This is a genomic window from Kitasatospora sp. NPDC001527, from assembly GCF_040298605.1.
Lineage (GTDB): Bacteria > Actinomycetota > Actinomycetes > Streptomycetales > Streptomycetaceae > Kitasatospora.
The window spans coordinates 1-52,081 of record NZ_JBEPAM010000055.1; the positions used below are offsets into that span (position 1 = coordinate 1).

The 52,081-nt window shown below is 74.3% G+C and carries 52 protein-coding genes; 13 read left to right on the forward strand and 39 right to left on the reverse strand.

All coding sequences use genetic code 11. The features are described 5' to 3' along the window. Window positions 1-260 precede the first annotated feature (260 nt). The 3 genes from ABT238_RS33045 to ABT238_RS33055 all read right to left on the reverse strand — a co-directional run bounded on the left by ABT238_RS33045 (window position 261) and on the right by ABT238_RS33055 (window position 2,209). Window positions 261-1,064, reverse strand: a complete 804-nt coding sequence (locus ABT238_RS33045; RefSeq protein WP_350572405.1) for a DUF3710 domain-containing protein — start codon at window positions 1,062-1,064, stop codon at window positions 261-263. A gap of 69 nt (window positions 1,065-1,133) precedes the next feature. Then, complete coding sequence (gene dut, locus ABT238_RS33050) at window positions 1,134-1,601, reverse strand: dUTP diphosphatase (RefSeq protein ID WP_350572406.1); 468 nt, start codon at window positions 1,599-1,601, stop codon at window positions 1,134-1,136. Further along, a complete protein-coding gene (locus ABT238_RS33055) occupies window positions 1,598-2,209 on the reverse strand; it encodes a PaaI family thioesterase (RefSeq protein WP_350802586.1) in 612 nt (203 codons plus the stop codon). The genes dut and ABT238_RS33055 overlap by 4 nt, the downstream gene beginning before the upstream one ends. A gap of 85 nt (window positions 2,210-2,294) precedes the next feature. Here ABT238_RS33055 and ABT238_RS33060 point away from each other — a divergent pair, with 85 nt between their 5' ends. After that, window positions 2,295-2,744 carry a DUF3093 domain-containing protein gene (locus ABT238_RS33060; protein ID WP_502884426.1) on the forward strand — a complete coding sequence of 150 codons (450 nt, stop codon included), beginning with the start codon at window positions 2,295-2,297 and terminating at the stop codon, window positions 2,742-2,744. 241 nt (window positions 2,745-2,985) lie between these two features. Here ABT238_RS33060 and ABT238_RS33065 read toward each other — a convergent pair whose 3' ends face one another. The 4 genes from ABT238_RS33065 to ABT238_RS33080 all read right to left on the reverse strand — a co-directional run bounded on the left by ABT238_RS33065 (window position 2,986) and on the right by ABT238_RS33080 (window position 7,098). Next, on the reverse strand, window positions 2,986-3,285 hold the full coding sequence (locus ABT238_RS33065) for a DUF4193 domain-containing protein (protein ID WP_327681335.1): 300 nt from the start codon (window positions 3,283-3,285) through the stop codon (window positions 2,986-2,988). A gap of 453 nt (window positions 3,286-3,738) precedes the next feature. Next, window positions 3,739-4,719, reverse strand: coding sequence for an acyl-ACP desaturase (locus ABT238_RS33070; RefSeq protein WP_350572409.1), 981 nt, complete (start codon window positions 4,717-4,719; stop codon window positions 3,739-3,741). Between the two features lie 320 nt (window positions 4,720-5,039). Continuing rightward, a complete protein-coding gene (locus tag ABT238_RS33075; protein ID WP_350572410.1) occupies window positions 5,040-6,350 on the reverse strand; it encodes a sensor histidine kinase in 1,311 nt (436 codons plus the stop codon). Window positions 6,351-6,444: 94 nt separating this feature from the next. Continuing rightward, window positions 6,445-7,098, reverse strand: coding sequence for a response regulator transcription factor (locus ABT238_RS33080; RefSeq protein ID WP_148642660.1), 654 nt, complete (start codon window positions 7,096-7,098; stop codon window positions 6,445-6,447). A 455-nt stretch (window positions 7,099-7,553) separates the two neighbouring features. On the opposite strand from ABT238_RS33080, the gene ABT238_RS33085 reads away from it, so the two are divergent. Further along, a complete protein-coding gene (locus ABT238_RS33085) occupies window positions 7,554-7,739 on the forward strand; it encodes a hypothetical protein (protein WP_329489896.1) in 186 nt (61 codons plus the stop codon). 189 nt (window positions 7,740-7,928) lie between these two features. Here ABT238_RS33085 and ABT238_RS33090 read toward each other — a convergent pair whose 3' ends face one another. Together ABT238_RS33090 and ABT238_RS33095 are read right to left on the reverse strand one after the other, a co-directional pair. Continuing rightward, the gene (locus ABT238_RS33090) at window positions 7,929-8,732 is read right to left on the reverse strand and encodes an inositol monophosphatase family protein (RefSeq protein WP_350564872.1); all 804 of its coding nucleotides are present in this window, start codon (window positions 8,730-8,732) and stop codon (window positions 7,929-7,931) included. 41 nt (window positions 8,733-8,773) lie between these two features. Continuing rightward, on the reverse strand, window positions 8,774-9,916 hold the full coding sequence (locus tag ABT238_RS33095) for a ferrochelatase (protein WP_350564862.1): 1,143 nt from the start codon (window positions 9,914-9,916) through the stop codon (window positions 8,774-8,776). 130 nt (window positions 9,917-10,046) lie between these two features. Here ABT238_RS33095 and ABT238_RS33100 point away from each other — a divergent pair, with 130 nt between their 5' ends. Both ABT238_RS33100 and ABT238_RS33105 read left to right on the forward strand, forming a co-directional pair. Then, window positions 10,047-11,303 carry an MFS transporter gene (locus ABT238_RS33100; protein WP_350564860.1) on the forward strand — a complete coding sequence of 419 codons (1,257 nt, stop codon included), beginning with the start codon at window positions 10,047-10,049 and terminating at the stop codon, window positions 11,301-11,303. A 92-nt stretch (window positions 11,304-11,395) separates the two neighbouring features. Then, a complete protein-coding gene (locus tag ABT238_RS33105) occupies window positions 11,396-12,718 on the forward strand; it encodes a D-arabinono-1,4-lactone oxidase (RefSeq protein ID WP_350564858.1) in 1,323 nt (440 codons plus the stop codon). Here the strand turns inward: ABT238_RS33105 and ABT238_RS33110 are convergent. Beyond that, the gene (locus ABT238_RS33110) at window positions 12,715-13,590 is read right to left on the reverse strand and encodes a hypothetical protein (protein ID WP_350802612.1); all 876 of its coding nucleotides are present in this window, start codon (window positions 13,588-13,590) and stop codon (window positions 12,715-12,717) included. The two genes, ABT238_RS33105 and ABT238_RS33110, sit on opposite strands and share 4 nt — an antisense overlap. Window positions 13,591-14,170: 580 nt before the next feature. Between ABT238_RS33110 and sepH the strand changes: the two genes are divergently transcribed. Next, the gene (sepH, locus tag ABT238_RS33115; protein ID WP_350564855.1) at window positions 14,171-15,247 is read left to right on the forward strand and encodes a septation protein SepH; all 1,077 of its coding nucleotides are present in this window, start codon (window positions 14,171-14,173) and stop codon (window positions 15,245-15,247) included. Between the two features lie 63 nt (window positions 15,248-15,310). On the opposite strand, the gene ABT238_RS33120 is transcribed toward sepH, so the two are convergent. After that, window positions 15,311-16,171, reverse strand: a complete 861-nt coding sequence (locus ABT238_RS33120) for a sulfurtransferase (protein ID WP_350802626.1) — start codon at window positions 16,169-16,171, stop codon at window positions 15,311-15,313. Between the two features lie 155 nt (window positions 16,172-16,326). On the opposite strand from ABT238_RS33120, the gene ABT238_RS33125 reads away from it, so the two are divergent. After that, window positions 16,327-17,076, forward strand: a complete 750-nt coding sequence (locus ABT238_RS33125) for a VOC family protein (protein ID WP_350564852.1) — start codon at window positions 16,327-16,329, stop codon at window positions 17,074-17,076. Window positions 17,077-17,085: 9 nt separating this feature from the next. On the opposite strand, the gene ABT238_RS33130 is transcribed toward ABT238_RS33125, so the two are convergent. The 4 genes from ABT238_RS33130 to ABT238_RS33145 form a co-directional block, all read right to left on the reverse strand. Beyond that, window positions 17,086-17,742 (reverse strand): thymidine kinase, encoded by a 657-nt coding sequence (locus ABT238_RS33130; protein WP_350564850.1) that lies wholly within the window; start codon window positions 17,740-17,742, stop codon window positions 17,086-17,088. Between the two features lie 32 nt (window positions 17,743-17,774). Further along, complete coding sequence (locus ABT238_RS33135; RefSeq protein WP_350802755.1) at window positions 17,775-18,959, reverse strand: alkaline phosphatase family protein; 1,185 nt, start codon at window positions 18,957-18,959, stop codon at window positions 17,775-17,777. 160 nt (window positions 18,960-19,119) lie between these two features. Then, window positions 19,120-19,719, reverse strand: a complete 600-nt coding sequence (locus tag ABT238_RS33140; protein WP_350564848.1) for a DUF5998 family protein — start codon at window positions 19,717-19,719, stop codon at window positions 19,120-19,122. Window positions 19,720-19,812: 93 nt separating this feature from the next. Then, complete coding sequence (locus ABT238_RS33145) at window positions 19,813-22,629, reverse strand: bifunctional acetate--CoA ligase family protein/GNAT family N-acetyltransferase (RefSeq protein ID WP_350564846.1); 2,817 nt, start codon at window positions 22,627-22,629, stop codon at window positions 19,813-19,815. A 231-nt stretch (window positions 22,630-22,860) separates the two neighbouring features. Here ABT238_RS33145 and ABT238_RS33150 point away from each other — a divergent pair, with 231 nt between their 5' ends. Then, window positions 22,861-23,142, forward strand: coding sequence for an HPr family phosphocarrier protein (locus tag ABT238_RS33150; RefSeq protein ID WP_350564844.1), 282 nt, complete (start codon window positions 22,861-22,863; stop codon window positions 23,140-23,142). Between the two features lie 74 nt (window positions 23,143-23,216). On the opposite strand, the gene ABT238_RS33155 is transcribed toward ABT238_RS33150, so the two are convergent. The 11 genes from ABT238_RS33155 to ABT238_RS33205 all read right to left on the reverse strand — a co-directional run bounded on the left by ABT238_RS33155 (window position 23,217) and on the right by ABT238_RS33205 (window position 36,050). Further along, window positions 23,217-25,790, reverse strand: coding sequence for an ABC transporter permease (locus tag ABT238_RS33155; protein ID WP_350564842.1), 2,574 nt, complete (start codon window positions 25,788-25,790; stop codon window positions 23,217-23,219). Next, window positions 25,787-26,539, reverse strand: coding sequence for an ABC transporter ATP-binding protein (locus ABT238_RS33160; RefSeq protein ID WP_350564869.1), 753 nt, complete (start codon window positions 26,537-26,539; stop codon window positions 25,787-25,789). The genes ABT238_RS33155 and ABT238_RS33160 overlap by 4 nt, the downstream gene beginning before the upstream one ends. 38 nt (window positions 26,540-26,577) lie before the next feature. Beyond that, complete coding sequence (locus ABT238_RS33165) at window positions 26,578-26,973, reverse strand: SHOCT domain-containing protein (protein ID WP_350564841.1); 396 nt, start codon at window positions 26,971-26,973, stop codon at window positions 26,578-26,580. 197 nt (window positions 26,974-27,170) lie between these two features. Then, entirely contained in the window at window positions 27,171-27,836 is a 666-nt protein-coding gene (locus ABT238_RS33170; RefSeq protein ID WP_350564839.1) for a response regulator, read from the reverse strand. Next, window positions 27,833-29,047, reverse strand: coding sequence for a sensor histidine kinase (locus tag ABT238_RS33175; protein ID WP_350564838.1), 1,215 nt, complete (start codon window positions 29,045-29,047; stop codon window positions 27,833-27,835). The genes ABT238_RS33170 and ABT238_RS33175 overlap by 4 nt, the downstream gene beginning before the upstream one ends. Before the next feature lie 13 nt (window positions 29,048-29,060). Continuing rightward, entirely contained in the window at window positions 29,061-29,735 is a 675-nt protein-coding gene (locus tag ABT238_RS33180) for a DUF2269 domain-containing protein (protein ID WP_350564837.1), read from the reverse strand. Between the two features lie 246 nt (window positions 29,736-29,981). Beyond that, window positions 29,982-30,620, reverse strand: a complete 639-nt coding sequence (locus ABT238_RS33185) for an NAD(P)-dependent oxidoreductase (protein WP_350564835.1) — start codon at window positions 30,618-30,620, stop codon at window positions 29,982-29,984. A gap of 101 nt (window positions 30,621-30,721) precedes the next feature. Continuing rightward, window positions 30,722-31,351, reverse strand: a complete 630-nt coding sequence (locus ABT238_RS33190) for an NAD(P)-dependent oxidoreductase (RefSeq protein WP_350564834.1) — start codon at window positions 31,349-31,351, stop codon at window positions 30,722-30,724. A 77-nt stretch (window positions 31,352-31,428) separates the two neighbouring features. Then, window positions 31,429-33,060 (reverse strand): outer membrane protein assembly factor BamB family protein, encoded by a 1,632-nt coding sequence (locus ABT238_RS33195; RefSeq protein WP_350802676.1) that lies wholly within the window; start codon window positions 33,058-33,060, stop codon window positions 31,429-31,431. Between the two features lie 31 nt (window positions 33,061-33,091). Then, complete coding sequence (locus tag ABT238_RS33200) at window positions 33,092-34,066, reverse strand: NAD(P)-dependent oxidoreductase (RefSeq protein ID WP_350802680.1); 975 nt, start codon at window positions 34,064-34,066, stop codon at window positions 33,092-33,094. Window positions 34,067-34,385: 319 nt separating this feature from the next. Further along, on the reverse strand, window positions 34,386-36,050 hold the full coding sequence (locus ABT238_RS33205; RefSeq protein ID WP_350564829.1) for an MDR family MFS transporter: 1,665 nt from the start codon (window positions 36,048-36,050) through the stop codon (window positions 34,386-34,388). Between the two features lie 189 nt (window positions 36,051-36,239). On the opposite strand from ABT238_RS33205, the gene ABT238_RS33210 reads away from it, so the two are divergent. Continuing rightward, window positions 36,240-37,145, forward strand: a complete 906-nt coding sequence (locus tag ABT238_RS33210; protein ID WP_350802688.1) for an SDR family NAD(P)-dependent oxidoreductase — start codon at window positions 36,240-36,242, stop codon at window positions 37,143-37,145. Between the two features lie 65 nt (window positions 37,146-37,210). Beyond that, window positions 37,211-38,065, forward strand: coding sequence for a GNAT family N-acetyltransferase (locus ABT238_RS33215; protein WP_350802693.1), 855 nt, complete (start codon window positions 37,211-37,213; stop codon window positions 38,063-38,065). Window positions 38,066-38,209: 144 nt separating this feature from the next. On the opposite strand, the gene ABT238_RS33220 is transcribed toward ABT238_RS33215, so the two are convergent. The 13 genes from ABT238_RS33220 to ABT238_RS33280 form a co-directional block, all read right to left on the reverse strand. Next, window positions 38,210-39,259 (reverse strand): methyltransferase, encoded by a 1,050-nt coding sequence (locus ABT238_RS33220; protein WP_350564823.1) that lies wholly within the window; start codon window positions 39,257-39,259, stop codon window positions 38,210-38,212. A gap of 149 nt (window positions 39,260-39,408) precedes the next feature. Next, window positions 39,409-40,587: an RCC1 domain-containing protein gene (locus ABT238_RS33225; RefSeq protein ID WP_350802701.1), complete on the reverse strand. Its 1,179-nt coding sequence runs from the start codon at window positions 40,585-40,587 to the stop codon at window positions 39,409-39,411. A 32-nt stretch (window positions 40,588-40,619) separates the two neighbouring features. Further along, window positions 40,620-41,018, reverse strand: a complete 399-nt coding sequence (locus ABT238_RS33230; protein ID WP_350564820.1) for a nuclear transport factor 2 family protein — start codon at window positions 41,016-41,018, stop codon at window positions 40,620-40,622. A 60-nt stretch (window positions 41,019-41,078) separates the two neighbouring features. Continuing rightward, window positions 41,079-42,506: an FAD-dependent oxidoreductase gene (locus tag ABT238_RS33235; protein WP_350564819.1), complete on the reverse strand. Its 1,428-nt coding sequence runs from the start codon at window positions 42,504-42,506 to the stop codon at window positions 41,079-41,081. Window positions 42,507-42,510: 4 nt separating this feature from the next. Next, window positions 42,511-42,876, reverse strand: coding sequence for an antibiotic biosynthesis monooxygenase family protein (locus ABT238_RS33240; RefSeq protein ID WP_350564817.1), 366 nt, complete (start codon window positions 42,874-42,876; stop codon window positions 42,511-42,513). 34 nt (window positions 42,877-42,910) lie between these two features. Then, window positions 42,911-44,146: a beta-ketoacyl synthase N-terminal-like domain-containing protein gene (locus ABT238_RS33245; protein WP_350564815.1), complete on the reverse strand. Its 1,236-nt coding sequence runs from the start codon at window positions 44,144-44,146 to the stop codon at window positions 42,911-42,913. Next, window positions 44,143-45,429 (reverse strand): beta-ketoacyl-[acyl-carrier-protein] synthase family protein, encoded by a 1,287-nt coding sequence (locus tag ABT238_RS33250; RefSeq protein ID WP_350564813.1) that lies wholly within the window; start codon window positions 45,427-45,429, stop codon window positions 44,143-44,145. Before ABT238_RS33250 ends, ABT238_RS33245 begins: the two co-directional genes overlap by 4 nt. Beyond that, window positions 45,426-45,854 carry a cupin domain-containing protein gene (locus ABT238_RS33255; RefSeq protein WP_350554386.1) on the reverse strand — a complete coding sequence of 143 codons (429 nt, stop codon included), beginning with the start codon at window positions 45,852-45,854 and terminating at the stop codon, window positions 45,426-45,428. The genes ABT238_RS33250 and ABT238_RS33255 overlap by 4 nt, the downstream gene beginning before the upstream one ends. A gap of 5 nt (window positions 45,855-45,859) precedes the next feature. Beyond that, on the reverse strand, window positions 45,860-46,351 hold the full coding sequence (locus ABT238_RS33260) for an SRPBCC family protein (RefSeq protein WP_350564811.1): 492 nt from the start codon (window positions 46,349-46,351) through the stop codon (window positions 45,860-45,862). 3 nt (window positions 46,352-46,354) lie between these two features. Next, entirely contained in the window at window positions 46,355-46,624 is a 270-nt protein-coding gene (locus tag ABT238_RS33265) for a phosphopantetheine-binding protein (RefSeq protein WP_350564809.1), read from the reverse strand. A 102-nt stretch (window positions 46,625-46,726) separates the two neighbouring features. After that, window positions 46,727-47,059 carry a TcmI family type II polyketide cyclase gene (locus ABT238_RS33270; RefSeq protein ID WP_350564807.1) on the reverse strand — a complete coding sequence of 111 codons (333 nt, stop codon included), beginning with the start codon at window positions 47,057-47,059 and terminating at the stop codon, window positions 46,727-46,729. Window positions 47,060-47,156: 97 nt separating this feature from the next. Next, complete coding sequence (locus ABT238_RS33275; RefSeq protein WP_350564805.1) at window positions 47,157-47,612, reverse strand: ester cyclase; 456 nt, start codon at window positions 47,610-47,612, stop codon at window positions 47,157-47,159. 89 nt (window positions 47,613-47,701) lie between these two features. Beyond that, window positions 47,702-48,166, reverse strand: a complete 465-nt coding sequence (locus tag ABT238_RS33280) for an anthrone oxygenase family protein (protein ID WP_350554376.1) — start codon at window positions 48,164-48,166, stop codon at window positions 47,702-47,704. 410 nt (window positions 48,167-48,576) lie between these two features. Between ABT238_RS33280 and ABT238_RS33285 the strand changes: the two genes are divergently transcribed. The 4 genes from ABT238_RS33285 (at window position 48,577) to ABT238_RS33300 (ending at window position 51,970) form a co-directional block, all read left to right on the forward strand. Further along, on the forward strand, window positions 48,577-49,620 hold the full coding sequence (locus ABT238_RS33285) for an amidohydrolase family protein (protein WP_350802740.1): 1,044 nt from the start codon (window positions 48,577-48,579) through the stop codon (window positions 49,618-49,620). 61 nt (window positions 49,621-49,681) lie between these two features. Beyond that, the gene (locus ABT238_RS33290) at window positions 49,682-50,644 is read left to right on the forward strand and encodes an SDR family NAD(P)-dependent oxidoreductase (protein WP_350564801.1); all 963 of its coding nucleotides are present in this window, start codon (window positions 49,682-49,684) and stop codon (window positions 50,642-50,644) included. A gap of 71 nt (window positions 50,645-50,715) precedes the next feature. After that, a complete protein-coding gene (locus ABT238_RS33295; RefSeq protein WP_350564799.1) occupies window positions 50,716-51,096 on the forward strand; it encodes a SchA/CurD-like domain-containing protein in 381 nt (126 codons plus the stop codon). 1 nt (window position 51,097) lies between these two features. Continuing rightward, window positions 51,098-51,970, forward strand: a complete 873-nt coding sequence (locus ABT238_RS33300) for an LLM class flavin-dependent oxidoreductase (protein WP_350564798.1) — start codon at window positions 51,098-51,100, stop codon at window positions 51,968-51,970. Window positions 51,971-52,081 lie beyond the last annotated feature (111 nt).

The following is a 52,081-nucleotide window of genomic DNA, read 5'->3' on the forward strand; positions in this document are numbered from 1 at the left end:
CGCTGTTGAGTTCTCAAGGAACGGACGCTTCCATCAGGCGGCTTTCACACCGGCCCTCCGGGCGCTTCGTTCTTTCGTGTTTCCAGCTTATCAGACGTTTTCCGCTCCGTTTTCCGGAGTTTCATTCATCGGACTTCGCTTTCCGCTTGTCCCCGCTCTCTCGCGGCGACTCCGGAACTGTACGGGGACGGGGCCGCCACATGCAAATCGCCCCCGCCCGGCGGTCCGGGCGGGGGCGATCGGCGAGCTCGGGGACGCGCTCAGCGGACCTCGGTGATCTCCGGGCCGCGGGCGAACGGGTCGAGCGCGGCACCGCCGAAGCGGTTGTCGCCCTCGCCGGCGGCCGCGACGGCGCCACCGCCGTCGGCGACCATCTGGGCGTCCTCGGGGAGCTTCAGCACGATCGGGTCGCGGGGCGCCATCGGGCTCTCACCGCGGACGACGACCGTCTGCCGGAAGACCTGCTCCAGGACCCCGCCCATCTCGGGCTGGACGGCGGCCTGGCCGGAGATCACACCGCGGAGGAACCAGCGCGGGCCGTCGCAGCCGACGAAGCGCACCAGCTGCACACCCTGGGTGCCGTCCGGCAGCTGGACCGGGACCTGGGCGCGGAGGTGCCAGCCCAGCGGGCCCTCCTCCTCCTCGACGAGGCCACCCTGCGAGGTGATGCCGGTGGCGATCTCCTCGCGGACCTCGCCCCAGATGCCCTCCGACTTGGGGGCCGCGAAGGCCTGCAGCTGGACGGCGCTGTTCCCGAGGACCAGGGTGGCGGCCACGATCGCGTCGCCGGCCACCTCCACCCGGAGCTCCATGCCCTCGACGCCGGGGACCAGCAGACCCCCGAGGTCCACGCGGCCCTCCTCCGGGTTCTCCAGCTCGGAGTGGTCCCACGGTCCGTCCGGACGCGGGGCCGGCGGCAGGCCGACCCGGTCCGCCGGGTCCAGATCGGTCACGTTCTCGCTCTCGGCGGAACCTTCGACGTCATCGGCCGTCTCGTCGGCGCTGATGGCGTCGTCGGCGAGCTGCTCGACAGCGTCCTCGCTCTTCTGGCGACGACGGAACACGGTCACTGTCCTTCCCGGTCCAAGACCGATGCGAATACCTGCTCGGCTTCCTGCGAGGCCGCGGGCAGCCTAGACCGCGGCGTGGCCGCCGGTCGACCCGAACCCGCCCTCGGCACGCGCTGACCCCGGCAGCTCTGCCACCTCGTGGAAACGGGCCTTCTCGACCTGCTGGATCACCAGCTGGGCGATCCGGTCCCCTCGGCGGAAGCTGACGCCCTCGCGCGGGTCCAGATTGACGACGATCACCTTGATCTCTCCACGGTACCCGGCATCGACCGTCCCTGGGGCGTTCACCAGAGCAACACCGCAACGAGCTGCCAGTCCCGAGCGGGGGTGGACGAACGCGGCGTAGCCGTCGGGCAACGCGATGGCGATGCCGGTGGGCAGCACGGCCCGCTCCCCGGGGGCCAGTTCGGCGTCGACGGTGGTCCGCAGGTCGGCGCCGGCGTCGCCGGGCTGCGCGTACGCGGGCAGCGGCAGCTCGGGGTCGATCCGCCGGATCAGGACGTCGAGGGGCTCACGGGGGGTCGTGCTCAAGGGTTCACCTCAAAGGCTCGGGCGCGCTTCATCAGGTCGGGGTCGTCGAGGACCTTCTCGATGTCCTCGGGACGACCGTGCTTGGTGAAGTGTTCCAGCTTCACCTGGATGAAGAGTGCCTGCGCACGCACCGCGACCGGCCCGTCCGGCCCGCCGATCCGTGCCTCGGCGGCGCTGTAGATCTTCCGGCCGTGCACGCCGGTGATCCAGGCGCGCAGGTGCAGGGTGGAACCGACCGGCACCGGGGAGAGGAAGTCGGTCTCCAGCCGGCCGGTGACGGCGGGGGCGTGCAGCAGCCAGCTCAGCGCGCCCAGGGTCTCGTCCATGGCGGTGGTCAGCAGGCCGCCGTGGGCCAGGCCGGGGCCGCCCTGGTGCTCCGGGCGGACGGTGAACTCGGCGGTGACGTCGAGGCCCTCGCCGGCCACCGCGTCGATCCGCAGGCCGCCGGGGTGCTGCGGGCCGCAGCCGAAGCACTGCTCGTAGTGGGAGCCGAGCCGGGTGCCGGGGGCGGGGGCCCCGGGGGCGCGCGGCGGGAGGACGGCCTCCGGCGGCGGCGTGGTGGGGGTCGTGGGGGCGGTGGGCGCGGTGGGGGCAGTCGAACCGGTCACGCCGCCCCACCCTACCGACCGGTAGCCACGCCCGGGACGGGGGTTGCGTCCCGCCGCCGCCGTCACGGCGCCCACAATGGGGGGCATGTACGACGAACGCCTCACCGTGCCGCGCTCCTGGTGGCTGTTCCCGGTCCTGATCGGCCTCACCCTCGCGCTGATCCTGCTGCGCTTCAGCGCGGTGGGCGCGCTGGTCGGGCTGGTGGTCGGCATCGCCGCCGGCACCGCCGCGATCAGCAGTTACGGCTCGGCCCGGATCCGGGTGGTCCAGGGCTCGCTGGTGGCCGGCCCGGCCCGGATCCCGGTGGACGCCCTCGGCGCCGCCCAGGCGCTCGCCCCGGCGGAGGCCGCCGCCTGGCGCGGGCCCAAGGCCGACCCGCGGGCCTTCATGCTGCTGCGCAGCTACGTGCCGACCGCGCTGCGGGTCGAGGTGAGCGATCCGACGGACCCGACGCCGTACCTCTATCTCTCGACCCGCTCGCCGATGAAGCTGGCGGAGGCCCTGGACGAGGCCCGGCGCACCGCCCGCACCTGAGGGACCCGGCCGGGCGGCCCCGGGCGGAGCAGGACACGAGACCACAAGGAGAGGGACGGTACCGCCTGGGCGGTACCGTCCCTTCGCGTCTCTGGGAAACGCGTTCCATCCGACCGTATGACTGGTGCGTCCGTCGTGACGGACGCCGGAGCTGCCGTCCGGCCCCGCTGCCCGGGGCCGGAAGGGGCGTCGCACCGGTCTCGCGGACATCGCGAGGTCCGAGTCATGACCGCCCTGGTCCTCAGGCGCCGCAGTCCCGGCAGATCGGGTTGCCGTTCTTCTCGCTGTACAGCTGGCTGCGGTGGTGGACCAGGAAGCAGCTCATGCAGGTGAACTCGTCGGCCTGCCGCGGCAGCACCCGGACGGAGAGCTCCTCGTTCGAGAGGTCCGCGCCGGGAAGCTCCATGCCCTCGGCGGCCTCGAACTCGTCGACGTCGACCGAGCTGCCGCCCTTGTCGTTCCTGCGGGCCTTGAGCTCCTCGATGCTGTCCTCGTTGAGCTCGTCATCGGTCTTGCGTGGGGTGTCGTAGTCGGTAGCCATTTTTCGCTCTCCCCCTCCGGGTTGTGCGGTGTGTGCGGTATCTCCAGCGCACGTAACGCATGGGGGGTCGGTCTTGTGCCCGACCCGAGGCGGAGATTTTGCCTTACTTCAAGCCCCGTTACTCAATCGACACTCAGCCAGAGGTCCGTTGGGGTGATCCACTCGGGCGTTCGGGGCCTCACGCTGGGCCATCTCGACGGCGCGCGAGCGCCCGAATAGTGGACACGCTCCGTAAGCGAAGCTCCTCGCTGCACCCGCCAATTCCCTTGCCCACCAGGGCGGGGAGCCAATCCTCCGATCCGCCTCCGATCGCCGTCCCACTCACGGACGGCGATCGGAGGGCTCGACCGCATGATCACTCTCCGGCGTCATCCGGACTCGTGGAGCGACACGGTGTGACCTTGGTCACGTTCGCCGACGCCCCGGGCAAACCGTGGAAAATCCGCCCAAGCCCTACGCCTGCTTGCGGGCCGCGCGGCGGGCCAGCAGCGCCGCCTGGCGCTCCTCGAACTTGGTCGCCTGGGCGTCCAGCCCGTCGAGGAAGGCACCGAGCTCCTGCTGGGCCTGCGCGCCCTCGGGGCCGAGGCCGGCCAGGTCCATGATCCTGAGGTGGCGCAGCACCGGCTGGAGCACGTCGTCGTGGTGAATGCGCAGGTTGTAGACGCCGCCGATGGCGATCTGGGCGGCGGCCCGCTCGAAGCCGGGGATGCCGTGGCCGGGCATCCGGAAGTTGGTCACCACCTCGGCGACCGCGCGCATGGCCTGGTCCGGGGCGATCTCCAGGGCGGCCTTCAGCAGGTTCCGGTAGAAGACCATGTGCAGGTTCTCGTCGTTGGCGATCTTCGCGAGGAGCTGGTCCGCCAGCGGGCAGCCGGCGAAGTGGCCGGTGTTGCGGTGCGCGATGCGGGTGGCGAGCTCCTGGAAGGCCACGTAGGCGACCGAGTGCAGCATGCTGTGCGCGTTGTCGGACTCGAAGCCGTCCGACATGTGGGCCATCCGGGCCCGCTCCAGCTCGTTCGGGTCGACGGCCCGGGTGGTGAGCAGGTAGTCGCGGATGGCTATGCCGTGCCGCCCCTCCTCGGCGGTCCAGCGGTGGACCCACTCCCCCCAGGCGCCCTCGCGGCCGAACATGGTCGCGATCTCGTGGTGGTAGCTGGGGAGGTTGTCCTCGGTGAGCAGGTTGACCACGAGCGAGACCCGGCCGAGCGGGGTCACCTTGGAGTGCCCGGACTCCCAGGCCTCGCCGCCCAGCACGCCGTCGAAGTCGCGGCCCTGGCTCCACGGGACGTACTCGTGCGGCATCCACTCCTTGGCGACCCTGAGGTGCCGGTCGAGCTCCTTCTCGACGACCTCCTCCAGGGCCAGGATCAGCCGCGTGTCGGTCCAGGCACTCGAACCGAGCGAGGTGCTGTGCTGCACGGGGGCGATGGTCACGGGGCTGGCTCCTGGGGGACGGCACGCGCGGGACGGGCGCGCTGGACGGGTACGCCAAAGTCCGTTCGGACGGCACTTACGGTCGCGTAGGTTACGACACCGTAAGTTGATCGGGCCGGAAATGACAAGCCGCCCCCGCCAGGCCTTATGTCGTCTTGACAGGCCCGGCGGGGGCGGCCGGGAACGGTCGGCGCACGGACTTCGCGGAGCCGGACAGCGCAGCGGCCCCGCCCCGGCCCCGAGAAGGGCCGTGACGGGGCCGCTGAGGCCCTGGGAGGCCTGCCCGGAGGGGCAGGGGCTTCCGGCGTGTCCGGGGGCGCTCACCCGCCCGGGATGCGCACCCGCATGGTGAGGCCGCCGCCGGCGCGCGGGGTGGCCTCGATGGTGCCGTTGTGCGCCCGGACCACCGAGCGGACGATCGACAGGCCGAGGCCGACGCCCTTGTCGCTGCGGGTCCGGTCGGCGCCCTTGACGCGGCGGAACGGCTCGAAGATGTGCTCCAGCTCGTAGCCGGGCACCACCGGGCCGGTGTTGGAGACCACCAGCTCGCCGCCGCCGGGCACCGGGGCGGTGGTGATCTCCACCCAGCCGTCCGGGGCGTTGTACCGGACGGCGTTCTGCAGCAGGTTGAGCGCGATCCGCTCCAGCAGGACGCCGTTGCCCGAGACGGTCGCCGGGTGCAGCGAGGCGCGCAGGTCGACCTCGCGCTTGGCCGCCTCGGCGCGGGTCTGCTCCAGGGCCCGGGTGGCGACCTCGGAGAGCTCCAGCGGGCGGCGGTCGGTCAGCGCGTTGTCGCTGCGGGCCAGCAGCAGCAGGCCCTCGACCAGCTGCTCGCTGCGCTCGTTGGTGGCCAGCAGGGTCTTGCCGAGCTGCTGGAGGTCGGGCGAGGCCTGCGGATCGGAGAGCTGGACCTCCAGCAGGGTGCGGTTGATCGCCAGCGGGGTGCGCAGCTCGTGCGAGGCGTTGGCGACGAAGCGGCGCTGGGAGTCGAAGGAGCGGTCGAGGCGCTCCAGCATGTCGTCGAAGGTGTCGGCCAGCTCCTTGAGCTCGTCGTCCGGGCCGTCCAGCTCGATCCGCCGGTGCAGGTCGGAGGAGGCCACCTCGCGGGCGGTGCGGGTGATCCGGCCGAGCGGGCGCAGCACCCGGCCGGCCATCGCGTAGCCGGCCGCGAAGGCGATCACGGCGAGGCAGACCAGCATGGTGAGCGACTTGCGCAGCAGCGTGTTGAGCGCGGTGTCCGACTTCCTGGTGTGGCTGTCGGCCAGGAACTGGTTGAACTGGTCGGTGCTCATCCAGACGCCGTTCACCCGGGCGCCCGAGGGCCCGAAGTCGAAGGGCGGCGGCTGGACGTCCCGCAGGGCCTGCTTGACGAAGACGTACATCAGCAGCAGCAGCACCACGCCGGCCATCAGGAACATCCCGCCGTAGAGCAGGGTGAGCCGGATCCGGATGGTGGGTCGGAACGGCAGCCAGGCGAGCATGCCGTCACCGGGCACGTAGGTGTCGTGCGAGGAGTGCAGCCGGGGGGCGCGCGGCGGGTGGGCCGGCTTCGGCGGTACGGGCCGGTCGGGCACGGCGCGCCCGCCGGAGGGCGCGCCGGAGGGCCCGCCGGCCGGGGGCGGGGTGGTCATGATGGTCCTCTCGGGGCGTCCGCCGGGGCGGGCGCGTGGTGGGGGCCGGGATCCGGGCGGGACCGCGGATTCCGGTCGGAGCCGCGGCGTCCGGTCAGATCCGGTAGCCGGAACCCGGGACGGTGACGATCACCGGCGGGTCGCCGAGCTTGCGGCGCAGCGTCATCACGGTGACGCGCACGACGTTGGTGAACGGGTCGGTGTGCTCGTCCCAGGCCTTCTCCAGCAGTTGCTCGGCGGAGACGACGGCACCGCCGGCCCGCATCAGCACCTCCAGGACGGCGAACTCCTTGGGGGCGAGCTGGACGGGGCGGCCGTCGCGGATCACCTCGCGGCGGCCCGGGTCGAGCGAGATGCCGGCCCGCTCCAGGACGGGCGGCAGCGGGACGGTGGCGCGGCGGCCCAGGGCGCGGACCCGGGCGACGAGTTCGCTGAAGGCGAACGGCTTCGGAAGGTAGTCGTCCGCTCCGATCTCCAGGCCCTCGACCCGGTCGCTGATGTCGCCGGAGGCGGTCAGCATGATGACCCGGGTGGCCAGCCCCTGGTCGACCACGCTGCGGCAGACGTCGTCACCGTGGACCAGCGGCAGGTCGCGGTCGAGCACGACCACGTCGTAGTCGTTGACCGCGATGCGCTGGAGCGCGGCCTCCCCGTCGTAGACCACGTCGACGGCCATCGCCTCGCGGCGCAGACCGGTGGCCACTGCCTCGGCGAGCAACTGCTCGTCCTCGACGACGAGAACCCGCACGGTGGTTGTCCCTTCTCCAGGCCGGCCCCGGAAGCGGACGCACGGCTCCGACGGTGCCTCCATCCTGCCTGGTCCTGCGGTAAAGCAGCGATAAGCTGCCCCCCGGGCACGGCCGCCCGCGGTCGGCGCCGGGCGCGGGCATCCGCGGTTCGTGGCGCAAGCAGTCCGCTTGGACTGTGACGCGGGCAACTTTCTTCCGCCGGGAGGTTTCCCGGCCCCCGGGGCGGGGAGGACATCCGCACACCCGCGATCCGGTTTCTGAGCCGATCGCACCCACCCGCCGTGCGTTCATCCGCGCCGGCCCTGGGGCTGGGGCGTCACCGGGAGCGGCCGAGGGCCGTCTCCGCGCCCGACCGGAGATCTTCACCGCCCGGATCGGACGCTTCCGCTGGCAACCGTCACCCCTGGGCGGGGAGCGCACGACCGTGCACGTCCGACACAGTAAGGGGGCCCGTATGGACGCCTTCACCGCCGGAATCCTGCAGCGCATCGCCAACGCCGAGCAGGACCTGCACCGCGCGATCGAGGCCGGGGACGAGTTCCTCGCCGAGGTGGAACAGTCCGAGCTGGACGATCTGCGCCGTCTCGCCGCCGAGCACGGCGTGGACACGGTGCTGGAGCGCCACCGCAGCGCCGCCTGATCCGAGCCCGACCCGTCGCCGGCTCTCCGGCACCAGCGGCCCTGTGGGGGCCGTGCGAAACCCAGGCCCTGGCATCCCCCGTGTGTCAGGGCTCTTCGTCGCCCGGAGCGGCCCGAGAAGGCCCGCCGTCCCGACCGCACCGGCGGTCGGGACGGCGGGCCTTTCCCTGTGTCCGGTCCGCCCGGGCGCTCAGTCGGCCCAGGCCTTCAGGGCGGCCAGCCGCTCCTGGAGCGGCTCGTAGACGCCGGGGGCGGCGGCCACCGTCAGCACGCCGTCCGGGCCCTGCCCGGGGCGGCCGCCGACCAGGGCGCCGGCCTCGGCCGCGATCAGGCAGCCGGCCGCGCGGTCCCAGGGGGCCAGCCCGCGCTCGTAGTAGCCGTCCAGTCGGCCGGCGGCGACGTCGCAGAGGTCCACGGCGGCGGCGCCGGCCCGGCGGATGTCGCGCACCTCGGGCATCAGCCCGAGCACCACCTCGGCCTGCCGGACCCGCACCTCGCGGACGTAGGCGAAGCCGGTGCCGATCAGCGCCTGGCCCCACGGCGGGGCCGGGCGGGCCGACAGCGGCCGGCCGTCCACCCGGGCGCCGCGGCCGAGCACGGCGTGGAACAGCTCGCCGCGCGCCGGGGCGTACACCACACCGACCACCGCGCGCCCGTCCAGCTCGGCGGCCACGCTGACCGCCCAGGAGGGCAGGCCGTAGAGGTAGTTGACGGTGCCGTCGAGCGGGTCGACGACCCAGCGCACCCCGCTGGTGCCGGGCCGCTCGGCGCCCTCCTCGCCCAGGTAGCCGTCCTCGGGGCGGCGGGCGGTGATCAGCTCCAGGACGAGCTTCTCGGAGGCCAGGTCCATCTCGGTGACCACGTCGACCGGGCTGCTCTTGGTGCCGGCGACACCGAGGTCGGCGGGCCGGCCCTCCAGCAGCAGGGTGCCGGCCCGGCGGGCGGCGTCCAGGGCGACGTCGAGCAGCTCGTCGAGCAGGGCGGGGTCGGGCACGGCGGGGCTGGACACGGGTTCTCCTCCGGGGGCGGAACGGGTCAGCGCTCGGCGGCGGCCGGGCGCGGGGCGCGCGGGTTGGGGCAGCAGGCCACGGCGCAGACGTCGTGGCCCGGGCCGAGCGTGCCGAGGGCGCAGCGGGTCACCGGCGCGCCGCGCTCGGCGGCGGCCCGCTCCAGGACGAGTTCGCGCACGGCGGCGGTGAACCGGGGGTCGGCGCCGACGGTGGCGGCCCGGGCGACCGGCAGGCCGAGTTCGGCGGCCTTGGCCACCGCCTCGGTGTCCAGGTCGTACTTGACCTCCATGTGGTCGGAGACGAAGCCGATCGGGACCATCACCACGGCCGGGGCCCCCTCGGCGTGCTGCGCCTCCAGGTGGTCGCAGATGTCGGGCTCCAGCCAGGGGACGTGCGGGGCGCCGCTGCGGCTCTGGTAGACCAGCTCCCAGGGGCGGTCGGCGACCCCGGTGCGCTCGGCGACGGCGGCGGCGACCAGCCGGGCCACGTCCAGGTGCTGGGCGACGTAGGCGCCGCCGGGGCGGCCGCGGGCCGGGTCGTCGGGGGCGCCGGAGGTCTCGGCCATGCTGTCCGGGATCGAGTGGGTGGTGAACGCCAGCCGGGCGCCGGCCCGGACCTCCTCGGGCAGCCGGCCCAGGGCGGCCACGGTGGCGTCGATCATCGGCTCGACGAAGCCGGGGTGGTTGTAGAAGTGGCGCAGCTTGTCGACCCGCAGCTCCGGCAGGCCCTCGGCGGCCAGCGCGGCCAGCGCGTCGGCGAGGTTCTCCCGGTACTGGCGGCAGCCGGAGTAGCCGGCGTAGGCGCTGGTGGCCAGGACGGCGATCCGGCGGTGCCCGTCGGCGGCGATCTCGCGCAGGGTGTCGACCAGGTAGGGCGCCCAGTTCCGGTTGCCCCAGTACACCGGCAGGTCGAGGCCGTGCTCGGCGAAGTCCGCGCGCAGCGCCGCCAGCAGCGCGCGGTTCTGCCCGTTGATCGGGCTGACGCCGCCGAACAGGAAGTAGTGCTTGCCGACCTCCTGGAGCCGTTCCTTCGGGATCCCGCGGCCCCGGGTGACGTTCTCCAGGAACGGGACGACGTCCTCGGGGGCCTCGGGCCCGCCGAAGGAGAGCAGCAGCAGGGCGTCGTACGGAGCGGCGCCGGTGGCGGATGGGTTGCGCGCGTCGGACATGGCACCGATCCTGCCACCGGGAACAGGGAGGCCGGTGCCGGGGCTGCACGCAGTGCCCGGAAAAATACCGTTTGCCAAGGTTCGTAAGCTGTCTTTGCCAGCAACGTTCCTTACCCCCTGCGGAGCCCCCGTGCTGTCCAGCTACCGCCAGATCTTCGCCGCGCCCGGCAGTCTGGCCTTCTCCTCCACCGGGTTCATATCCCGGCTGCCGATCTCCATGACGGGGATCGGCATCGTCACCATGCTCTCCCAGCTGCGCGGCTCCTTCGGCGTCGCCGGTCTGGTGTCGGCGACGATGGCGGTGTCCGCGGCGATCCTGGGACCGCAGGTCTCCCGGCTGGTGGACCGGCACGGGCAGCGCCGGGTCGTCCTGCCGGCCACCGCGGCCACCGTGGTCGCCGCCGTCGGCCTGCTGCTGTGCGCCCGGTTCGAGGCGCCGGTCTGGACGCTGTTCGTGTTCGCGGCCGGGATGGGCGTCATGCCGAGCACCGGCGCGATGGTGCGGGCCCGCTGGGCGCACCTGTACCGGGACGAGACGCCGAGGCTGCACACCGCCTACTCCTTCGAGGCGGTGGTCGACGAGATCTGCTTCATCGTCGGCCCGATCCTCTCGGTGACGCTGGCCACCGCGGTCTTCCCGGAGGCGGGCGTGCTGCTCGCCGGCGTCTTCCTGGCGGTGGGCGTGGCCCTGTTCGCCGCCCAGCGCTCCACCGAGCCGCCGGTCCATCCGGCCGCCCGGCAGGTCGGCAGCCCGGTGATCCTCAACCGGGGGCTCCAGGTGCTCATCCTGACCTTCGTGGCCACCGGCGCGATCTTCGGCTCCGTCGAGGTGGTCACCGTGGCGTACGCCAAGGCCCAGCACCACGACGCGGTCTCCGGGGTGATCCTGGCGCTCTGGGCGCTCGGCTCCTGCCTGGCCGGCGTGGTCTTCGGCACGCTCAAGCTGACCGGCTCGATGGCCGTGCGCTTCCTCGGCGGCGTGGTGTTCATGGCGCTCAGCATGGTCCCGCTGCTGCTGGTCGCCGAGTCGGTGAGCGGCGTCGGCGGCCTGGTGGCGATCGGCGGCGCGCTGCTGATCGCGGGCATCGCCATCTCCCCCACCCTGATCACCGCGATGGGCCTGGTCGAGCGGATGGTCCCAGCGGCGCAGCTGACCGAGGGCATGACCTGGACCACCACCGGGCTGGCGCTCGGCGTGGCGGCCGGCTCCTCGGCCGGCGGCTGGGTGATCGACGCGGCCGGTGCCGCGGCCGGCTACTGGGTGCCGGTGGCCGCCGGGGTCTTCGGCGTGCTGGCCGCGTTCGCCGGGCTCGGCCGGCTCCGGACCGGACTGGCCGCCGAGGAGGTCGCCGAACCGTCGGCCGTCACCGTGGACCTCGAACGGTGACCTGACTTACCCTCCTCCCTACCCGTGGCCTACCCGCGGGTAGGGACCGAGGTGAGCCGACGCCGTTCGGCCACGGAGCAGGAGGCGCCGCAATGCCCCAGGCCAGTACCGCGACCCGCACCCGCTGGACGAACTGGGCGGGCAACCAGAGCACCGTGCCCGCCCGGGTGGTCACCCCCGGCACGGCGCAGGAGCTGGCCAAGGAGATCCTGCGCGCCGGCGACCAGGGCCGGACCGTCAAGGCCGTCGGCTCCGGCCACTCGTTCACCGCGATCGCCTCCGCCGGGGACGGCGTGCTCGTCCGCCCGCACGCGCTGACCGCCGTCCGGGAGATCGACCGGGAGAACGGCACGGTCACCGTCGAGGCCGGGCTGCCGCTGCACCGCCTCAACCGGCTGCTCGCCGCCTCGGGCCTCTCGCTCACCAACATGGGCGACATCGAGGTGCAGACCGTGGCCGGCGCCACCAGCACCGGCACCCACGGCACCGGCCGGGACTCCGGCGCGCTCGCCACCCAGATCCGCGGCCTGGAGATCGTGCTCGCCGACGGCGGCATCCGCCGCTGCTCCCCCACCGAGGACCCGCGGCTCTTCGAGGCCGCCCGGCTCGGCCTCGGCGCGCTCGGCGTGATCACCGCGCTCACCCTCGCCGTGGAGCCGGCCTTCCTTCTCACCGCGCACGAGCAGCCGATGCGCTTCGACGAGGTGCTGGAGCGGCTGGACGACCTCACCGCGGTCAACGAGCACTTCGAGTTCTACTGGTTCCCGCACACCGACCGCTGCTCCACCAAGCGGAACAACCGCAGCCAGGGGCCGGCCGCGCCGCTGCCCCGGTTCAAGGAGTGGCTGGAGGACGACTTCCTGTCCAACACCGTCTGGGAGGGCGCCTGCCGGGTCGGCCGCCGCTTCCCCGGCTCGGTGCCCGCCATCGCCGCGCTCGCCAGCCGCGCCTGGTCGGACCGCAGCTACACCGACACCGCGTACCGGGTGTTCACCAGTCCCCGCAAGGTGCGCTTCATCGAGATGGAGTACGCGGTGCCGCGCGCGGCGGTCGGCGAGGTGCTGCGCGAGCTGCGGGCGATGATCGAGCGCTCCGACTGGCGGGTCAGCTTCCCGGTCGAGGTGCGGTTCGCGCCGGCCGACGACGTCTGGCTCTCCACCGCACACGGCCGGGACACCGCCTACATCGCCGTTCACCTCTACCGGGGCACCGCCGAGCAGGGGTACTTCACCGGGGTCGAGCGGCTGATGACCGCGCACCAGGGCCGCCCGCACTGGGGCAAGCTGCACACCCGGGACGCCGAGTACCTCGCCGGGGTCTACCCGCGCTTCGCCGACTTCACCGCGCTGCGCGACGAGTTGGACCCGGACCGCCGCTTCGGCAACGACTACCTGCGCCGGGTGCTCGGCGCCTAACCCTGCGGCTGACCCTGCGCCTGCCCCGTCGGGGCGGCCGGGGCGGCCGGGGCCGCGGGCGGCTCGGCGGCGGTGGTCGGGGCCGGCGGCCTGGGCGTCGCGGCGCCGGAGGGCTTCGCGGCCCCGTCCCCGGCCGGCGCGGAGGGCTCGGCGGACGCGGCGGGCGCGGACGGCTCGCCGGTGGGGCGCGCGGAGGGCGGGGCGGAGGGCGACGCGCCCGGCCCCGTACCGGAACCGGCCGACGGGGAGGCCGACGGCCCGCCGCCCTCCCCGTCCGGACGGGCGCCGGGACTCGGCCGCCCGGAGGCGCCGTCGTCCCGGCCGGCCGACGGCGAGGGCACCGAGGACGGTCCGGAGGAGGATCCGGAGGACGGCGCGGAGGACGGAGCGTCACCCGGTGGGACGGTCGGTTTCCGGTCGACCCGGCCACCGATCGAGGTACCGGTGCCCGACTCGCCCTTGACCGTCGCCGACACCGGCTGCCCGGTCGCCAGCTCGAAGGCCAGGATCGGCACCATCGCGAGGGTGAAGACCAGCGCCGACACCGCCGCGAAGGACTTCCAGGTCCACCGCCGACGCGCCCGGACCGTCTGCGGGGCGCTCCACGGGGTGGAGAGCGCCGGCTCCGCCGCGGTGACCGGCTCCGGGGCCTGCCGCAGTCCGTTCGCCAACTGCCCCGGCCCGCCGGTCCGGTCCACGGCGCCGCGCAGCTGCTCGCCGGTGCGCTTGAAGAGGTGCTGGAACACCGCGCTGCCGGTGGTCGCGCCGATGCTCACCACCGCCGCGCCGAGAATGGTGCCGTACACCCCGAGTTCGGACGCCAGCACCGCCCCCACCACGGTCGCCAGCGCGCTTGCGGCGACCTGAGCCACACTCAGATCAATTCGCCTGCGACCTTCCCCGGCTCCGTCCTGGTCGGGCTTCACCTGCGGCATCAACATCCCTCGCGTCAGTACGACTGTCCTTCGAACAAGTCACTCCATCTTGCCCAAAGAAGGACACAAGGGTCGAAAATGCGGTTCTTCGCGAGAGATATATGTGAAGATGATCACCGTTCATCGGCCGATCCTCGGCCATTGGGGTCGTGCGCTCTTGAGATTCCCGTGAATCGCGGGAGACTTGAGCGGCGAGCCGCCCCTTTGGATGCCACGAATGGAGTACTGTTCGTAAAGCCTGAGGCCCGGGTCGACTTGTCGACTGCCCATCAACCGGCAGTTCGACGAAGAGCTGTGGCGCAGGCACGCACGGCGACGCCCGTCCCGGATCGTCGCGTCACTGCGCGTGCGAGGACGGCCGGGACACCCAGGCGCGACGCCGACGGACGGCGTGGCAAAAAGGCAACCGTGCCACAGCGGCGTGGCCGGGCGTAAGCCCGACACGCCGGGGAACTCAGCAAGGTTGTGGCCAGTCGCGAGCGGGCAGGCCACACTCAGTACGGGAGCAGCGACGCAGGTGACGTCGGCAGGCACCACCCGGGAGGTAACCGTGCCCGAACTGCGGGTTGTGGCCGTCAGCAACGACGGCACACGGCTGGTGCTCAAGGCTGCCGACAGCACGGAGTACACCCTTCCCATCGATGAGCGGCTGCGCGCCGCCATCCGTGGTGACCGTCCGCGCCTCGGCCAGATCGAGATCGAGGTCGAGAGCCACCTCCGCCCCCGGGACATCCAGGCGCGGATACGAGCCGGTGCCTCCGCCGAGGAGGTCGCGCAGGCGGCCGGCATCTCCGTCGACCGGGTCCGCCGCTTCGAGGGTCCGGTGCTGGCCGAGCGCGCCTTCATGGCCGAGCGGGCCCGCAAGACCGCGATCCGCCGGCACGGCGAGGCCCCCGGCCCGCAGCTGGGCGAGGCGGTGGCCGAGCGGCTGGCGCTGCGCGGCGCGGAGAAGGAGACCGAGCGCTGGGACTCCTGGCGGCGCGACGACGGCACCTGGGAGGTCATCCTCTCCTACCGGGCCGACGGCGAGGGCCGCAGCGCCTGCTGGACGTACGACCCGCCCCGGCGGCTGGTCCAGCCGAACGACGACGAGGCCCGCGCGCTGATCGGCGAGACGGTCGAGCGCGAGGAGGAGTCGGTCTTCCCGTTCATCCCGCGGATCGCCCGGCTCCCCCAGGACCGGCCGCCGCGTCCGATGATCGACCGGCCCTCGGCGGACCGGATCATGTCGGCGCGCGAGGTCCGGGAGTCCCGCGAGGCGACGGCCGAGTCCCGCGACTCGCTCACCAGCCTGCTGGACGTGGTGCCCGCCTTCCGCGGCGACCTCGCGGTCGGCGCGCCGCCGCCCATCGAGCCGGTGCCCGCCGAAGTGGCCGAGGAGGCCGAGGAGCCGGCGGCCGCCGCCCCGGCGGTCGGCGCGGGCTCGGCGTACGCGGACATCCTGATGCCGCGCGCGGTCGCACCGCACCGGGAGCGGCTGGTCGGCACCACCGACCGGCAGGCCGAGGCGGACGGTGTCCGGCCCGGGCGCCGGGCCACCGTGCCGAGCTGGGACGAGATCGTCTTCGGCAGCCGCCGCAAGAAGCAGGAGTAGCGGCAGGACCGCTGAACCGGAGGGGCGGACGGCTTCGGCCGTCCGCCCCTCCGGTGTGCGGGCTCAGCCCGGCTGGTCGGTGACGGCCACCGGGCGGGTCTCGTCGCCGGACCACTCGCTCCAGGAGCCCGGGTAGAGGGTGGCCGGCAGGCCGGCGACCGCGAGGGCCAGGATCTGGTGCGCGGCCGTCACCCCGGAGCCGCAGTAGACGGCGGTCTCCCGGTCGCCCGCGCCCAGCGCCCGGAAGCGCGCGGCGAGTTCGGCGGCGGGCCGGAAGCGCCCGTCCGGGCCGACGTTCTCGGTGGTCGGCGCGGAGAGCGCGCCCGGGATGTGGCCGGCCCGCGGGTCGATCGGCTCGGTCTCGCCCCGGTAGCGCTCCCCCGCCCGGGCGTCCAGCAGCAGGGCCTCGCGGGCCCAGGCCGCGGCGCCGTCCGCGTCGGTCACCGGCAGTTGCCCGGGCACCGGCTTGAAGTCGCCGTCCCCGGCCGGCGGCACCTCGGTGGTGACCGGCAGGCCCGCCTCCTGCCAGGCCGCGTAACCGCCGTCCAGCACGCGGACGTCGGGGTGGCCGGCCCAGCGCAGCAGCCACCAGGCGCGGGCGGCGGCCATCGCGGTGGCGCCGTCGTAGACCACCACCGGGCGGTCGGCCGAGACGCCCAGGCGGCGCAGCGCGGCGCCGAACTCCTCCGGGTCGGGCAGCGGGTGGCGGCCGCCTCGTCCGGGCGGGCCGGCGGGGGCCGCGAGGTCGGTGTCGAGGGCGACGAAGCGGGCGCCGGGCAGGTGGCCGGCGGTGTAGTCCTCGATGCCGGGCGGGCCGCCGAGCTGCCAGCGCACATCGAGCAGGACCGGCGGGCGTCCGGAGGCGAGCGCCTCCCGCAGGTCGGTCACCGACACCAGCGGGGAATCATCGTGAAGCGTGGTCATGGCGGTCATTCTGGCGCAGAGCGATCACCTCGGTGCTCTTTGTGCGGTCTTTGCCGGACTTTCCGCGCGGCCCGAGGGTTCGACGCGCCCCACGGTGGAAGCATCACCCTCACTGCGCCGTTTCGTGCGCCGTCCGCCCCCCGAGGAGACCTGTCATGTCCGCGCTGACACTCCGGCTGGCCCAGGGCACCCCGTGCTGGGTCAGCCTGATGACCGACGACCTGCCCGGTGCCCGGGCGTTCTACGGCGAACTGCTCGGCTGGACGTTCACCCAGGGGCCGACGCAGCTGGGCGCGTACGTGCGGGCCCGGCTCGGGGAGGAGCCGGTGGCCGGGCTGGGGTTGTCCTCGGTGACCGGTTTCCCGGTGCAGTGGACCACCTACTTCGCGGTGGACAGCGCGGACCGCTCGGCCCAGCTGGTGCGCGAGTGCGGCGGAACGGTCGCGGTCGGGCCGCTGCAGGCGGAGCGGGCCGGGCGGCTGGCGATCGCGGCGGACGTCTCGGGGGCGGTCTTCGGCCTCTGGCAGGGCGAGGAGCACCCCGGCCGGGAGGCCGGGTCCGAGCCGGGCGGGCCGGCCTGGGCCGAGCTGCTCACCCCGGACGCGGACGGCGCGGCGGTCTTCTACCGCGCGGTGCTCGGGGTGCCGGTGGCGCAGGACGAGGACGGGGCGGCCCTGCTGGTCGGCGGCCGGCCGGTGGCCGGGATCCGGCGCGACGCCGAGCTGCGCGGCCACCCGCCGCGCTGGCGCACCCACTTCGCCGTCACAGACGCCCAACTGACGGCCCGCCGGGCGGTGGAGCTGGGCGGCCGGGTGCTGGTGGAGCCGCACCCGACGCCGCGCGGCCTCGCGGTCCGGCTGGCGGACCCGCGCGGCGGGCACTTCTCCGTGCTGGAGGCGGTCTGAGGCCGAGCCTCAGGCCTGCTGCTCCTCGAAGGGGAGGACGTCCGGGGAGAGCACGGCGGCGCGGGCGGTGGCGGCGGTGAGCCGGCGGCGGTGGTGGCGGCGGCAGAGCACCTCGTAGCCGACCTCGTCCTCGCGCACCGAGATGTCGCCGATCACCACCTGCGCGCCCTCGACCACCATCACCCCGCCGACGGTGCGGGCATTGTGGGTGGCCCGGGCGCCGCACCAGCAGAGCGCCTCCACCTGGAGCACCTCGACCCGGTCGGCGAGCTCGATCAGCCGCTGCGAGCCGGGGAACAGCCGGGTGCGGAAGTCGGTGGTGATGCCGAAGGTGTAGACGTCGATGTCGAGTTCGTCGACGACCCGGGCGAGCTGGTCGATCTGGCCGGGGGTGAAGAACTGGGCCTCGTCGCAGATCAGGTAGTCGACCCGGCCGCCGGCCGAGAGCCGGTGCACCACGTGGGCGTGGAAGTCGAAGTCGTCGGACACCTCCACCGCGTCGGCTCGCAGGCCGAGGCGGCTGGAGATGGTGGCCGCGCCGGCCCGGTCGTTGCGGGTGAGGATGATCCCCTGCCGGCCGCGGGCGGCGTGGTTGTGGTCCATCTGGAGCGCGAGCGTCGACTTCCCGCAGTCCATCGTGCCGGAGAAGAACACCAGTTCAGCCATGGGTGGTGCAAAAGCCTTTCACATCAGGGGGTTCAGCGGCGGAATTCGAGCAGCGGCACGTACTGCTCGACCGGGGTCATCGAACCGTGCAGGCCGATCATCGCGGACTCGCCCGGCTCGTTGCGGGAGGCGGTGACGGCGATGTCGTCGCGCGCGGCGGCGACCACGTCGCCGATCCGGTGGTAGACCCGCTCGTCCACGGCGGGGCCGAACCAGCCGGCCCCGATCGCCTGGTCGCGGGTGGCCACCCACATCCGGTCGCCGAGCACCTCGCTCCACACCGCGTGCACGTCGGCCGCGGCGCCGGGGACGGCGTAGACGTGCCGGGCCCGGCCCTCGCCACCGAGCAGGGCGACGCCGGCGCCGAGCTCCCAGTCCTCGTCGAAGTCGATCCGGTCCTCCGGGGCGATGTCGATCATGCCGTGGTCGGCGGTCACGTACATCACCGAGCGCGGGGGCAGCTGCTCGGCGAGCCGGCGGGCCAGCCGGTCGACCGCGTCCAGGGTCATCCGCCACTCGTCGGAGTCCACGCCGAAGCGGTGGCCCGCGCCGTCCAGCTCGCTGACGTAGGTGTACACCAGGGCGCGGTCGTGCTCGGCCAGCCAGGCGGCGGCCCGGTCCATCCGCTCCTCGCCGGTGGTGCGGCCGAGGAAGGTGCCGCCGGAGAGCGCCACCCGGGTGAGCGGGGTCTGGGCGAACAGCGGGGAGGAGACCTGGGCGGTGGCCACCCCGGCGGCGTCCACCCGCTCGAAGACGGTCGGGTACGGCTGCCAGGTGCCCGGGTCGGTGTGCGGCTGCCAGCGGAGCTGGTTCATCAGGTGGCCGGCGCCGGGCACCGCCACCGTGTAGCCGGCCAGGCCGTGCAGCCCGGGCGGGGTGCCGGTGCCGACCGAGGCCAGCGAGGTGGCGGTGGTGGACGGGAAGCCGGCGGTCAGCGGGCGGCCGGTGCCGCCGAGCGAGCCGGGCGTCAGCGAGGAGAGGAACGGCGCGTACTCGGGGTGGCGCAGCAGCAGTTCCCAGCCGAGGCCGTCGACCAGGAAGACCACCGCGCGGTCGGCGGGCGCCAGCGGCAGCGCGGCCTCGAAGCCGGGTACGCCGAGGCCGGCCGCCACCGAGGGCAGCAGGTCGCAGAGCGAGCCGGTGCCGTACGGGGGCGCGGGCGCGGCGGCGGGGTCGAGGAGCTCGAAGGCGTCGTGGCCGTCGGGGGCGAAGGGCATGGTGGCGGGGGTGGCTTCCTGGCTGTCCGGTACGGTCCGGGCCACCGGGGGTGGCGTCCGGACGACGCGGGTGGGCGCGTGACGGCGGTACGTGGCGATGGCGCGGGACGGCGGGTGCGGACCGGCGAGTGGGGCGGCGGGTGCGGGACGGCGGTGCGGATCAGACCCGGGGGCGGTCGGTGACGGTCGCCTCGGACAGGGCGCGGGCGAAGACCAGGGCCTGGGCGACCGTCTCGGGGCCGTCGCCGGCCTCGCTGACCCGCAGGGACAGGTCGTCGGCGGTGGCTGAGCCGGTGTAGCCGTGGTCCGCCTCGCAGTTGGGGTCGGAGCAGCCGGCCGGTTCGAGGTCCAGGCGCTGCACGGCGCCCCAGCCGATGGTCAGTACGACCTCGCGGGGCAGGGTGCCCGGGGTGTAGGTCTCCGGGTTGGCGACCATCCGGCTGACCACGACGGAGTTGATCCGGTCGAGGCGGACGCTCTCGGTGGAGGTGGTGGCCAGCGGGACGGCGGGGCTGCTGGCGTCGCCGGTCTGCTCGTCGGTGTGGCTCACCACGAAGCGGGTCGGGGTCAGCACCAGCACGGTGACGTGCCGGCGGACCTCGTTGGCGTCGAAGGTGGTCTCCTGGTGCACCAGGTAGGAGCTGATCGGCTCGGGACCCACCGCGGACTCCACCGCCTCGGACACCAGGGCCGGGTAGTAGCCGCTGCGCTCGATCGCGGAACGCAGGTCCTGCGTGGTGGTGGTACCGGTCTTCGCCATAACTCCATCCTGGCATGGTCCGCCGACGAAGCGGGCGGCGCGGCGCCGAGCTTCGGACAACGGCGCCCGCGGTCCGGACGCAACCAAGGAAGGTTACAGCGTGCTCATGGCGCGCGGACCCAGATCGCTGCGGACCGGCAGGGGTGCGATGCGCACGCGCGCCCCCAGGATCGCCAGTCCGTGCGGGGCCACGACCACCGGTTCGAGATCCACCGAGGCGACCTCCGGGAGGTCGTCGACCAGCCGGGACACCCGCAGCAGCAGCTCCTCCAGGGCGTCGGTGTCGACGGCCTCGGCGCCGCGCCAGCCGAACAGCAGGGGCGCCGCGCGGACCTCGCGGACCAGCGAGGCGACGTCCTGGTCGGTGGCCGGAACCAGCCGGTGGGCGACGTCGCCGAGCAGTTCGGCGGGGGCGCCGGCCAGGCCGAAGGAGAGGATCGCGCCGACCGCCGGGTCCACGGTGGCGCCGATCACGGTGTCCACCCCGCGCGGGGCGAGCCGCTGGACCACCAGTTCGGCCTGGGCTGCGCCGCCGAGCAGGGCGTCCAGCTCGTGGTGGGCGCGGCGCAGGCCGGGCTCGCCGGTCAGGTCGAGCCGGACGCTGCCGAGGTCGGGGCGGTGGCGCAGGTGGGGGGCGGTGGCCTTGAGCGCGACGGGGTAGCCGAGGGTGGCGGCGGCGCGGACGGCGCTCTCCTCGTCGGGGGCGGGCAGGGTCGGCGAGACGTCGACGCCGTAGCGGGCGAGCAGGGCGGCGGCGTCGGCGTCGGGCAGGGTGATCCGGGCGCCGCCGGGCTGGGTGCGGGCGGCGATGGCCGTGCGGGTGGAGAGCGCCTCCTCGACCAGGGCGCGGGCGCCGGCCTCGTCGATCCGGTCGAGTTCGGGGACCCGGGCGGTCTCCTCGGCCTCGGCCATCCGGCGCCGCCAGTCGGCGTAGTGGACGGCGTGGGCGAGGGCGCGCACGGCCCGCTCGGGCGCCGGGTAGGAGGGGATGCCGCCCTCGCGCAGCCGGCCGGGCAGGTCGGTGAGCGCCAGGTGGGCGAGGACCAGCGGCTTTCCGGCGGCGCGGGCGCGCTCGCCGGCGTCGAGCAGGGCGGCGGCGATCTCCGGGTCGTCGGAACCGAGTTCGGGGTCGTCCGGGGCGGTGAGCCGCCCGCCCACGCCCGGGCCCCACATCTGGGTGCCGATCGGCGGGATGGCGACGGCGATCACCGCGTCCACCCCGGGGTCGCTCAGCGCGGTGTCCAGGGCGATCCGGAAGTTCTCACCGGTGGCGGCGGTGGTGAGGTCGACGGGGGTGCGCGGGCGCAGACCGGCGGAGAGGCAGGCGTCGTGGGTGAGCAGGCCGAGCGAGTCGGAGTTGCCGATCACGGCCACCCGGTCGCCGGGCGGCAGCGGCTGGAGGGCGAGCAGTTCGCCGGTGTCGTACAGGTCGGTGATGGTCTCCACCCGGGTGACGCCGGCCTGCTGGAAGAGGGCGTCGACGGTGGCGTCCTTGAGGCCGGTGGCGGTGGCGGGGACGGCGTGGCCGGGCGGCAGGCTGCCGGTGTGGCGGGCGCCCTTGACCACGACGACCGGCTTGGCCTGGGCGAGCCGGCGGGCGATCCGGGTGAACTTGCGGGGGTTGCCGAAGGACTCCAGGTAGAGCAGGACGACGTCGGTGGCCGGGTCCTCGGCCCAGTACTGGAGGAAGTCGTTGCCGGAGACGTCGGCGCGGTTGCCGACCGAGGCGAAGGAGGAGATGCCGAGGCCGCGCCGGTGGGCGGCCTCCAGCAGGGCGACGCCGATCGCGCCGGACTGGCAGAAGACGCCGAAGCCGCCGCGGGCGGGCAGGACGGGGGCGAGCGAGGCGTTGAGCGGGCGCTCGGGGTCGGTGGAGAGCAGGCCGAAGGCGTTCGGGCCGATCACCCGCATGCCGGCGGCGCGGGCCTGGCGGACCAGGGCGCGCTGGCGGTCGCGGCCCTCGGGGCCGGTCTCGGCGTAGCCGGCGGTGACCACGACCAGGCCCTGGACGCCGTGCGCGCCGCAGGCGGCGACCGCCTCGGGGACGGCGGAGGCGGGGACGGCGATCACCGCGAGGTCGACCGGGCCGGGGATGTCCAGCACCGAGCGGTGCACCGGGACGCCGTCCAGCTCGGTGCCGGGCTCCGCGTTGCGGTTGACCGCGTAGACCGGGCGCTCGTCGCCGGCGAAGCCGGTGAGCAGGTCGCGCAGCAGGGCGCGGCCGACGGTCTGCGGGTGGCGGGAGGCACCGATCACCGCGACCGAGCGCGGGGTGAGCAGCCGCTGGACGGAGCGGGCCTCGGCGCGGTGCTCGCGGGCCCGCATGACGGCGAGCGAGGCGGCGGTGGGTTCGAGGTCGAACTCCAGGTGGACGACGCCGTCGGCGAAACTGCGGCGCTGGACGTAACCGGCGTCGGTGAAGACCTTCACCATCGCGCGGTTCTCCGGCAGCACCTCGGCCTGGAAGCGGCGGATGCCGCGCTCCTGGGCGACGGCGGCGATGTGCTCCAGCAGCGCGGAGGCGACGCCGCGGCCCTGGTGGGCGTCCTGGACCAGGAAGGCGACCTCGGCGTCGGTGCCGGTCTCGGAGGGGCGGCCGTCGGGGTCGATCCGGTCGTAGCGGACGGTGGCGACGAAGCGGTCGCGGATGACGACGGCGAGACCGACCCGGTTGACGAAGTCGTGGTGGGTGAAGCGGTGGACGTCCTTGTCGGAGAGCCGCGGGTAGGGCGCGAAGAACCGGAAGTACTTGGACCGGTCGGAGACCTGTTCGTAGAACTCGACCAGGCGGCCGGCGTCGGCGGGGGTGATCGGCCTGATCCGGGCCGTGCCGCCGTCGCGCAGCAGGATGTCGGCCTCCCAGTGCTGGGGGTACTCCGGCTCGGGTCGCGCTACCGCAGAGTCGTCCACGAGCGTCAGGTTATCCGGCGGTGGGCCGAATGGCGCCGGGCGTGTGTTCACGGCAGGGTGGACAGGGCCGCTGAACGGGGATTATTGCGTCGTTTATGCCTCCGAAAGAAACAATCACAAGTCCCGAACGCGGTGGTTCGCAGGCGCCGCCTGCGTGCAACACTGGTCTAGACAACACGTCCGTTTCCCCCCATCACGGCCGTGACCAGCATTACCGGAAAGGCACGTCTCATGGCTGAGCGCCGCGTCACCATCGGTTGGGCCGAGGGCCTGCACGCCCGTCCCGCCTCCGTCTTCGTCAAGGCCGTCGCGGCCACCGGCGTGCCGATCACCATCGCCAAGCCCGGCGGCAACCCGGTCAACGCCGGCTCCATGCTCGGCCTGCTCGCGCTCGGCGCCCAGGGCGGCGACGAGGTCGTGCTGGCCTCCGACGCCGAGGGTGCCGACCAGGCCCTGGACCGCCTGGCCAAGCTGGTCTCCGAGGGCCTGGACGAGCTGCCCGCCGCGGCCTGAGACCGCCACCGCACACGTCCGGAGCCCGGGCCCCGTTGGTCGGGGGGCCCGGGCTCCGGTGTGCGCGCGGCGGGTCAGCCGGCCGCGATGGCCCGCAGGATGTCCAGCCGGGCCGCCCGGCGGGCCGGCCGCAGCCCGGCCACCGCGCCCGCGACGATGCCGGCCAGCAGCACCACGGTGAGCTGCACCGGCGGGACGGCGAAGCTGCCGGTGCCCTCGGTGTCGGCCGCCCGCACCAGCGCCCAGCCCAGGAACGCCCCCAGGCCCAGGCCGCCGACCGTGCCGAACAGCGCCACCAGCACCGACTCCCAGCGCACCATCGCCCGCAGCTGGCCGCGGGTCTGGCCGACCGCGCGCAGCAGGCCCAGCTCCCTGGTCCGCTCGTGCACCGCCAGGGTCAGCGTGTTGGCGATCCCCAGCAGCGCGATCAGCACCGCGAGCGCCAGCAGCGCGTAGACCACCGAGAGCATGATGTCGACCACCGAGGCGGCGCTCTTCGCGTACTCCGAGCGGGTCTGCACCTTCGGGTCGCCGAACGGTGCCGCCGCCGCCGTCACCGCCGCCTTGCCGGCCGACAGCGAGACCCCGTCCTTCAGCGCGACCGCCACCAGCGAGTCGGCGTCCTGGCCCTTGTGCGGGGCCCAGGCCTGCCGGGTGATCAGGTAGTCACCGGCCAGCTCGCCGCCCTGGTAGAGCGCCTTCACCGTGAACGGCGACTCGACGCCGTCGCTGAAGCGCACCGGGACCGTCGTGCCCACCTGCCAGCCCTGCTTCCCGGCCTCGGTGCGGGACACCGCCAGACCGTCGGTGCCCAGCTCCAGCGAGCCGTCCACCCGGCCGAGGTCGACGATGCCGGCCAGCCGGGCCGGGTCGGTGACGTCCAGGGTCCGGCCGTGGCCGTCCACCCGGGCCACGCCCCGGCCCAGGCCCACGCTCTGCCGCACCTCCGGCAGGGCGCCGACCGCGTCCGCCAGTTTCGGGCTCAGCCCGCCGCCGCGGAAGCCCCCGGTGGAGACCGCGAGGTCCCCGGCGAAGGTCTTGCTCACCGTGTCGTCCATGGTCGCCTTGATCGACGCGCCGAAGACGGTGAACAGCGAGACCACCGTGACCCCGACCATGAGCGCGCTGGCCGTCGCGGCCGTCCGCTTCGGGTTGCGCGCCGCGTTGCGCTCCGCCAGCACGCCCGGCATGCCGCGCAGCCTCGGCAGCGGGGCGCCCAGCAGCCGCACCACGAAGGTCGCGAACACCGGGCCGAGCACCACCACACCGAGCAGCGTCGTCACCGCGCCGCCCGCGGTCAGCGCCACCGAGGGGCCGTTGGTCGCGCCGACCACCGTGCCGGCCACTCCGGCCGCCACCAGCAGCGCGCCGGCGATCCAGCGGATCCGGCCGGCCCGGCCGTCCGCCGCACCGTCCACCGCCACCGCCCGCATCGCGGCCAGCGGCGCCGTGCGGCCCGCCCGCACGGCCGGCGCGACCGCCGAGCCGACCGCCGTGACCGTCCCCACCAGCAGCGGCAGGGCCACCGAGACCGCGCCGACCACCAGGCCGCCGGTCGGCAGGTTGAAACCGATCACCTTGAACAGCGACTTCAGCCCCGCCGCCACCCCGATCCCGCCGAGCAGTCCGGCCACCGAGGCGGCCACGCCGACCACCACCGCCTCCGCCAGGGTCGCCGCCAGCACCTGGCCGCGGGCCGCGCCCAGCGCCCGCAGCAGCGCGTTCTCCCGGGTGCGCTGGGCCACCACGATGGCGAAGGTGTTGTGGATGGTGAAGGTCGCCACCAGCAGGGCGATGCCCGCGAACACCAGCAGCAGGGTGGTGAACATGGTCAGGAAGCGGCTGGACACCTGCTTGGTGGCCTCCTCGCTGACCTTCGTCCCGGTCACCGCCTCCAGCCCGGCGGGCAGCTTCGCCGACAGCGCCGTCACCAGCTCCTGCTGGGAGACCCCGCTCTCGGCCCGGAACTGGATCGAGGTGGCCTGGCCCTGCCCCTTCGGGGTCAGGTAGCGCTCGGCGTCCTCCAGGGTCAGCCCGGTCCAGGTGTTCTGGCCCATGCCGTCGGCCTGGGCGCCGAAGGTCGCGATGCCGACGATCGTCACCGTCACCGGGTCGGGGGCGCGCAGGACGGTCGTGTCGCCGAGCTTCAGCTCGCCGGCCTTGGCCGCGCCCCTGTTGATCACCGCCTCGCCCGGCCGCTGCGGTGCCCGGCCCTCGGCCAGCCGGTACGGGTTGAGCCCGCTGTCGGCCTGCCAGTAGCCGGCCAGGGTGGGCGGACCCTGGCCGCCCACCGCCTTGCCGTTCTTGCCGATCAGCTGGCCGGAGCCCTGGATCGCCGGCTCGGCCGCCGCCACCCCCGGCACCTGGCGCAGCTGGTCGGCCAGCGCCAGGTCCACCGGGGCCCGGACGCCGCCGAAGGTGTTCTCGGTGTCCATCACGTCCGCGCTGCGCACCACGGCGTCGGTGCCGCGGTTGGCGTCGGCGAACAGGGTGTCGAAACTGCCGCGCAGGGTGTCGCCGAGCACCAGCGTGCCGGACAGGAAGGCCACCCCGAGCAGGATCGCGGTGAACGTCCCGGCCAGCCGCCGCTTGTGCGCGGCCAGCGAACGCAGGCTGATCCGCAGGGTGGCGGTGGCGCTGCTGCTCATGACCGGACGCCTCCCCGTCCGGCCGCGGGGGCGTGGTCGAAGGCCTTCATCCGGTCCAGCACGTCGGCCGGGGTGGGCCGCTCCATGCGGTCGACCAGGCGTCCGTCGGCGAGGAAGAGCACCTCGTCCGCGTAGCCGGCGGCGGTCGGGTCGTGGGTGACCATGACCACCGTCTGGTTCATCTCGTCCACCGCGCGGCGCATCAGCTCCAGCACCTCGGCGCCGGTGCGGGAGTCCAGGTTGCCGGTCGGCTCGTCGGCGAAGACCACCTCGGGGCGGCCGGCCAGCGCCCGGGCCAGCGCGACCCGCTGCTGCTGGCCGCCGGAGAGCTCGCTCGGCCGGTGGTCGAGCCGCTCGCGCAGCCCGACCGCGTCGATCAGGGTCTCCACCCACTGCCGGTCCACCTCCCCGCCGGCCAGGTCGACCGGCAGGGTGATGTTCTCCCGGGCGGTGAGCACCGGCACCAGGTTGAAGGACTGGAAGACGAAGCCGATCCGCTCCCGGCGCAGCAGGGTCAGCCGGCGGTCGCTGAGGTTCTCCAGCTCGGTGTCGCCGATCATCGCGGTGCCGGCGGTCAGCCGGTCCAGCCCGGCCGCGCAGTGCAGCAGGGTGGACTTGCCCGAGCCGGACGGGCCCATGATCGCGGTGAGCCGGCCGGCCGGGAAGCCGACGGTCACGTGGTCCAGGGCGCGCACCTCGGTGCGGCCCACGCCGTAGACCTTGACCGCCTCGGTGACGCGGGCGGCCATCCGGTCGGTGTCGACCAGTTCGAGGACCGGGAAGGACGTCACTTGGCACCGCCCTGGCCCGGCTTGGTGTCGTCCGGGCCCTGCAGGTGCTCGAGCAGGGTGTCCCGGCGGGTGCGGTACTCCTCCTCGCTGATCTCGCCCTCGGCGTACCGGCGGGCCAGGTTCGCCAGCGGGCCCTCGGGGCCACCCGGCCAGCCACCGCGCCAGCCCGGGCCGCCGCCGTTCCACGGGCCGCCCCACTGGCCGGCCCACGGCGGGCCCCACGGGCCGCGGCGGCCCCACGGCCCGCGGCGGCGCAGCACGGTGAACACGGTGATCAGGACGAGCAGCCAGAACAGCGGGAAGAGCAGGAACCACGGGCCCGGGCCGCCCCCGTTCCACGGGCCCCAGCCGTCCCGGCAGATCGTGTCGGCGAGCAGTGCGGTGCTCTGCATGTCGGTCAACTCCTCGGTGAGCCCCGCGGGTTCGGACGGGGGCCTCGCGTCGGCCCCGGACCGTTCCCGAGGCCACCACGAGCGTCCCGCCGAGGAGGGGTCCGGCGCGTCCTCCGGGGAGCGGCACCGGGGGTACGACGGGGGGAGTACGGGCCGGGGGCGGCGCTGCTCCGCGCCGGCCGGCGGGTGGCCCCCGGCTACAACCAGCCCGGCCGGACCAGGCCGGACTCGTAGGCGAGGACGACCAGTTGGGCGCGGTCGCGGACGCCGAGCTTCACCATGGCGCGGCTGACGTGCGTCTTCGCGGTGAGCGGGCTGACCACCAGACGGCGGGCGATGTCGTCGTTGCTCAGGCCCATGCCGACCAGGGCGAGCACCTCGCGCTCCCGGTCGGTGAGCGAGGCCAGCAGCCGCCCGCTCGCGGCGGGCTCCCGGGAGCGGCTGGCGAACTCGTCGATCAGCCGGCGGGTCACGCCCGGGGAGAGCAGCGAGTCGCCGACGGCGGCCACCCTCACGGCCCGCAGCAGGTCGGAGGGTTCGGTGTCCTTGGCCAGGAAGCCGGCCGCGCCCAGCCGCAGCGCCTCGAAGATGTACTCGTCCAGCTCGAAGGTGGTCAGCACGACCACCCGGACCGCGGCCAGCTCGGGCCGGGAGCAGATCCGCCGGGTGGCCTCCAGCCCGTCGGTGCCGGGCATCCGGATGTCCATCAGCACGACGTCCGGCCGCAGTTCCTCGACCAGCCGGACGGCCGCCTCGCCGTCGTCCGCCTCGCCGACCACCTCGATGTCGGGCTGGGCGTCGAGCAGGGCCCGGAAGCCCGCCCGGACCAGGACCTGGTCGTCCGCCAGCAGTACTCGGGTCATCCCGACCGCCCCTTCTCGCTCGCCGTGCCCGACCCCGCCGGGTCGGGCAGCCAGGCCCGCACCCGGAAGCCGCCGCCGTGCGGTCCGGCGGTCAGCTCGCCGGCGAAGGCCGCGGCCCGCTCGCGCATGCCGATCAGGCCGTTGCCGGAGCCGCCGCCGTCGCCGCCGGCGGCCGGGCCCGGGTCGTCCACCCGGAGCAGCAGCCCGTCCGGGGAGGACCAGTCCATCAGAACCGTGGCGGTGCGCGCGGCCGAATGGCGGATGATGTTGGTGAGCGCCTCCTGGACGATCCGGAAGGCGGCCAGCTCCACCTGGGCGGACAGCGGCCGGGCCGGGCCGGCCGTCTCGACCGTGACGGTGAGCCCGGCGTGGCCGGCCTGGGTGACCAGTTCGGGCAGCCGGGCGAGGCCGGGGGCGGGGGTGCGCGGGGCCTGGCCGTCCGGGCCGCGCAGGGTGCCGAGCACCTGGCGCACCTCCCCCAGCGCCTCCTTGCTGGTCGCCTTGATGACGGTCAGCGCGGCGCGGACCTGGTCGGGGTGCTCGTCGATGAGCTCCAGGGCTACCCCGGCCTGGAGGTGGATCACCGAGATCGAGTGGGCCAGGATGTCGTGCAGTTCGCGGGCCATCCGCAGCCGCTCCTCGGCCGCCCGGTTCTCCTCGGCCTGCCGCCGGGCCAGCCGACGGGCGGCCAGCTGTTCGCCGCGGCTGCGCATGATCTCGGCGCCGGCCAAGACCAGCAGCAGCCAGGCCGCCGCCCCGGCCTCCTGCCACCAGCTGGGGCCGGGTCCGGGCGCGCGCTGCCAGGCGTGCGGCAGCAGGTGGGAGCTGGCCAGGTGGACCAGGTAGCCGACGCCCAGCGAGGTCCAGGCCCACCGGCGGCAGCCGCGGGCGAGCGCGCCGTAGACGGCCACGCCGAGGCTGAAGAACACCGGGCCGTACGGGTAGCCCGCCAGCAGGTAGCCGGTGGTCACGGCGGAGACGGCGGCCACCACCGGTCCGGGGTAGCGGTCGCGCAGCAGCAGCAGGGCCGGGCCGAACAGCAGCAGCGCGTACCCGGCGGCGTCCAGCGCGGCCCGGTCCGGCTGCTGGTGGGAGGCGGCGGTGGAGCCGATCACCTGGACCAGGGCGACCAGGAGCGCGGAGAACCGCGTCCAGGCCGGCCTGGTCCAGGGCGGTCCGCCGTAGGGGTAGGTCTCGTGGTCGGTGCTCATGGACAGCGGAGGGTCACCGCCCCGGCGCCGCGGCGGCGGCGCGGCCGGTGCGCGCGGCACGGGCCTCGGCGGCCAGGCGCCGGCCGCGCTTGGTCATCCCCCAGGGCTTGACCACGGACAGCACGGTGGCGGTCAGGTAGATGGCGAGCGCCACCGAGGGCGCGATGACCAGGACGTGCGGGGCGCGGCCGTCCGGCGGGACGGTGCCGGCGGCGACCTGGCCGGCCGCGTCGTGGATGAAGGCGCGCAGCGCGAAGATCGAGGCCAGGGTCGCGGCCAGGGTCAGCCAGAACTTGGTGGCGACCCAGCGGTACCGCAGCAGGCCCCAGGTGGTGCCGAGGGACAGCAGCAGGCCGGAGAGCAGCGAGAGCAGGCTGACCGGGATCAGCAGCCAGTCGGCGAAGATCTGCTGCGCCAGGTAGGCGGCGCGCACGGTGTCGGGGTCGTCGGAGAAGCGGCCGGCGATCCCGAGGGCGAGCACGCCCGCGGTCAGGCCGAGCCAGCCGACCGAGAAGGCGACGTGCACGACCAGCCAGACCCGGCGGGCGTGCTTGGGCAGCCGCAGGCGGCCGGCCCGGCCGGCCGGGGGTCCGTCGGGCACCGTCGTGGCCGCGGACGGCTCCCCCGCGTCGGCCCCGGTCGGGGGCGCGGGGGTGTCGGCGGCGGGCGGACCGGAAGGTGTGGGCATCGGCTGTGCTCCGGAGGGCGAGGGGCGACGCGGGCCACGGGCCGGCGGCCACCGGGGTGGATGGTGTGCGGCCGCCGGCCCACGGCTTGGGTGATCCGCGGGATCACTCCTTACTCTGCCCGGTCCGCGGGGGCCGGGCATCGCACCCAGGGAGTAGCCGGCCGTACCCCTCGTTGAGTACGGGCGGTGGGTGGGCGCTGCCACGGGCCGGCGGGCCGGCGGGGCGGGCGGTCGCTGGACGGGCGGTCAGTACGCGATCTCGACGACCGCGCGGCGGGCGGCCGGGTCGCCGAGCGCGCCGAGCAGGTAGTGCGCGAGATCGGCGCGGGATATCGACCACGCCCCGGACAGCCGCCGCCCGGCGGCCGTGCGGTAGCGGCCGCGGGCCCGCCCGCCGGTGAGCCGGGCGGCCCGGACCAGCGTCCAGTCCAACTCGGTGTCGGCCAGCAGCAGCCGTTCCATCCGCGCCATGTCGGCGTACGGCCGGCGGAGCATCGGGTGCAGCACCCAGGAGGTGAGCGCCCGCTGCAGCGGGGCGGCGCTCCAGGGCGCCGGGCTCATGCTGGTGGTGGAGACGCAGAGCACCCGGGCCACCCCGGCCGCGTGCATGGCCTTGAGGATGTGGCCGGTGCCGGCCGAGTAGACGGTGGTGGCGGCCCGGCTGTAGCCGATGCCGAGCGCGGAGACCACCGCGTCCGCGCCCCCGACGGCCCGGGCCACCGCGGCCGGGTCGAGGACGTCGCCCTGCCGGATGGTGGTCGGCCGGGCGTCGGCCAGGGCCAGCGGATCGCGGGCGAAGGCGACGGTGGAGTGCCCGGCCGCGGCGGCCAGCTCCAGGAAGTGGCGGCCGGTGCCGCCGGTCGCGCCGAAGACGACGATGTTCACGGTGCGTTTCCCCCTCGGTCAGCGGCGGCGGTGGCCCTCCGGCGCGCGGCCGGCCCGCGCCGCGGACGTGCCGCGGGCGGGCCGGCCTCCGCCGGGGGTCATCAGTTGGCCACCTCGACGCGCCGGCCGTAGGTGGCCGGGTCATCCAGATGGGTGACGATGTAGTCGGCGACGTTCGCCCGGGCGACGCGCGACGCCTTGGGGATGTGACCGCCCACCACCGCCTGGTAGTTGGGCGTGGCCGGGCCGTCGGTGAGCATCGGCACCCGGACGATCGTCCAGTCCAGCGGGCTGGCCTCGACCTCGTCCTCCATCCGGCCCAGGTCGAGGTGGATGTTCCGGTAGACCCGGTCCACCACGAACTCGGCGACGAAGCGCTGCATGGCCGGCAGGTGCGCGGTCTCCAGGCCCGCCGAGGACATCGTGAGCAGCCGGCGCACCCCGCCCGCCCGGGCGGCCGTGATGACGTTGCGCACGCCGTCGGAGAACACCGTCGTCGTGGTGCGGCTGGTCACGCCCAGCGCCACCACCACGGCGTCCTTCCCCTGCAGCGGTCCGGTCAGCGAGTCGACGTCGAACACGTCGCCGCGCACCTTGGTCAGCCGCTCGTGCTCGACCGGCAGCTTGGCCGGGTCGCGCAGCAGGGCGGTGACGCCGTGCTTGTTCTCCAGGGCCTTCTCGACCAGCAGCCGACCGGTCCGGCCGGCCGCTCCCACCACGACGATCTCCATGACTTTCCTCCTTGCCAGGGCCGGCGGCAACTGAACGCCGCCGGCCGTGAGTTGACCTTCGCTTACGCCGACGGGTCCTACCGTAGGGAAAAGGCGAGCAGCGCGCCGCCCGAAGTGCTCGGGTACTGCGGGTAGTACGCCGCCTGGACGTAGAGCATGCCGTCGGCGACCACCGCGCCACCGCCGCCGGACAGCGCCGTGCCGTGCGCCGGCACGCCGTTGACGGTGGTGAAGTCGCGGACCACGTCGTACTGCCAGAGCACGGCGCCGGTGCTCGCCGAGAAGACCCGCATCTTGCCGTCCGCGCCGCCCTCGTAGACCAGGCCGCGGCTGGCGCTCACGGCCGGGGTGAAGGCGCGCTGGCAGAGCTCGGGGTTGGCGGCCGCGCCGCCCCACTGGCAGCCGTCGGCCGGGCTCTCGGTCTGCCAGAGGATCGCGCCGGTCGCCGGGTCGAGCGCGTACAGGGTGCCGGGGTTGGCGAACCAGGTGGCGACGTAGAGCCGGGTCCCGTCGTAGCTGGTGCCCCACTGGATGCCCGAGCTGCCCCCCTTGGTGTTGGGGTCGGCGACCACCGCGCGGTCCCACACCTTGGCGCCGGTCAGCGCGTCGTAGACGTGGTAGACGCCGTTCTTCTGGCCGATGCCGACCACCCGGCGGTTGCCGATGCTGAAGACGTTGGCGCTGGAGCCGAAGTCCCAGTCGTGGTCGGTGCCGTTGGCCTTGCTGGGGCAGTAGGCGTCGGCGCCGGCGATGCCGCAGGCGACGGTGAAGGTGTCCGGGAAGACCTCCTGCGCGCGCCAGCGGACGGCGCCGGTGGCGGCGTCGAGGGCGAGCACCGAGTCGGTGTCGCCGCCCGCGCCCGAGTAGTTCTGGCCGGTGCCGACGTAGATGGTGCCGCTCTCCCGGTCGATCACCGGCGAGCTCCAGACGGCGACGCCGGAGGGCTCGTAGCGGTTGGCGCCGTTCGGCCAGGTGCCGACCGGCTGCGGCTGGGGGCTGGTCCAGTGCCGCCAGGTGAGCTGCCCGGTGTACGCGTCGACGGCGACGACCGAGCCGCGGAAGGTGCAGCAGGGGTAGGTCAGGTCGAAGGTGGCGCCGGACTCCTTGCTGGATATGCCGACGTAGACCTGGCCGTTGTACACCAGCGGCGAGCTGGTGATCTGGGCCTGCGGGTGGTTGTCGAGCTTCAGCGACCAGCGCAGCGCGCCGGTCCAGCGGTCCAGCGCGTACAGGTAGCCGCGGTTGTCGCCGAAGTAGACCGTGTTGCCCGAGACGGCCGGGCTGCTGCGCACCGGGTCGGGGTTGGTGGTGGAGTGGGCGCCGGCCACCGGCGCGACGTCGAAGGTCCAGCGGGCCGCGCCGGTCCGGGCGTCCAGGGCGTGGAAGGTGCCCTCGACGCCGCCGACGTACAGGGTGCCGTCCGCCACCGCGGGCTGGCTGCCGAGGTAGACGCCCGGGACCTTGGCGTGGCCGAAGGCCCACTTCAGGTCGAGGTTGCCGACGGTGGACGGGGTGATCCGGTACTCCTGGTCGTTGAAGCGGCTGCCGGCCGGGTCGTGCTGCCAGCTGGTCCAGGCTCCGGAGCGCGGACGGGACTCGGCGTCCTCGGCGCCGGCGCCGTTGGTGGCGGCGAGCAGCACGAGGGCGGTCAGCAGAGCCACCAGGCCGGTGCCGAAACCGGCTGCCCGGGGCCGTCTGGGCTGGGACACGTGGATCAACTCCTCGATGAGGTCGAGTGGTTCACGTACGGTCCGGGGCGCCGGCCAGACCGGCGGCGGCCTCCGCGTGGGAGAGCACGGCAGCGCAGTCCAGCTCGCCGAGGCCGGCCTCGGCGGCGGCGACGAGCGTGTCGTGGGTGGCGTCGCAGACGGGGGTGGCGACGCCCAGGCGGCCGGCCTCGGCGGTGGCCAGCCGGAGGTCCTTGCGCATCAGGTCGAGGCGGAACTGCGGGTCGCCGTACGCCCGGCGGCGCATCACGCCGGCCTTGTAGCGCATCACCGGCGAGCTGAAGCCGCTCTCGCTGATCATCGACAGGGCGAGCTCGCGGTCGATGCCGGCCCGCTGGGCCAGCGTCACGGACTCGGCGAGCACCTGCATCTCGACGCCCATCAGCACGTTGAGCATGACCTTGGCGGTGGCGCCCAGACCGCTCGGGCCGAGGTGGCGGATCTCCTTGGCGAGCGGCTCCAGCACGGGGCCCAGCCGCTCGAAGGCCTCGGCGGATCCGCCGACCATGAAGCGCAGTTCGCCGTCCTTGGCGTGCTGGCCGTTGCCGATGATGCAGGCGTCGACGGAGCTGCGGCCGCGCCCGGCGACCCGTTCGGCGACCGAGCGGGCGAAGTCCGGGGAGACGGTGCTGGTGTCCATCACGATGCCGTGCGCGGGCAGGGTCTCCAGCACCCCGCCGGCGCCGAAGAGCTGCTCCTCGACGGCCGCCTCGGAGGCGAGGCTGAGCAGTACCACGTCCACCCGCGCGGCCAGGTCGGCCGGGGTGGCGGCGACCTCCGCGCCGCGGGCGGCGAACGGGGCGGTGCGCTCGGGGGTGCGGTTGTGGACCACGATCCGGTGGCCCTGGTCGAGCAGCCGGGCGGCCATCCCGCCGCCCATCACGCCGAGACCGATGACACCGATCCTGGTCGCCGGGGGTATGCCGGGGGCGGCGGCGGGCGGGAGGTCCCGAGAGAGTGCACGCCGCGGGCTGGGTATGTCGGCCATGGAGTCGACCCGCTTCCTGGTGGGCTGGTCGCGCCGGGTTTCCCGGCGCTCGGACTGCGGCGGGGAAGGCCGTGCCAGACACCCCGCCCCACCGCGGCCGGGGTGCCGACTGCCTGTCCAGCCTAGCGGGTGAACACTCACTCCGCGATGGCTTCCGGCGTCCGTTTCGAGCCGTATCCCACGCCGGCCCCACGATTGATGTCCCGTCAGTTCCGTTTCCGGACAAGCCTCCTCCCCCACCGCCGGGGGTAACGGTGGGGGAGGAGGAGTCGAGGGGACGGACACCGGTCCGGCCACGCGGACGGTCCCGCGGCGACCGTCAGCCGGCCGCCGTCTCCGGTCGGCCGCCGGCCGGACCGCCGGGACCGGGCTGGGCGCCGGGGGCACCCTGGCCGGCCTGGCCCGCCGGGGCGCCCTGACCCTGCCACTGGCCGCCACCGGGGCCGCCCTGGCCCTGCTGCTGTCCGCCCGGACCGCCGGGGCCGCCCTGACCGCCGGGGCCCCGGCCGCCGGGCGCGCCCATCGGCGCCCGCATCGGCCGCTCCTGGAGGAAGAGCACCACCACGGCGCCGATCAGCGCGATGACCATGCCGATCAGGTAGACCACGTGCAGCGACTCGGCCAGCGCGGCGGAGACGCCGTCGCGCACCGGCGGCGCCTGCGCCCGGACCTTGGCCGGCGCGGTCAGCAGGCCGTCCGTGCCGAGCCGCTGCAGGGCGTCGGCCGGCACCTTCTTGGGCAGCCACTCGCGCAGCTGCGAGTTGAGGATGGCGCCGAAGATGGTCACACCCATGGCGCCGCCGAGCGAGCGGAAGAAGTTGGCCGCCGCCGTCGCCACGCCCAGCTGCCGCATCTCGACGGAGTTCTGCACCGCCACGATGAGCACCTGGGTGACCAGACCGAAGCCGATACCGAAGACCGCCAGGAAGATGCCGGCGGAGACCTGCGAGGAGTCCGCCTTGAGGGTCGACATCAGGTAGAGGCCGACCGCCATGACCAGCAGGCCCACGATCGGGAAGATCTTGTACTTGCCGGTCTTCTCGACGACCTTGCCGGAGAGCGTCAGGCTGGCCACGGTGGCGAGCATCATCGGGACCAGCAGCAGGCCGGACTCGGTGGCGCTGTCCCCGTTGGCGACCTGGAGGAAGAGCGGGGTGTAGACGGTCGCCACGAACAGCGAGACCGAGGTGAGGAAGAGGCCGAGGGTGGCCACCAGGACCACCGGGTCCTTGAACAGCGCCAGCGGGACGACCGGCTCGCTGGCCCGGTTCTCCTGCCAGACGAACGCGGCGAGCAGCACCGCGGCGAGCAGCAGCAGGCCGATGATCTGCACCGAACCCCAGGAGTACTGGTCACCGGCCCAGACCGAGACCAGCAGCACGGAGACGATGGCACCGCTGAGCAGCGCCGAGCCGAGGTAGTCCAGCTGCTTCTTCTGCTTGTTGACCGGCAGCTTCAGCACCGAGGTGACGATCACCAGCGCGACCACGCCGATCGGCAGGTTGATGTAGAAGATCCACGGCCAGGACAGGTGGTCGACGAAGGCGCCGCCGATCAGCGGGCCGACCACGCCGGCGAGCACGAAGCAGGACTGCGCGTAGCCCTGCCACTTGCCGCGCTCGCGCGGCGGCACCAGCTCGGCGATGAGCGCCATCGCCAGCGCCATCAGACCACCCGCACCGAGCCCCTGGAGGGTGCGGAAGCCGATCAGCTGGCCGATGTTGCCGGAGAGGCCGGACAGCGCGGAGCCGAGCAGGAAGATCGCGATGGCCGACTGGAACATCAGCTTGCGGCCGTAGAGGTCGCCCAGCTTGCCCCAGAGCGGCGTGGCCGCGGTGGCGGCCAGCATGTAGGCGGTGACGACCCAGGCCAGGTGGGTCACGCCGCCGAGGTCACCGGCGATGGTCGGCAGGGCCGTCGCCACGATCGTCTGGTCCAGCGCCGCCAGGAACATGGCAAGCACCAGGGCGGCGAAGATCGTCAAGAAGGTTTTACGTGGCACTTCCGGGGCGGGTGCAGCGTACGGGGCGCTCATGGGGTACTCCTCGAGGAGGCGCTCGCCGACTCGGAGTCCTTGCTCCGAGCTTGAATTCGTATAGACTATACAATCAAAATTAGCCGTCAAGAGCCAACATCAAGGGCGGCCCCCGGCCGCCCGGAAGGGCAGCTAACGATGAGTCAACTGCAGGGAAAGATCGCGCTCGTGACCGGTTCTACCTCGGGCATGGGGGCGGCAACCGCGCTGGCGCTCGCCGCCGCGGGGGCCCACGTGGTGGTCTCCGGCCGCCGCGCCGAGCTGGGCAACGCCGTCGTGGAGCGGATCCGCGAGAAGGGCGGGCAGGCGGACTTCATCGCCGCCGACGTCACCGTCGAGGATGACGTCGCCCGCCTGGTGGGTACCACGGTCGAGCGACACGGCCGGCTGGACGTCGCCTTCAACAACGCGGGCGGCGGCGGGGCGTTCGGCCCGCTGGACCGGGTCCCGGCCGAGGCCTTCGCCCAGGTGATCGCCGTCAACCTGATCGGCACCTACCACTCGCTCAAGCACGAGATCGCCGCGATGCGGGCGAACGGCGGCGGCAGCATCATCAACAACGCCTCCACCGCCGGCGTCCAGGGCACCGCCTTCGGCCTGGGCGCGTACACCGCGGCCAAGCACGGCGTGGTCGGCCTGACCCGGGCCACCGCGCTGGAGGCCGGCCCGGCCGGGATCCGGGTCAACGCGCTGATCACCGGTCCGGTCGACACGGAGGACTTCCGCCAGCGGGTCGGCGGCCAGCCGGGCGCGCTGGAGCGGGCCGGGGCGGCCACCGCGCTGGGGCGGATCGCGACCGAGGAGGAGGTCGCCAACGCGGTCGTCTTCCTCGCCGGCGACGCGGCCAGCTTCATCACCGGTTCGCTGTTCGGGCTGGAGGGCGGCATGACGGCCGGCGTCACGGCCGGGACGATGGGGCGGCCGGGCGGCGGCGGCCCGGGCCAGGGCGGTCCCGGCGCGGGCGGCCCCGGCCGTCCGGGACCGGGCGGCCCGGGTGCTCCGGGCGCGGGCGGCCCGGGTGCGGGCCGACCCGGCGCGAACTGACCGGAACACGGTCCCCACCGGCGCGCACCATTGCCAGCGAACCACCCCCGGGATACTTTTTCGGCATGCTCGTAAAAACCACGCGAAACACCGAAGAGTTCGTCTCGGAAACCGGTGAGTGGATTGCCGGCAACCCCGTCGAGAATTCCATCCTGCTGACGATGATGGCGGGGGCGAAGTTCCGCCCGCCGACCGCCCCGCCGATCACCTGGAGCCGGGTCGAGGACCCGGACTCCGGCGCGGCGCCGGTGGTCGGCGTGGCGGCCTTCACCGCGCCGCACCTGGTCGTGCTGAGCGGGATGCCGGACGCCGCGGCGGCCGCCCTCGGCGCCGAACTGGGCGCCGGACCGGACCTCCTGCCCGGCGTGATCGGGCCGGACACGGCGGCCGCGGCGTTCGCCGCCGCCTGGTCCGAGGCCACCGGCCGGCCGGCCCGCCCGGACCGCCGCGAGCAGGTGCTCAGGCTGGACGGCGCACCGCTGCCGCTCGGCCGCCCGGCGCCGTCCGGGCGGACCAGGGCCGCCGCGGCCGACGAGTCCGAGCTGTTCACCGACTGGTGCCTGGAGGCCGCGCACGGCGCCGGGCTCAGCCGGGAGACCGCCGCACGCTCGGTCCAGGGGCAGATCGCCGGCGGTCTGCTGCGGGTCTGGGAGGAGGACGGCCGCCCGGTCGCCATCCTCGGCCGGACCGCCACCGTCGCGGGCGTCGTCCGGTACAACCCGATGTACGTCCGGGCCGAGAACCGCCGGGGCGGCTACGGCCGGGCGCTGCTCGCCGAAGTGCTGGCCGAGGTGCACGGCGGGGAGCGGCCGCCGGTCGGCCTGGCCGTCACCGCCGAGGGGAACAGCGCCATTCGGAATCTCTTCGAGTTGTTCGGGTTCCGGCCGTCCGGCGGCCTCGCGGAATTCCGCTTCGACTGACCGGAACCGCCCCCGGGGAATTTCTCCGGGGGCGGCCGGGGAAAAGCCAGGGGCCCGGATCCGCGAGGGATCCGGGCCCTTTTCCGTGCTTCTCCGGAATTCCGCCGGAGCGGTTCCGGAGGAATGCTCCGGAACCGGCCGTGCTCAGTCCAGCGGGTCGGGGTCCGGCACGGCCTCCAGCTGCGAGAAGGCCGTCCCGGTCGACACCACCCGGTTCAGCCGGTAGCCGCCGCGCCGGAACACCTCGGCGAACTGCTCCTCGGTGCGCACCTCTCCGCTCATGGTGACCAGCATGACCAGGTCGAAGTTCTTCACGAACCGCGGCACGCCCTCGCGGTGCACCAGCTCGGCCGCGACGAAGCGGGCGCCCGGCGAGGCCTCGCGGCACCGGCGCAGCAGCCGCACCAGCGCCTCGTCCGGCCAGGAGTGCCAGACCTGCTTGGTGACGTAGGTGCCGATGCCGGCCGGGACCCCGGCGAAGAAGTCGACCGGCTGGAACTCCAGCCGGCCCTGCTCGGCCAGCTTGGCGACGTCCGGCTGGGTCCGGGCCTGCTCGATCACGCTCGGCAGGTCGGCCAGCACACCGCGGCCGACGGCGTCGTACCGCTGCAGGATCGCGGCCAGGTAGGTGCCCTGCCCGCCGCCGAGGTCGCAGACCGCGCCGGCCTCGGCGAACTCGGGGTACGCGGAGACCAGGGCGTCGGAGAGCGCGTCGGTGAAGTCGGTCATGGCCTGGTTGAAGGTCGCGGCGGCGGCCGGGTTGCGCTGCAGCCAGGGCCAGAGCGCGGTGCCGTGCACCTTCTCGAAGCCGGGTTTGCCGGTTTCGAGGCTGTGGTCCAGCGCGCCCCAGGAGGACCAGAGCCACTCGGCGCCGACCATCCGGGCCATCGCGTCCATCGAGCCCGGCACGCCGGGGCGGAGCAGCTCGGACAGTTCGGTGTTGGCGAAGACGCCGGGCTCGGTCTCCTCGAAGACGCCGTCCTCGGCGAGCAGCCCGAGCACCTTGGCCAGCGGTCCGGCGGCCACCCCGGCGCGCCCGGCGAGTTCGGCGGCCGGAAGCGGGCCGTCGGCGAGCAGCTCGGCGATCCTGAACTCGGCGGCCAGGGCCAGGCAGCGCGGGGTGGACGGGAACATCAATTCGGAGAGGAACACCGCGCCGGCCGAGGCAGGGGCGGTCTGGGGAACGGCGGTCATGGGGTGAGGCCTCCCTGCGGGGACCGGGCCGGGGGCGGACGGCGCCCCGGCCCGGGGGTCAGCGGTCATGGGTGGGCGGGGCCGGACGGGCCCGCGCCGGGCGGCCCTGGACGGGCCGGGGCCGCCCGGCGTTCGCACGTGGCCGGGCCTCAGCCCAGCAGGGCGAAGGCGAAGCCGCCGCCCGGGTTGGCCATGAACTTGTTGGTCGGCGGGATCTCGCCGCCGGCGGCGATGCCCACCGCCGGACCGGCCAGCGCGATCCGGGTCGGGGTCGGGACGATCTGGACCTGGCCGGCGGCCAGCTGGCCCCAGTTGTTCCAGCCCCAGCCCTGCACCGAGCCGTCGGCCAGCAGCGCCAGCGCGTGCCCGCCGTTGCCGGGGGCCGCGTCGGTGCCGCCACCGCCGGCCGTCACCGCCTTGACGCCGGTCAGGCCGGGCACCGGGGCCGGCACCGCGCGGTCGGCGGTGGTGCCGTCGCCGAGCTGGCCGCCGTCGTTCAGGCCCCAGGCCCAGACGGTGCCGTCGGCCAGCAGGGCCACCGTGTGGTGGTAGGCGCCGACCAGCTGGGTCACCGCGTGCAGGCCCGCGATCTTCTGCGGGGCGGCGCGGTCGACGGTGGTGCCGTCACCGAGCTGGCCCCGGTCGTTGAAGCCCCAGACCGAGGCGGTGCCGTCGGCGTGCACGACCATGCTGTGGCCGCCGCCGGCGCCCAGCCGGACGGCCGGCTCCAGGCCCTCGACCGCGGCCGGGCGCGGCCGGCAGTCGAAGGAGGCGGTCATGTAGGAGCGGACGATCCGGCCCTCACGGGTCGAGCCGGGGCCGTCGCCGAGCTGGCCCCGGTCGTCACGGCCCCAGGACCAGACGGTGCCGTCGGCCTTGAGCGCCAGGTTGTGGGCGCCGCCGACCGCGAGGTCGACGACGTCATCCAGGCCCTCGACCCGGACCGGGACGGGCTGCACGCCGAAGTTGGCCTCGCCGAGCGCGCAGAAGAAGCCGGCGCCCCAGGCCCAGACCGTGCCGTCCTCCAGCAGCGCGGCGCTGTGGCCGCCGCCGGCGCCGGCGGTGCGGACCCGGCCGGGCAGTCCGACGGTCCGCGCCGGGCTCGCCTGGTTCTCGGTGGTGCCGTCGCCGAGCTGGCCGAAGGCGTTGCGCCCGAAGCCCCAGAGCTCGCCGTCGCCGGTGATCGCCAGCGCGTGGCCGCTGCCGGCCGCCACCCGGACGACGTTCTCCAGGCCCTTGATCTCCTGCGCGACGGACCGGTTGACGGTGCCGCCGTCGCCGAGCTGACCGTTGGTGTTGTCACCCCAACTGCTGATGATGCCTGCCATGGTGATGCGACCTCTCAATCGTCGGGGGGCGGTCAGGCCCAGAACTGGTCGACGGCGTACTGGTCCTCGGGGTAGGTCCAGAACTCGGCGATCAGGCCGTCCTGGATGCGCGCCACGTTGACGAAGGGCATCTCCAGGCTCTTGCCCTCGCGCTCGTAGCGGGTGAACACGGTGGCGAAGGCGAACGAGTCGCTGGCGCCGATCTCGTGGATCTCCATCTGGATGCGGCCCTGGCAGATCTCGAACATCCGGCCGGCGAAGGCCAGGGCGGACTCGATGCCCTCGTGCGCGCCGGACAGCTCGCTGGTGCCCGGGTAGTAGTGCACGCAGTCCTTGGTCCAGTAGCCGGCGGCCTTCTGCACGTCGCCCACGGTGAACGCGGCGTAGACCGCTTCCATGAGCTTGGCGTTCGGGTGGTCGACGACCTTCATGACTCTCCTCCTGTGGCTGGTGCGGTGCGGGGCTTTGCCCGAAAGGAATCCGACGAAGCGTCAGACGGCGGCGCGACGGACGATGTCGACCAGGGTGGCCCGGTCCGGGGCGGGGAACGGCGGCGGCGAGCCGGCCGCGGCCTGCTTGACCCGCAGCCGGATCTCCTCGTCCTCGTACAGGCCGGCCGGGTTGTCGAGCGACATCATGGTGCGGACCAGCCGTCGCCAGACCACCTCGTCGGTGGCGGCCGCCTCGGCGACCGTCCCGAAGGTGAGCACGTCCGGCGGCAGCGGCGGCAGCTGCTGGCCGGCCACGGTGGCCCGCCAGAGCCGGGCGCGGCCCGCGTCGTTGCGGACGGCGTCCTCGAACCACGGGCGGAAGGTCCGCCCGGCCAGGCCGGCCGCCAGCGCGGCCTGCTCGGCGTCCGGCTCCGGGTGCTCGCGCACCAGGTCGGCCAGCCCGAGCACGTGCGCGATGGCCAGCGAGACGCCGCGGCCGAACGCGGGGTTGGTGGTGCAGACCGCGTCGGCGACCGGCAGGAAGCCGGGCACCGGCTGCGCGTCCTGGCCGTACAGCTTCAGCGAGTTGTCCAGGCCGCCCATCGCGTGCACCGGGGAGATCGGCACCGAGGCCTCCGGCGCCACCCAGGGGGCGAGCAGCGGGGTGGCCCGGACCACCGCGGTGAAGACGTCCTCGGCGCGCATCCGCTTCAGCTCGGCGTCGTCCGGCAGGATGCCGAAGGAGATGGCGAAGGTGTTGTTGTCACCGAGGAACATCACGCCGGTGTAGTGGTCCCAGAGGCCGCCGGCGCCGAAGCCGCGGTTGAGCGGGCCCACCGGGCGCGGGCCGAGCGCCCGGTAGTAGCGGGTGTAGTAGGTGATGTCGGCGCTGTGCGCGACCAGTTCGGGCTCGGTCAGGCCGTGCTCGCGCAGCCACTCGTGGCCCTGCGAGCGGCGGCCGCTGGCGTCGATCACCAGGTCGGCCTCGACGGTGCGGCCGTCCTTGGTGACCACGCCGGTCACCCGGGCCGGCCCCCGGTCGGCCACGGTCAGGCCGCGCACCGTCTCGCCCCGGCGGAACGAGACTCCGGGCTTGCGCAGCGCCTCCTGGCGCAGGATCAGCTCGAAGGTGGTGCGCCGGCAGCCGAGCATGCGCAGCTCGGCGTCGGCCGGGTGCGGCGTCTTGTCGGCCAGGGTCGGCGGCATGGCCTTGCCCAGCTCGATCTCCCGGGCGCCGGCCGCGACCAGGGCCCGGTAGACGGACGGCAGCCGGTCGCGCAGCAGGTTGGTGCCGAGCGAGCCGAAGGCGTGCGAGTGGTGCAGTTGCGGCACGGTCGGCCGCTGCCAGTCGCCGTGGGCGTCGTCGACGGTGTCCGGCGCCTCGTTGGCGTCCCGTTCCAGCACCGTGATGTCGTGTCCCAGGTCGGCGAACGCCAGCGCGGCCACCAGGCCGGCGACGCTGCCACCGATGATCACTGTCCGTGTCATGACCTCACCCCGCGGTGGTAGGAGTGGAAAGGCCCGCCCGCGGGGTGTCCCGCGAGGTCTCGGCCTTGATGTGGAAGCGGATGGACCGGGCGTCGCTGAAGCACTCGCGCATCGGGCGCACCAGGTCCCGGTGCTCCTCGGTCCGCTCCCAGGCGACGAAGTCCTCCAGCGAGCGCCACTCGCTGGTGATCAGCCACTGCTCCGGGTCGGTGGAGGACTGGCAGACCTGGTCGCGCACGTGCCCGGGGACGCCCTCGGCGACCAGGTGGCGGATCTGCTCGTACGCCGTGAGGAAGTCCTCCCGGCGCTCCTCCTTGACGGTGATGAGGAAGAGCACGCGGCCCTGTGCCGCGCCCTCGGCGACCGGCATGGCGGTCTCCTTCCGGGTCGGTGGGTGATCGGGATCAGGAGTGGGCGCGCAGCAGGACGGCGCTGTTGAAGCCGTCGAAGCCGCGGGCGCCGATCAGCGCGTTGCGCACCTCGGCGGACTGCTCCTCGCGGACGAAGGGCAGGTCGCAGCCGTCCGCCGGACGGGCCGGGCCCGCCGAGGGCGGGATCAGGCCGTAGTCCATGGCGAGCACCGCGGTGGCCGCGTCCAGGGCGCTGCCGCCCTGGTAGAGCCGGCCGGTGAGCGGCTTCTGGGTGGTGACGGCGGCCGGCCCGTCCGGGCCGAAGACCGCGCGCAGCGCCTCGGCCTCGGTGCGGTCGTAGCCGGGCACGCCCACCGCGTCGGGGAACGCGACGTCGACGTCCGACGGCGCGAGGCCGGCCCGTTCGATCGCGGTGCCGAGCGCCCGGGCGTACTGGCGGACCGAGCCGGTGGCGGTCCGGGTGGCGGCGACGGCGTCCTGGGTGGCCGCCCAGCCGGCGATCTCGGCGCGGATCCGGGCGCCGCGGGCGAGCGCGTGCTCCAGGTCCTCGACGACGAACACCGCGCCGCCCTCGCCGGGCACGTAACCGTCCGCCCGCTCGTCGAACGGCAGGTAGGCGGAGCCCGGGTCGGTGCCGGTGTACAGCCGGCCGCTGCGCTGCTGGCAGGCGAGCGCGTACGGGCCGAGCGGCGCCTCGGTGCCGCCGGCGAGCACCACGTCGGCGCCCCTGCGGACCAGCCGGGCGGCGTGCGCCAGCGAGTCCAGGCCGCCGGCGCCCTCCGAGACGAGGACGCTGGACGGGCCCTTGGCCTGGTGCCGGATGGCCAGCTGCCCGACGGTCGCGGCGTAGAACCAGGCGATGGACTGGTAGGCGCCGACGGTCCGCGAGGTGTCCGGCTGCCAGAGCCGCTGGAGCTCGCGCTGGCCGAACTGGTTGCCGCCCGAGGAGCTGGCCAGGGCCACCGAGAGCTTGTACGGCTCCACCGTGGACGGGTCCAGCTCGGCTTCGCCGAGGGCGAGTTCGGTCGCCGCGTAGGCGAGGTGGGTCCACCGGTCGGTCTGCACCTGGAGCCGGCGCTCGACGTACCGGTTGACGTCGAAGTCCGGGACCTCGCCGGCCAGCGTGGTCTCGTACGACGTGGCGTCGAAGAGCGTGATCGGCCCGATCCGGCTCTCGCCGCCGCAGACCGTCTTCCAGTGCGCCTCGCTGCCGATGCCGCTCGGCGCGACCACGCCGATGCCGGTGATGACGGCACGCCGCGTGCTCATCGGCCCCTCCCCAGCTTGGCGAAGAGCATCGCGGACTGGAAGCCGCCGAAGCCGCTGCCGACCGAGAGCGCCGCGTTCACCCGCACCTCGCGGGCGGTGTTGGGCGTGTAGTCGAGGTCGCACTCCGGGTCGCGGTTCTGCCAGTTGGCGGTCGGCGGGACGACCCCGCGTTCGACGGCCAGCGCGCAGGCGGCCATCTCGATCGCGCCGATCGCGCCCAGCGAGTGGCCGACCATCGACTTGATCGAGCTGATCGGCACCCCGTAGGCGGCGTGCCCCAGCGAGCGCTTGAAGGCGCCGGTCTCGTGCCGGTCGTTCTGGCGGGTCCCGGAGCCGTGGGCGCTGATGTAGCGGACGTCCTCGGGGTTGAACCGGGCCTGGCGCAGGGTGTCGTTGATCGCCTCGGACATCTCCAGGCCGTCCGGGCGCAGACCGGTCATGTGGAAGGCGTTGCCGCGGTTGGCGTAGCCGACCACCTCGCAGTAGACCCGGGCGCCGCGCCGGCGGGCGTGCTCCAGCTCCTCCAGGACGAGCACCGCGCAGCCCTCGCCGAGCACGAAGCCGTGCCGGTCCCGGTCGAACGGCCGGGAGGCGTGCTCCGGGTCGTCGTTGTCCGGGGTGGTGGCCTTGATGGCGTCGAAGGAGGCGACGGTGACCGGGGAGATCGGCGAGTCCGAGGCCCCGGTGATCATCACCTCGGCCTCGCCGTCCAGCAGCAGCTGGTAGGCGTGGCCGATGGCGTCGATGCCGGAGGTGCAGCCGGTGGAGACGACCACCGCCGGGCCGTGCGCCCCGTGCCGCACGGCCACGTCGGCGGCCAGGCTGCTGGGGATCAGGCCCTGGTAGAGGAACGGGCTGGTGACGTCCGGGTCGACCAGCCAGTTGCGGCCGGAGTCGCTGGCGACGACGAACTCGTCCTCCAGGACGATGGTGCCGCCGACCGCCGAGCCGAGCACCACGCCGGTGGCGTCCCGGGTGCGCTCGTCGAGCTCCAGGCCGGCGTCCAGCACCGCCTCCTGGGAGGCGGCGAGCGCGAACTGCACGTAGCGGTCGGCGCGGCGCAGCTCCAGCGGGGTGAGCCCGGCGGCGGCGCCGTCGAAGTCGGCCTCGGCGGCGATCTGCGAGCGGAACGCCGAGGCGTCGAAGGCGGAGATCCGGCGGGTCGCGGTGCGGCCCGAGGTGATCAGGTCCCAGAAGGTCTCCCGGGTGGTGCCGCCGGGCGCCACCACGCCGATCCCGGTGACCACCACCCGGCGGCCGTCCGTGGCGGGGAAGGCGGTCATCGCTCCCCCAGCACTATGTGCGCGTCCGCGGTGGTGCCCGGGCCGTCCTCGGTGTCGACGTGGCCGAGCTCGGGGGACGGCGCCAGCGGGCCGAGGTGGAAGACCGCGAAGGCCTCCTCGGAGCCGGTGTTGCGCAGCCGGTGCCGGACGTCCTTGGGGATGACCAGGCCCTGGCCGGCGAACAGCTCGAAGGGCTTGTCGTCGAGGTCGAGGGTCAGCTCGCCGCGGATGAGGAGCAGGAACTCCTCGCTGTACGGGTGGTAGTGCTCGCTGATCCGCTCGCCCGGCTGGAGCCGGGCGATCCCCATGAAGCCGGAGGTGGAGCCGACGGTGCCCGGGGAGAGCACCGCGCGGGTCTCGCCGCCGCGCTTGCGGTTGGCGGGGACGTCGTCGACGGCGATGATGCGGATGTTCCTGGCGGCCACGGCGCTCACTCCTTCTCGGCGGTGCTGGGGTCGGCGGTGTTCGGGTCGGCGGCGAGCGCCTCGACCTTGGCCTTGATGACCTCCAGCTGGATGGGCGAGTTGGTGTTCAGCCGGTCGGTCATGCCCTGGTCGTCGACCGGGGCGGTGGGCTTCATCGCGAAGTCCTGGATCCAGGTCATCCGGGTGCCGCCCCCGGGCAGCTCCTCGTAGCGCCAGTGGATCTGCATGTAGGCGAACGGACCGGTCTCCACCCGGTGGGCGTGGACGGTGCGGTCGGCGGCGTTGACGGTGCGGTCGCTGACCCAGCTCCAGATCCGGCCCTCCTCGTCCGGGTGCATGGTGAGCCGGAAGCGGACGGTCTCGCCGCGCCGCTCGACGATCTCGGCGGCCGCGTACTCGGTGAACAGCTCCGGCCAGCCGGCGACGTCGTTGGTGACGTCCCAGACGAGCTTGAGCGGAGCCTGGATGACGATGCTGTTCTCGGTGTGCCCGGCCATCGCTCAGCCCACCGCCCCTGCGGTCTGCAGCTCGGCGACGATCTGGTCGACGCTGAGGGCGACGGCGCCGTCCGGGACCTTCAGGCCGTAGCGGTCGGCGATCACCGCCTCCAGCTCCAGCACGGCCAGCGAGTCGAGGCCGAGCTCCTCCAGGGGGACGTGCCGGGAGCCGTCGAAGACGTCCGGCGCCGCGCCGGCGCTGGTGATGAGGACGCTCTCGATCTCCTCCGCGGTGACGACGGTGGTCGTCCCGCCGGCCTGGTGGTCGGTCATGGTGCTGCCTCTTTTCTCCGGTGTAGGGACTGCTCCTGGGCCGCACGGCCGGCCGGGGTGAACGGACCCCGGGTCGGCCGTGGCCGGCGGCGGAGGGCGGGCTCACCGACCGCCGGCGCCGGGCTCCCAGCTGTAGAAGCACCGGGCGACCGCGTCCTGCGGCGAACGCCAGGTGGGCAGGTAGGGGGAGATGAACGGGGTGAGCCGTTCGCTGACCCGGGCGAACTCCGGGTGCCGGCGGGCGGCCTCGACCGCCTCCTGGCCGGGGTCGTCGGTCTCCAGCAGATGGACGTAGGCGTCGCCGAGCAGGTACAGCGAGCGGTGGGTGACGCCGGCGAGACGGGGCAGTTCGGTCTCGTCCGACTCGCCGAAGACGCGGGCGACGTCGCCCTCCGCGCCGGGCACCATCCGGGCGATGATCAGGGTGCGGTGCATGCGGGCTCCCCTCGGGCTGGTTCGGGTGGGTGGGCTGCTCAGGGCCGCGGGCTCAGTGCCGCGGGCTCAGGGCCGCGGCCTCGGTGCCGCGGGTGGTTCAGTGCTGCGGGCGGCCGACCGGCTGGATGGCGCCGATGTCGAGCAGGATCCGGGGCACGTTGTCGCCGATCCAGGACTCGACGACCCGGCCGTCGACGACCCGGTGGCAGGACATCTCGTGCACGGTGACCGGCTTGCCGGTGGGCGGGATGTCGAACAGCCGGCCCTGGTGGGTGCCGCGGGTGGTGAACCGGGCGTAGACGCGGTCGCCGTCGCCGGCCACGTCCTCGACGGTCACGTGGACGTCCGGAAAGGCGTTGCGCCAGAGCAGCACGGCCTGGCGGAAGGAGTCCGGGCCGGGCGGCATCGGGGGCAGGCCGGGGGCGTGCACCACGTAGTCCTCGGCGAAGCGGTCGCCGATGGCGGAGAGGTCGCCGTCGTTGAACGCCCGCTCGGTCAGGTCGCGGATGAGGGCCTTGTTGGCCTCCACCGCACTCTCGGTGGACGAGGTCATGACAGTCCTTTGCTCGGCGGACGGCCCGGCCGGCACGGGGCCGGGGCCGGGGGCGGGTCCGGGGACGGAAGGAGAGGGGGAGACCCTGGTCAGAGCAGCGAGGCGAGCACGAAGCAGGCCGCGGCGCCGATCGCGCCCATGGTCCGGGTCTCGTGCGCCAGGTGCCAGCGGCGGCGCTTGCCGCGCCACGCGGCGTCGCTGTCGCGATACGGGCTCCAGCGCTCGATCTGGCGCCAGATCGGGCGGTTGACGCCCTCGGAGGCGACCGCGACGGTCGCCATGCCGACGGTGCCGGCCGCGTACAGCACCTTGGCCACCTTGCTCTCCGTCCGGACGGCCTTGGTGGCGCCGACGGCGGCGGTGGCGAGGCCGTTCCAGAAGGCGATCGGGTGGAACACGTGCATGTCGATGAGCTGGCAGGTGTTGACGTACCGGTCGTAGGGCAGCGAGTTCAGCATCGGCAGGATCGAGGTCTTCATGATCCACAACGTGCCGAGCTGGACGCTGGACGACGTCACCAGCCAGACGTCCGAGTTGCTCTTCAAGTCCTTCATATCGATTCCTCGAATCGATCCGGGATCGCGGGACGTCCGCCGCGACGGGGCGCGGCGGACCGGGGCGGGGTCGCCCGATACGGAAGGGCGGGACCCCGGGGGCCGGGGCATCTCGGCCCCCGGGGCGGCCCCGCGGCCTCATCCTTGCCGCCGGGCGGTCCCAGTGTCAGGAGGCATCCGTCTCCACCGGGCTGGGACGTCGCCCGGGCACCCACGGACCGCGTCCCGGCCGTCCCGGGCCGTGCGCCCAGCCCGTTCGTTGCACCAACCGGCCGCTTCCCAGGCCGTGTTGACGCGCCCACCGAACGCACCCTACGGTGCGAGCGGGCACTCACTCACAGCGTGCCCGAGGCCCGTGACCACCCCGCCGCGCCGACCGGCCGGCGGCCGTCCCAGGAGGTGCCGAGCCGATGACGATCGATGTGCACGGCCACATCACGTCGCCCGAACTCTTCCGCCGCTTCCCCATGCCGCCGAGCCTCGCCGACGTCGACGGCATGGTGGAGCTCAAGGCGGCGGCCGGGATCACCATGTCCCTGGTCGGCAGTCCCGTCGGCGCGGGCACCATGGTGCGCACGCCCGGACTGGACAACTACCGCCAGCCGCTGGACACCCTCGAACGCTTCCACGACTGGCTCGGCGAGCAGGTCCGCGCCCGGCCCGCCGCGCTGCGCGGCTACGTCTACACCAACCCGCTCGGCTCCGACGCCGAACTCGCCGCCGCCGCCAAGCGGTTGGAGCAGGAGGAGTTCGTCGGGCTGATGGTCAACTCGAGCATCGCCGGGCGGTTCCTGGACACCCCGCAGGCCGACGCCTTCTTCGCGATGGCCGCGCAGTACCGCAGCCCGGTGATGCTGCACCCGCCGGCCGAGCCGGCCGGGGCCGGGGAGCTGGACGACCTGCGGCTGGTCGAGCAGATCGCCCGGCCGTGCGACGTCACGCTCGGGACGGCGGCGGTACTGTTCGCCGGCTGGCTGGAGAAGTACCCGGAGCTGCGGATCGTCGCCCCGGTCTGCGGCGGCGGGCTGCCGCTGCTGCTGGAGCGGCTGGAGCTGGCCCGGCGGATGCCGGTCACCTTCGGGCGGCCGGGCGCCGCTCCCGGCGGTCCCACTGGCGGGCCGCCGCCGGGCGTCGGCGGGCCCGGTGCGGGCGGTCCCGGCGGACCGGGGACGGCCGGGCCCGACGGCCCCGCCGTCCCACCGCTCGCCGGGGCGCTGCGCCGGGTGTTCGTCGACACCGCGACCCCGAGCCTGCGGGCCGTGGCCGCCGCCGTCGACGCCTTCGGGGCCGGCAACGTCATGTTCGGCACCGACTCCCCGCCGATGAGCGCACCGCTGGACGCCTCGCTGGCCCGGCTGAACGGCCTCGGCCTGGACGCCGCCACCGTCGCGCGGATCCGGCACGACAACGCCGCCGAGCTGTTCGGCCTGCCCGCCGCGCCCGCCGCGGCCTGACCGCTTCCGACCGACCGTCGGAGCTTCCGCAATCACCGACACGCGACAGGGAGGTGCTGCCATGACGGCAGCCGCACCGACCCAACCGCCCGGCCCGCCCGGCGGACGCCCGGGCGGCGGACCGCCCCCGGGAATCGCCGGCCCGCCGCGGGGCCCCGGCGGACCACCCCCGGGAGCCGGTGGACCGCCCCCGGGCATCGGCGGCCCGCCCGGCGCCGCCGTCCCGCCCCGGCCCGCGCCCGAACGCGTCCCCGCCGACCGGGAGTTCGTCGGCCGCCGGGTCCTGCTGGTCGGCGGCTACGGCAGCATCGGCGCCGCCGTCGCCGAGGACCTCGCCGCCCAGGGCGCCAAGGTCGCCGTCGCCGGCCGCTCGTTGAAGAAGGCCGAGGAGGCCGCCGAACGGCTCGCCCCGCTCGCCGCCCGCGGCGGCACGGTCGTGCCGCACGCCGTGGACGTCGCCGACCGCGCCGACGTCGAGCGGCTGGTGGACGCGGTGGCCTCCGACTGGGGCGGCGTCGACGTCCTGGTGAACTGCGCCAGCGCGCTGGTCACCGTCGGCGCCGAGACCATCTCCGAGGAGGACTGGCGCACCATCGTCGACACCAACCTGCTGGGCGCCTTCTGGCTCTCCCAGTCGGTCGGCCGGGCGATGATCGCGGCCGGCGGCGGCCGGATCGTCCACCTCTCCTCGGTGCGCGGCAAGTTCGGCGCCCGGCGCGGCTTCAGCGCGTACGGCGCCAGCAAGGCCGGCCTGGACCTGCTGGTCAAGCAGCTGGCCGCCGAATGGGGCCGGCACGGGATCGCGGTGAACGCCGTCGCCCCCGGCTTCGTGCGCACCGACTTCGTCCAGGAGAACGCCGCCAACCCCGAGTTCATGCGGATGGTGCTCGGCCGGATCCCGCTGGGCCGCACCGCCGAGCTGCACGAGGTGGCGGACGCCGTCACCTTCCTCGCCTCACCGCGGGCCGGCTTCATCAGCGGCCAGGTGCTGTACGTCGACGGCGGCGTCACCGCCAGCCAGTGACGGCACCCGCCCCCGCGACATCCCACCCCACCGACGGGCCGAGCCCGGCCCCGAACCGTCAGGAGACGACCATGAGCACGTGGCACGCGCTGTACTACCCGCTGCTGCCGGGCAGCGAGGACACCGTCAAGGAGCTGTTCCGCAAGAGCGGCCGCCCGGACTTCGACGTCAAGACGCCCGACGGCACCGTGGTCGGCAAGCTGCTCGGCACCCAGGCCTTCGTGGGCAAGGAGCTGGCCGTGCGGGTCATCGAGATCGAGGGCCCGCTGCCGCTGGTGGCCGCGCACATGAGCCAGCAGCCCGCCGTCCGCGAGTTCGAGCGGGAGCTGGAGAAGCACCTCGCCGTTCCGCGCGACATGACCAGCCGCGAGGGCGCGCAGGCCTTCTTCCGGCTGGCCTCGATGGAGAACGTGCTCTCCCGCCGCCACGACCAGCCGATCGACGGTGAGTGAGATGAAGATCGGGATCGGACTGCCCACCTCGCTGGCCGGTGCGGCCGGCACCGACGTGGTCGCCTGGGCGCGGCTCGCCGAGGAAGCCGGGTTCTCCACGCTCGGCACCATCGACCGTCTGGTGCACACCAGTTGGGAGCCGCTCACCACGCTGGCCGCAGCCGCCGCGGTGACCGAGCGGATCGGCCTGGCGACCAGCATCCTGATCTCGCCGCTGCGCAGCAACACCGCGCTGCTGGCCAAGCAGGCGGCCACCGTGGACCGGCTCTCCGGCGGGCGGCTGACCCTCGGTCTGGCGGTCGGCTCGCGCCCGGACGACTTCGAGGTCGGCCGGGTCGAGAAGACCGGCCGGGGTGCCCGCACCGGCACCCAGGTGGTCGAGCTGCGCCGGCACTGGGCCGACGCGCAGTCCGGCCGGGAGCCGGCGGTCGGCCCGGCGCCGGTCCGGCCGGACGGTCCCGAGCTGATCCTGGGCGGCCACTCGCCGGCCGCGCTGCGGCGGGCGGCCCGGCTGGCCGACGGCTGGATCGGCGGCGGCACCGGCCCGGTGATGTTCGCCCAGGGCGCCCAGGCGCTGCGCGAGCAGTGGGCGGCCGAGGGCCGGACCGGGGCGCCGCGGCTGGTGGCGCTGGCGTACTTCGCGCTCGGCGAGGACGCCGGCAAGCACACCGAGGGCTACCTGCGGTCGTACTACCGGGACGCCGGGCCGTTCGTCGACCACATCCTGCGCGGCGCCGCCGACAACCCGGGCAAGCTGCGCGGGATCGTCGGCAAGTACGCCGAGGCGGGCTGCGACGAGCTGCTGCTGATGCCGTGCGCCGGGGACCTCGGCCAGGTCACGGCGGCGGCCGGCATCCTGGGGCTCCAGGGCTGAACCGGCGACGGGAGGGGCGGACGGCCGTGCCCGGTGCGACCGGCTGTCACGGGCAGGGCCCCGGCCGTGCGACGTCGCACCATCGTGGTGCCCTGTCGACGGCCCCACGGG

What these genes read in the sequence shown, in the direction of transcription:
- ABT238_RS33060 (WP_502884426.1), top strand. Translation starts at nt 2,295, where the DNA reads ATGTACGACGAACGCCTCACCGTGCCGCGCTCCTGGTGGCTGTTCCCG.
- ABT238_RS33065 (WP_327681335.1), bottom strand. Translation starts at nt 3,285, where the DNA reads ATGGCTACCGACTACGACACCCCACGCAAGACCGATGACGAGCTCAAC.
- ABT238_RS33075 (WP_350572410.1), bottom strand. Translation starts at nt 6,350, where the DNA reads ATGACCACCCCGCCCCCGGCCGGCGGGCCCTCCGGCGCGCCCTCCGGC.
- ABT238_RS33085 (WP_329489896.1), top strand. Translation starts at nt 7,554, where the DNA reads ATGGACGCCTTCACCGCCGGAATCCTGCAGCGCATCGCCAACGCCGAG.
- ABT238_RS33095 (WP_350564862.1), bottom strand. Translation starts at nt 9,916, where the DNA reads ATGTCCGACGCGCGCAACCCATCCGCCACCGGCGCCGCTCCGTACGAC.
- ABT238_RS33105 (WP_350564858.1), top strand. Translation starts at nt 11,396, where the DNA reads ATGCCCCAGGCCAGTACCGCGACCCGCACCCGCTGGACGAACTGGGCG.
- ABT238_RS33120 (WP_350802626.1), bottom strand. Translation starts at nt 16,171, where the DNA reads ATGACCACGCTTCACGATGATTCCCCGCTGGTGTCGGTGACCGACCTG.
- ABT238_RS33125 (WP_350564852.1), top strand. Translation starts at nt 16,327, where the DNA reads ATGTCCGCGCTGACACTCCGGCTGGCCCAGGGCACCCCGTGCTGGGTC.
- ABT238_RS33130 (WP_350564850.1), bottom strand. Translation starts at nt 17,742, where the DNA reads ATGGCTGAACTGGTGTTCTTCTCCGGCACGATGGACTGCGGGAAGTCG.
- ABT238_RS33135 (WP_350802755.1), bottom strand. Translation starts at nt 18,959, where the DNA reads ATGCCCTTCGCCCCCGACGGCCACGACGCCTTCGAGCTCCTCGACCCC.
- ABT238_RS33140 (WP_350564848.1), bottom strand. Translation starts at nt 19,719, where the DNA reads ATGGCGAAGACCGGTACCACCACCACGCAGGACCTGCGTTCCGCGATC.
- ABT238_RS33150 (WP_350564844.1), top strand. Translation starts at nt 22,861, where the DNA reads ATGGCTGAGCGCCGCGTCACCATCGGTTGGGCCGAGGGCCTGCACGCC.
- ABT238_RS33155 (WP_350564842.1), bottom strand. Translation starts at nt 25,790, where the DNA reads ATGAGCAGCAGCGCCACCGCCACCCTGCGGATCAGCCTGCGTTCGCTG.
- ABT238_RS33160 (WP_350564869.1), bottom strand. Translation starts at nt 26,539, where the DNA reads ATGGCCGCCCGCGTCACCGAGGCGGTCAAGGTCTACGGCGTGGGCCGC.
- ABT238_RS33165 (WP_350564841.1), bottom strand. Translation starts at nt 26,973, where the DNA reads ATGCAGAGCACCGCACTGCTCGCCGACACGATCTGCCGGGACGGCTGG.
- ABT238_RS33170 (WP_350564839.1), bottom strand. Translation starts at nt 27,836, where the DNA reads ATGACCCGAGTACTGCTGGCGGACGACCAGGTCCTGGTCCGGGCGGGC.
- ABT238_RS33175 (WP_350564838.1), bottom strand. Translation starts at nt 29,047, where the DNA reads ATGAGCACCGACCACGAGACCTACCCCTACGGCGGACCGCCCTGGACC.
- ABT238_RS33180 (WP_350564837.1), bottom strand. Translation starts at nt 29,735, where the DNA reads ATGCCCACACCTTCCGGTCCGCCCGCCGCCGACACCCCCGCGCCCCCG.
- ABT238_RS33190 (WP_350564834.1), bottom strand. Translation starts at nt 31,351, where the DNA reads ATGGAGATCGTCGTGGTGGGAGCGGCCGGCCGGACCGGTCGGCTGCTG.
- ABT238_RS33200 (WP_350802680.1), bottom strand. Translation starts at nt 34,066, where the DNA reads ATGGCCGACATACCCAGCCCGCGGCGTGCACTCTCTCGGGACCTCCCG.
- ABT238_RS33210 (WP_350802688.1), top strand. Translation starts at nt 36,240, where the DNA reads ATGAGTCAACTGCAGGGAAAGATCGCGCTCGTGACCGGTTCTACCTCG.
- ABT238_RS33215 (WP_350802693.1), top strand. Translation starts at nt 37,211, where the DNA reads ATGCTCGTAAAAACCACGCGAAACACCGAAGAGTTCGTCTCGGAAACC.
- ABT238_RS33220 (WP_350564823.1), bottom strand. Translation starts at nt 39,259, where the DNA reads ATGACCGCCGTTCCCCAGACCGCCCCTGCCTCGGCCGGCGCGGTGTTC.
- ABT238_RS33225 (WP_350802701.1), bottom strand. Translation starts at nt 40,587, where the DNA reads ATGGCAGGCATCATCAGCAGTTGGGGTGACAACACCAACGGTCAGCTC.
- ABT238_RS33230 (WP_350564820.1), bottom strand. Translation starts at nt 41,018, where the DNA reads ATGAAGGTCGTCGACCACCCGAACGCCAAGCTCATGGAAGCGGTCTAC.
- ABT238_RS33235 (WP_350564819.1), bottom strand. Translation starts at nt 42,506, where the DNA reads ATGACACGGACAGTGATCATCGGTGGCAGCGTCGCCGGCCTGGTGGCC.
- ABT238_RS33240 (WP_350564817.1), bottom strand. Translation starts at nt 42,876, where the DNA reads ATGCCGGTCGCCGAGGGCGCGGCACAGGGCCGCGTGCTCTTCCTCATC.
- ABT238_RS33245 (WP_350564815.1), bottom strand. Translation starts at nt 44,146, where the DNA reads ATGAGCACGCGGCGTGCCGTCATCACCGGCATCGGCGTGGTCGCGCCG.
- ABT238_RS33250 (WP_350564813.1), bottom strand. Translation starts at nt 45,429, where the DNA reads ATGACCGCCTTCCCCGCCACGGACGGCCGCCGGGTGGTGGTCACCGGG.
- ABT238_RS33260 (WP_350564811.1), bottom strand. Translation starts at nt 46,351, where the DNA reads ATGGCCGGGCACACCGAGAACAGCATCGTCATCCAGGCTCCGCTCAAG.
- ABT238_RS33265 (WP_350564809.1), bottom strand. Translation starts at nt 46,624, where the DNA reads ATGACCGACCACCAGGCCGGCGGGACGACCACCGTCGTCACCGCGGAG.
- ABT238_RS33270 (WP_350564807.1), bottom strand. Translation starts at nt 47,059, where the DNA reads ATGCACCGCACCCTGATCATCGCCCGGATGGTGCCCGGCGCGGAGGGC.
- ABT238_RS33275 (WP_350564805.1), bottom strand. Translation starts at nt 47,612, where the DNA reads ATGACCTCGTCCACCGAGAGTGCGGTGGAGGCCAACAAGGCCCTCATC.
- ABT238_RS33280 (WP_350554376.1), bottom strand. Translation starts at nt 48,166, where the DNA reads ATGAAGGACTTGAAGAGCAACTCGGACGTCTGGCTGGTGACGTCGTCC.
- ABT238_RS33285 (WP_350802740.1), top strand. Translation starts at nt 48,577, where the DNA reads ATGACGATCGATGTGCACGGCCACATCACGTCGCCCGAACTCTTCCGC.
- ABT238_RS33290 (WP_350564801.1), top strand. Translation starts at nt 49,682, where the DNA reads ATGACGGCAGCCGCACCGACCCAACCGCCCGGCCCGCCCGGCGGACGC.
- ABT238_RS33295 (WP_350564799.1), top strand. Translation starts at nt 50,716, where the DNA reads ATGAGCACGTGGCACGCGCTGTACTACCCGCTGCTGCCGGGCAGCGAG.
- ABT238_RS33300 (WP_350564798.1), top strand. Translation starts at nt 51,098, where the DNA reads ATGAAGATCGGGATCGGACTGCCCACCTCGCTGGCCGGTGCGGCCGGC.